General features: G+C 62.8%; 41 protein-coding genes. 20 read left to right on the top strand and 21 right to left on the bottom strand.

Annotated elements, in window-relative coordinates; translation table 11 throughout:
* Together ABSB13_RS06575 and ABSB13_RS06570 are read left to right on the top strand one after the other, a co-directional pair.
* The coding region (locus ABSB13_RS06575; RefSeq protein ID WP_428106674.1) for an SDR family NAD(P)-dependent oxidoreductase at nucleotides 1–451 on the top strand (451 nt) is incomplete at its 5' end.
* Between the two features lie 28 nt (nucleotides 452–479).
* Nucleotides 480–1,265: an SDR family NAD(P)-dependent oxidoreductase gene (locus tag ABSB13_RS06570; protein WP_428106672.1), complete on the top strand. Its 786-nt coding sequence runs from the start codon at nucleotides 480–482 to the stop codon at nucleotides 1,263–1,265.
* A 99-nt stretch (nucleotides 1,266–1,364) separates the two neighbouring features.
* On the opposite strand, the gene ABSB13_RS06565 is transcribed toward ABSB13_RS06570, so the two are convergent.
* Complete coding sequence (locus tag ABSB13_RS06565; RefSeq protein ID WP_428106671.1) at nucleotides 1,365–1,799, bottom strand: cupin domain-containing protein; 435 nt, start codon at nucleotides 1,797–1,799, stop codon at nucleotides 1,365–1,367.
* Between the two features lie 333 nt (nucleotides 1,800–2,132).
* Nucleotides 2,133–2,738 (bottom strand): TetR/AcrR family transcriptional regulator, encoded by a 606-nt coding sequence (locus ABSB13_RS06560; RefSeq protein WP_428106668.1) that lies wholly within the window; start codon nucleotides 2,736–2,738, stop codon nucleotides 2,133–2,135.
* Nucleotides 2,739–2,801: 63 nt separating this feature from the next.
* Here ABSB13_RS06560 and ABSB13_RS06555 point away from each other — a divergent pair, with 63 nt between their 5' ends.
* Nucleotides 2,802–3,263, top strand: coding sequence for a VOC family protein (locus ABSB13_RS06555; RefSeq protein ID WP_428106666.1), 462 nt, complete (start codon nucleotides 2,802–2,804; stop codon nucleotides 3,261–3,263).
* Between the two features lie 33 nt (nucleotides 3,264–3,296).
* Here ABSB13_RS06555 and ABSB13_RS06550 read toward each other — a convergent pair whose 3' ends face one another.
* Complete coding sequence (locus ABSB13_RS06550) at nucleotides 3,297–4,079, bottom strand: SDR family NAD(P)-dependent oxidoreductase (protein WP_428106664.1); 783 nt, start codon at nucleotides 4,077–4,079, stop codon at nucleotides 3,297–3,299.
* A 2-nt stretch (nucleotides 4,080–4,081) separates the two neighbouring features.
* Nucleotides 4,082–6,001: an alkaline phosphatase family protein gene (locus ABSB13_RS06545; protein ID WP_428106661.1), complete on the bottom strand. Its 1,920-nt coding sequence runs from the start codon at nucleotides 5,999–6,001 to the stop codon at nucleotides 4,082–4,084.
* 173 nt (nucleotides 6,002–6,174) lie between these two features.
* On the opposite strand from ABSB13_RS06545, the gene ABSB13_RS06540 reads away from it, so the two are divergent.
* On the top strand, nucleotides 6,175–6,522 hold the full coding sequence (locus ABSB13_RS06540; protein WP_428106658.1) for a bactofilin family protein: 348 nt from the start codon (nucleotides 6,175–6,177) through the stop codon (nucleotides 6,520–6,522).
* Between the two features lie 411 nt (nucleotides 6,523–6,933).
* On the opposite strand, the gene ABSB13_RS06535 is transcribed toward ABSB13_RS06540, so the two are convergent.
* Nucleotides 6,934–7,527, bottom strand: coding sequence for a hypothetical protein (locus ABSB13_RS06535; RefSeq protein WP_428106656.1), 594 nt, complete (start codon nucleotides 7,525–7,527; stop codon nucleotides 6,934–6,936).
* A 129-nt stretch (nucleotides 7,528–7,656) separates the two neighbouring features.
* Here ABSB13_RS06535 and ABSB13_RS06530 point away from each other — a divergent pair, with 129 nt between their 5' ends.
* The 3 genes from ABSB13_RS06530 (at nucleotide 7,657) to ABSB13_RS06520 (ending at nucleotide 10,939) form a co-directional block, all read left to right on the top strand.
* Nucleotides 7,657–9,117 (top strand): acetyl-CoA hydrolase/transferase family protein, encoded by a 1,461-nt coding sequence (locus ABSB13_RS06530; protein WP_428106654.1) that lies wholly within the window; start codon nucleotides 7,657–7,659, stop codon nucleotides 9,115–9,117.
* Nucleotides 9,118–9,306: 189 nt separating this feature from the next.
* Nucleotides 9,307–9,510 (top strand): helix-turn-helix domain-containing protein, encoded by a 204-nt coding sequence (locus tag ABSB13_RS06525; protein WP_424672422.1) that lies wholly within the window; start codon nucleotides 9,307–9,309, stop codon nucleotides 9,508–9,510.
* Between the two features lie 232 nt (nucleotides 9,511–9,742).
* Nucleotides 9,743–10,939 carry a pyridoxal phosphate-dependent aminotransferase gene (locus tag ABSB13_RS06520; RefSeq protein WP_428106651.1) on the top strand — a complete coding sequence of 399 codons (1,197 nt, stop codon included), beginning with the start codon at nucleotides 9,743–9,745 and terminating at the stop codon, nucleotides 10,937–10,939.
* 31 nt (nucleotides 10,940–10,970) lie between these two features.
* Here ABSB13_RS06520 and ABSB13_RS06515 read toward each other — a convergent pair whose 3' ends face one another.
* The 10 genes from ABSB13_RS06515 to ABSB13_RS06470 form a co-directional block, all read right to left on the bottom strand.
* Entirely contained in the window at nucleotides 10,971–11,366 is a 396-nt protein-coding gene (locus tag ABSB13_RS06515) for a DUF983 domain-containing protein (RefSeq protein WP_428106649.1), read from the bottom strand.
* A gap of 58 nt (nucleotides 11,367–11,424) precedes the next feature.
* Entirely contained in the window at nucleotides 11,425–12,345 is a 921-nt protein-coding gene (locus ABSB13_RS06510) for a hypothetical protein (RefSeq protein ID WP_428106647.1), read from the bottom strand.
* Between the two features lie 66 nt (nucleotides 12,346–12,411).
* Nucleotides 12,412–12,969: a pyridoxamine 5'-phosphate oxidase family protein gene (locus tag ABSB13_RS06505; protein WP_428106645.1), complete on the bottom strand. Its 558-nt coding sequence runs from the start codon at nucleotides 12,967–12,969 to the stop codon at nucleotides 12,412–12,414.
* Between the two features lie 14 nt (nucleotides 12,970–12,983).
* Nucleotides 12,984–15,569 (bottom strand): VWA domain-containing protein, encoded by a 2,586-nt coding sequence (locus ABSB13_RS06500; RefSeq protein ID WP_428106642.1) that lies wholly within the window; start codon nucleotides 15,567–15,569, stop codon nucleotides 12,984–12,986.
* Nucleotides 15,562–17,457: a BatA domain-containing protein gene (locus tag ABSB13_RS06495; protein WP_428106641.1), complete on the bottom strand. Its 1,896-nt coding sequence runs from the start codon at nucleotides 17,455–17,457 to the stop codon at nucleotides 15,562–15,564. The genes ABSB13_RS06500 and ABSB13_RS06495 overlap by 8 nt, the downstream gene beginning before the upstream one ends.
* A 2-nt stretch (nucleotides 17,458–17,459) precedes the next feature.
* Nucleotides 17,460–18,365: a DUF58 domain-containing protein gene (locus ABSB13_RS06490; protein ID WP_428106639.1), complete on the bottom strand. Its 906-nt coding sequence runs from the start codon at nucleotides 18,363–18,365 to the stop codon at nucleotides 17,460–17,462.
* 10 nt (nucleotides 18,366–18,375) lie between these two features.
* The gene (locus tag ABSB13_RS06485; RefSeq protein ID WP_428106636.1) at nucleotides 18,376–19,416 is read right to left on the bottom strand and encodes an AAA family ATPase; all 1,041 of its coding nucleotides are present in this window, start codon (nucleotides 19,414–19,416) and stop codon (nucleotides 18,376–18,378) included.
* On the bottom strand, nucleotides 19,413–20,774 hold the full coding sequence (locus tag ABSB13_RS06480) for a hypothetical protein (RefSeq protein ID WP_428106634.1): 1,362 nt from the start codon (nucleotides 20,772–20,774) through the stop codon (nucleotides 19,413–19,415). Before ABSB13_RS06480 ends, ABSB13_RS06485 begins: the two co-directional genes overlap by 4 nt.
* A gap of 95 nt (nucleotides 20,775–20,869) precedes the next feature.
* Nucleotides 20,870–21,652: a hypothetical protein gene (locus ABSB13_RS06475; protein WP_428106633.1), complete on the bottom strand. Its 783-nt coding sequence runs from the start codon at nucleotides 21,650–21,652 to the stop codon at nucleotides 20,870–20,872.
* Nucleotides 21,653–21,674: 22 nt separating this feature from the next.
* Nucleotides 21,675–22,571, bottom strand: a complete 897-nt coding sequence (locus ABSB13_RS06470; protein WP_428106630.1) for an NAD(P)-dependent oxidoreductase — start codon at nucleotides 22,569–22,571, stop codon at nucleotides 21,675–21,677.
* A gap of 155 nt (nucleotides 22,572–22,726) precedes the next feature.
* On the opposite strand from ABSB13_RS06470, the gene ABSB13_RS06465 reads away from it, so the two are divergent.
* The 5 genes from ABSB13_RS06465 to ABSB13_RS06445 all read left to right on the top strand — a co-directional run bounded on the left by ABSB13_RS06465 (nucleotide 22,727) and on the right by ABSB13_RS06445 (nucleotide 29,208).
* Nucleotides 22,727–23,707, top strand: a complete 981-nt coding sequence (locus tag ABSB13_RS06465) for a thiamine pyrophosphate-dependent dehydrogenase E1 component subunit alpha (RefSeq protein WP_428106628.1) — start codon at nucleotides 22,727–22,729, stop codon at nucleotides 23,705–23,707.
* 24 nt (nucleotides 23,708–23,731) lie between these two features.
* Complete coding sequence (locus ABSB13_RS06460; protein ID WP_428106627.1) at nucleotides 23,732–24,703, top strand: alpha-ketoacid dehydrogenase subunit beta; 972 nt, start codon at nucleotides 23,732–23,734, stop codon at nucleotides 24,701–24,703.
* Between the two features lie 27 nt (nucleotides 24,704–24,730).
* The gene (locus tag ABSB13_RS06455; protein ID WP_428106625.1) at nucleotides 24,731–25,942 is read left to right on the top strand and encodes a dihydrolipoamide acetyltransferase family protein; all 1,212 of its coding nucleotides are present in this window, start codon (nucleotides 24,731–24,733) and stop codon (nucleotides 25,940–25,942) included.
* 639 nt (nucleotides 25,943–26,581) lie between these two features.
* On the top strand, nucleotides 26,582–28,015 hold the full coding sequence (locus ABSB13_RS06450) for a M20/M25/M40 family metallo-hydrolase (RefSeq protein WP_428106622.1): 1,434 nt from the start codon (nucleotides 26,582–26,584) through the stop codon (nucleotides 28,013–28,015).
* 11 nt (nucleotides 28,016–28,026) lie between these two features.
* Nucleotides 28,027–29,208, top strand: coding sequence for an FIST signal transduction protein (locus tag ABSB13_RS06445; RefSeq protein WP_428106620.1), 1,182 nt, complete (start codon nucleotides 28,027–28,029; stop codon nucleotides 29,206–29,208).
* On the opposite strand, the gene ABSB13_RS06440 is transcribed toward ABSB13_RS06445, so the two are convergent.
* Entirely contained in the window at nucleotides 29,205–29,990 is a 786-nt protein-coding gene (locus ABSB13_RS06440; RefSeq protein WP_428106617.1) for a class I SAM-dependent methyltransferase, read from the bottom strand. The genes ABSB13_RS06445 and ABSB13_RS06440 overlap by 4 nt on opposite strands.
* A gap of 222 nt (nucleotides 29,991–30,212) precedes the next feature.
* Between ABSB13_RS06440 and ABSB13_RS06435 the strand changes: the two genes are divergently transcribed.
* A complete protein-coding gene (locus ABSB13_RS06435; protein ID WP_428106615.1) occupies nucleotides 30,213–31,340 on the top strand; it encodes an acyl-CoA dehydrogenase family protein in 1,128 nt (375 codons plus the stop codon).
* Between the two features lie 94 nt (nucleotides 31,341–31,434).
* On the opposite strand, the gene ABSB13_RS06430 is transcribed toward ABSB13_RS06435, so the two are convergent.
* Complete coding sequence (locus tag ABSB13_RS06430; protein ID WP_428106613.1) at nucleotides 31,435–32,799, bottom strand: MFS transporter; 1,365 nt, start codon at nucleotides 32,797–32,799, stop codon at nucleotides 31,435–31,437.
* A 96-nt stretch (nucleotides 32,800–32,895) separates the two neighbouring features.
* On the opposite strand from ABSB13_RS06430, the gene ABSB13_RS06425 reads away from it, so the two are divergent.
* The 4 genes from ABSB13_RS06425 (at nucleotide 32,896) to ABSB13_RS06410 (ending at nucleotide 35,987) form a co-directional block, all read left to right on the top strand.
* Nucleotides 32,896–33,645, top strand: a complete 750-nt coding sequence (locus tag ABSB13_RS06425) for a hypothetical protein (protein ID WP_428106612.1) — start codon at nucleotides 32,896–32,898, stop codon at nucleotides 33,643–33,645.
* Between the two features lie 58 nt (nucleotides 33,646–33,703).
* Entirely contained in the window at nucleotides 33,704–34,105 is a 402-nt protein-coding gene (locus tag ABSB13_RS06420) for a hypothetical protein (RefSeq protein WP_428106611.1), read from the top strand.
* A 253-nt stretch (nucleotides 34,106–34,358) separates the two neighbouring features.
* Nucleotides 34,359–34,970 (top strand): TetR/AcrR family transcriptional regulator, encoded by a 612-nt coding sequence (locus tag ABSB13_RS06415; protein ID WP_428106608.1) that lies wholly within the window; start codon nucleotides 34,359–34,361, stop codon nucleotides 34,968–34,970.
* An 18-nt stretch (nucleotides 34,971–34,988) separates the two neighbouring features.
* The gene (locus tag ABSB13_RS06410; RefSeq protein WP_428106604.1) at nucleotides 34,989–35,987 is read left to right on the top strand and encodes a ferritin-like domain-containing protein; all 999 of its coding nucleotides are present in this window, start codon (nucleotides 34,989–34,991) and stop codon (nucleotides 35,985–35,987) included.
* A gap of 88 nt (nucleotides 35,988–36,075) precedes the next feature.
* Here ABSB13_RS06410 and ABSB13_RS06405 read toward each other — a convergent pair whose 3' ends face one another.
* On the bottom strand, nucleotides 36,076–36,579 hold the full coding sequence (locus tag ABSB13_RS06405; protein ID WP_428106602.1) for a GNAT family N-acetyltransferase: 504 nt from the start codon (nucleotides 36,577–36,579) through the stop codon (nucleotides 36,076–36,078).
* Complete coding sequence (locus tag ABSB13_RS06400) at nucleotides 36,576–38,198, bottom strand: vWA domain-containing protein (protein ID WP_428106600.1); 1,623 nt, start codon at nucleotides 38,196–38,198, stop codon at nucleotides 36,576–36,578. The genes ABSB13_RS06405 and ABSB13_RS06400 overlap by 4 nt, the downstream gene beginning before the upstream one ends.
* A gap of 180 nt (nucleotides 38,199–38,378) precedes the next feature.
* On the opposite strand from ABSB13_RS06400, the gene hrcA reads away from it, so the two are divergent.
* Nucleotides 38,379–39,425 (top strand): heat-inducible transcriptional repressor HrcA, encoded by a 1,047-nt coding sequence (gene hrcA / locus ABSB13_RS06395; protein WP_428106598.1) that lies wholly within the window; start codon nucleotides 38,379–38,381, stop codon nucleotides 39,423–39,425.
* 48 nt (nucleotides 39,426–39,473) lie between these two features.
* Here the strand turns inward: hrcA and ABSB13_RS06390 are convergent, their stop codons facing one another.
* Complete coding sequence (locus tag ABSB13_RS06390) at nucleotides 39,474–39,929, bottom strand: hypothetical protein (protein ID WP_428106595.1); 456 nt, start codon at nucleotides 39,927–39,929, stop codon at nucleotides 39,474–39,476.
* A 355-nt stretch (nucleotides 39,930–40,284) separates the two neighbouring features.
* Nucleotides 40,285–40,602, bottom strand: coding sequence for a hypothetical protein (locus ABSB13_RS06385; protein ID WP_428106594.1), 318 nt, complete (start codon nucleotides 40,600–40,602; stop codon nucleotides 40,285–40,287).
* Between the two features lie 263 nt (nucleotides 40,603–40,865).
* On the opposite strand from ABSB13_RS06385, the gene grpE reads away from it, so the two are divergent.
* Together grpE and dnaK are read left to right on the top strand one after the other, a co-directional pair.
* Nucleotides 40,866–41,522 (top strand): nucleotide exchange factor GrpE, encoded by a 657-nt coding sequence (gene grpE / locus ABSB13_RS06380; RefSeq protein WP_428106593.1) that lies wholly within the window; start codon nucleotides 40,866–40,868, stop codon nucleotides 41,520–41,522.
* A 37-nt stretch (nucleotides 41,523–41,559) separates the two neighbouring features.
* A partial coding sequence (gene dnaK / locus ABSB13_RS06375; RefSeq protein WP_428106590.1) for a molecular chaperone DnaK occupies nucleotides 41,560–42,951 on the top strand: 1,392 nt, incomplete at its 3' end.

Genomic DNA, 42,951 nt, shown 5'->3' with positions numbered 1-42,951 from the left:
CCTGAGCAGCCAGTTCTACGGATGCCGCGCGGTAATTGCGCAGATGGTCAAGCAGAATCGCGGCAAGATTATCAACATCGCGTCGGGCTACGGGCTTCGCGGCGGCAAGCACAACTTCATGTACACGTGCGCCAAGGGCGGCGTGATCCAGTTGACGCGCTCGATGGCGGTGACTTACGCGCAGTTCAACATCCAGACCAACTGCATCGTGCCCGGCGTGTTTCCGCACGACGAAGCGGCGATGCAGTTTTTCCAGGGCGGCAAGTTTATTCCCATCGGCCGCGTCGGCCAGGACAGCGAACTCGGCCCGCTGGCGGTGTTCCTCGCGTCGGATGCGTCCAACCATATCAACGGCGAACTGATCGCGATCGACGGCGGCGGACTGGCGGGCGGAATCGCGCCGACCGGAGTGTCGCCGGCGAATACGAACCAGATGGCAGTGGAAAAGTGAAAAGAGAAAAGCAGCGGAGCTGAAAAAAATGGCCTCCTCGAACGCGTCAAATGACTTCTCGCTCCAGGGCAAAGGCGCGCTGGTCGTCGGCGCCGAGCATTCCGTCGGCCGCGCCGCCGCCGTCACGCTAGCCGAGGCCGGCGCCAGGGTCGTGCTCGCGTCGCAGGAACCCGGCACCGACAAGCAACTCAAGGAAGTCGCCAGGCTGGTGAATGCGGCCGGGACCAAGCCCGTGATTCGCGTGCAGGATGCGGCGACGCGCGCCGATCTGTCCGCCACCGCCGACCTCGCCGCGAAGGAGTTCGGCGGATTGCACATCCTCGTCAACGCGCTCGACACGCCGGCCTTTGGGCCGGCCGAGGCCAGCGACGACACGGCGTTCGACAGAATCATGGAGAACAATCTGAAGACGGTGTGGATGTCGTGCCAGGAAGGCGGGCGCGTGATGCTCCGGCAGGGCAGCGGCGTCATCGTCAACATCACTTCGGTGCTCGCGCAACGCGGCGTCCCCAATGCCGCGCTGTACTGCGCGGCGAAGGCTGCGGTCCTGAACCTGACGCGCGCGCTGGCGCTCGAATGGGCGCGCAATGGTATCCGCGTCAACGCGATCGAGGCTGGATGGCTCGACGATGAATCGAGTCCCGCCAACAAGGGCGACGAATTCAGCAAGACGATGCTCAAGTACCTGCCCGACAACCGTCTCGTGAAGCCCGAGGAACTCGGCGGCGCCCTGCTCTACCTGGTGTCGCCCGCGGCCGGCTTCGTGACGGGAGAATCGATCGCGGTGGACGGCGCCATCCGCGCGCGCGTGTAGGATTCGCGACGGCCGCGCCCTATCGCTCCGCGACGGTGAACATGTAATCGCCGCCGTCGTAGGCAAACGATCGAGTCACGGTCGTACAGCGCCATCGGGTTACATCTGCTCGCCGCCAACGGTCAGAACGATCGCGCATTCCTCGAGCGCCTCGATCGAATGCTCGATCGCGCGATCCAGCGCGACAATCATCCCCGGCGTCAGCAGCTGCGTTTTGGCGTTGGCGATGAAATTGATTCGGCCTTCGATCACCTGCACCGTGATCGGCGCGCGCGTGTGATGCTCCTGCAGCTTCGCGCCCTTTTTCAGCATCATCAGCGCCACGTTGATTCCGTCGCCTTTGACCAGCGAGCTGCCGTGGCGATCGCCGCTGGCCCACGCGGGCTCGCGCTTGAGGCGCGCGATTTCGCCGCGGATATCGACGGCGACGAATCCGCCCTGGGCCAAAAAGTTCTCGTGATCGGGATGCCTTGCGTGATGCTTTGCCTGATCGGCCTGCCTTGCGCGATCGGAATCTTTAATTTCTTGCGCCATTTGAGGACCTCCGCGACTAGCGTTCAAACTGCGACGGGCACAATGCTGATTTTTCGGGTGATCGAATAGAGCTGAAAACAGCAATTCATACCATTTGTTGTGGTTTTGAGACGGCTGCCCACCAGGGGTAGTTTCGTTCCGTCAAAATTAATATTCGCTGTAAGCGGGCGTCGCCCAACTTTGAGCAAGCGATGCGAGCACGGGCCATCCTGGCGATTGACCATAGCGTATGCATAGCACGCCGAGTCCGGCGGGGGCAGGCTGAATAGTTCATCCCCAAAATCCGGCATGAACCCGGATTCTCAGGAACAGCGACGACGATGCAATCTGGAGCTAGATCCGGCGGCGGCGCTTGAGGCCGCCCAGAGCCGCGTCGATGATCGCATCGGTGAAGTGCGCGTCGAGCGGCCCATGTCCAATCAGCAAACGAAAATACAGCGGCGCGTAAAGCAGGTCCAACACCGCTTCAATATTGAGATCGCTTCGTAGCTGCCGGCTCGCAATCGCGCGATCCAGGAGAGTCCGGCCGATTTCGCGGCTCTTCATGATGAAATGATTTCGGAAGACCTTGGCAAGTTCACTGTCGTTCTGTGCCGCGGCGATCATCAGGGCGGTGTTGCGGCCGGCTCGGGTCGCGAAGGTTTCGGCGACCTTGCGCAGATGAACCCGCAGCGCCTCGAGCACCCGGCCCCCGCGCGCGGCCGGCGCCAACGGCCTGGTTGATTCCACGAACGCCGCCATCGCAACCGCGGGCGCGTTGGGCCACTGGCGATAGACGGTCGGCTTGCCGACGCCCGCGCGTTCGGCGATCGCTTCCATCGTGACCGCGCCGATCCCGCCCTCGTTGAGCAGCGCCGACGCCGCCGCGAGAATTTTCCTTCGGGTTTTCGGATCGCGCGGGCGGCCGCGCCGCGGGCCGGACCTGGTCTGGGAAGGCATGCTTGACACATCAATTACGTTACGGTACGTATCGTATCACGTCAATTGAAAAAGGCAACCATCATGAAAACTACCAAGCCGCCCAAAGGATCGATGAGCTTGACCCCTCACATGACGGTGAAGGGCGCCGCAAGCGCAATCGCGTTCTACACAAAAGTCTTCGATGCGGTCGAGCGGTATCGGCTCACCGATCCGACCGGCCACATCGGCCATGCGGAACTCAAGATCGGCGACGGCGTAATCTTTCTCAACGACGAGTCTCCGGCTTTCGGCGCGCTTGCGCCGCCGACCATCGGCGGCTCACCCACGCGGCTGCACCTCTACGTGGCGGACGTCGATGCGGTCATGAAAAAGGCCGAAGCGGCGGGCGCAACGGTGCTGCGCCCCGCTGCGGATCAGTTCTACGGCGACCGCTCCGGCATGATCGCCGATCCATTCGGCCATCAATGGTCGCTGGCTACGCGCAAAGAGTCAGTGAGCCCCAAAGAGATGCAGCGCCGCTACGACCAAATGTTCAAGGGGTGACGGCGTTGATTCGGTTCGGGATGCGGAGCGCCATCACTTAACGCCGGGGAAGCTTAGCGTGAAGCCGCCATCGACCATGATGGTCTGCGCGGTCAGATAGCTCGCCGCGGGCAGGCAGATCAGGCACGCGACGGCGGCAATCTCGTCGAGCGCCGGCAGCCGTTTCAGCGCGGAGCGCTCGGCGCATCGGCGCTGAAAATCCTCGTACGAGTAGCCCAGGTAGTTCGCATAGAAGCGCGCCGACTCGGTGTCGATATAACCGACGTTGAGGCCGTTGACCGTGATGCCGCGCGGGCCGAGCTCGAAGGCGAAGTCGCGCACCATGCTCTCCAGCGCGGCCTTGGCGGCGCCAAGCACGCCGTGGCCGGGCAGGTTGCGAATCGAGTCGATCCCCGAAATCATCAGCACGCGCCCGCCCTCGCCCATCACCCGGCTCGCTTCCTGGACCGCGGCGACGAATCCGTTGATGCTCAGCGCAAAGGTGCGGGCGAGATTGTGCGGCTTGGTTTCGAGCAGCGGCTTGAATGCGGTCGCGGCCGCATTGGCGACCAGGATATCGAGCCCGCCCAGCTCCGAGGCGGCGCGCGTCACCATCGCGCGCACCTGCGACTCGTCCTCGAGGTCGGCCTTGATGAGTATCGAGCGCGGCGAGACTGCACGGACCTGGTCGAGCGTCTGCGCGGCGCTCGTTTCGTCGCGGCGGTAGTTCATCGCGACCGTCGCGCCGAGGCGCGCCATCCCGAGCGAGATGGCGCGGCCAAGTCCGCGCGTGCCGCCCGTGACGATCGCAATCTTGCCGTCGAGGTCGCGCATCATTCTTATGAATTCAGATTCGCGTAGAGGATTTGCCGAATATCTTTGCCGATCGATGCGCCATCGGCGCGGATCACTCGGCGGTTGAACCCATCGCGCTCGACGCCCACCGTCAGCTCGGCGTCGGAGGAGTCCGCGGGCGTCGCAAATGCGACCCGTCCGCTCTCCGGCGTTAGCGATTCTGCTATTACGGCGCCGCCACGGCCGTTCAGCGTGACGCGCGCACCGGCAATCGGCGGATGCTCGCCGTCGGGCAGGAAGTCGTTGTCCATCACGGTGACCGCAATGCTGCGCAGATCGCGCGCGCGCACGATCTCGACGCGCAGATCGCGCAGATAAATCATCGGCTCGGCAAACACGCCCTGGATTCCCACCCGCTCCGGTTCGCGCGCCGGGTTCGCCTTGAGCTCGACGCGCTGCGCCGCCATCCCGTGGTCGGAGGTGACGATGAAGAGCGTGGATTCGAGCAAGCCGCGCGCGCGAAACAACTCGAGCACGGCGCCGATTCTTTTGTCGGTGCGACGGAGCGCCTCGCGCAGCCCCTCGTGATGGGGGCCGTAGTCGTGGCCGGCGCCATCGGTGATCACAAACTCGTGCGCGACGAACACGGGAGGGCAGTCGCCGCAATGTTCGAAGAGGTTGATCGCTTGCGCAACGCCGCGGATATCCACGATCTCTTCGCGAGTCATCGTGGGCATCTTGTCCGCCGCCCATCGCGGGCTTATGTCGCCCGACATCTCGATGGTAAGCGCCTTGAGGCGCGCCTTGTCGCCGACGATCCGCCGCTCGAACACGGCATGATCGGCGCCGCGTCCCTGCGGTTCATGGATCGACGCGGTGATCACGCCCGGGCCACCGGCGCGCTTGAAGGCCTCGTAGAGAGTCTCGACATCGGAATTGAGAAAACGCTCGGTCTCGAAGATGTTGCCCTGAATCGGCACGGTCTCGCGATGCTCGCGCAGGTGGAAAGTGGGATTGACGACGTCGTGATGCCCGCACCATGCGCCAGTGAGAATCGTCGAATGGCTGGGCCACGTGATGCTCGGGAAATTGACGATCGACCCGTGCGAGAGCATCGCGCCGCGCGCGACCAGGCCGGCGAGGTTTGGAATCGCGCCGGGATTGGTATCGAGCTGATGGCGCAGCTCCGAATGCGACAGGCCGTCGAGCAGGAACATGTAGGCATTAGTCGGGCGCGCGGGGTTATCGTCGATAATTTCGTGGAGCGGATTGCCGTCCTGGCGCTTCAAGTAAACCTCGGCGGGCGAGCCCGACGCGTCGAGGCCGGCGATTTTCGGCAGTCGCATCAGGCGCGCGATCGTCGGCGCTACATCGACCTGCCGCGCCCCCAGCTTGAAGAGTCCACGGCGGACGCCCGGACCGCTGAAGACCAGCGGCGCGCGGGATTGCACCACGTCGAGCGCGCCGTGCTGCCCCGGCTGGATTCCATAGGCGTAGGCCTTGGGGCTGAGAACGATATCGGGAGCGCGCGGACTGTCGAAGAGCTGGGCGATTCGCTCGTACGCGTAAGGATGGCTCAGCACGTGGGGTTCAAACCACGCGCGATTGGGATCGTCGGTGGAAAAGCCGCTGCGGGCGGCGGCGTCGAGTTCCTCGTCGATGGTGGAAACGATGAATGGATCCTGATTTGCGATCGGGTTTTGGCCAATTTGCTCGACGACTTCGAATGACAGCGCGCCGCGTTCATCGGCGAAGCGTTTGTATCGAATCATCCCGCGCCGCGACCAAACTTCGTACGCGCCGGCGCGCCAGGTGATCACGAGATCGACGTGATCGGCCGCTGGAGTCTCGGCGAGCAGCGCGAGGATGGTCGCGTCGCCGGAATCATACTGATGCGGATCGAGGCCCTGGCCACCGTGGCGCTCAGGTCCATGTTCACGCAGCCGGCCGGATTTGTGATTCATTTGACGGCGATTCTCCCTGTTAAAAACATTGCACCGCGCGACGTGACGCGTGCAAGCCACGTACGGCGCATTACTTAACGCTTCATTCACATTCGCGATCCGGCCGGCGAGATTGCGTGTGCTCGCGAATTCCCGCAATAGTGAAACCCCAAACCGGGAAAGGCAACCAGTATATGGCGCTCAACGAAGAATCGGGATTCGAGTCACGGATCGGAAAAGGCACCAAGGCCTCGGGGAAACTCAACTTTCGCGGCCCGGTGAAAATCGAAGGCGAAGCGGAAGGCGAGATCACCGGCGATGAAGTTGTAATCGCCAGCGGCGCGGTGGTGAGCGCACGGATCTCCGCGGGCAAGGTGACGATCGCGGGCGCGTTCAGCGGAGAAGTCACGGCGCGCGAACGCGTCGAGTTGATGGCGACGGCGCGAGCGCAGTGCACGATCAATACGCCGAGCCTGGTGCTCAACGAGGGCGCGCAATTCGACGGCGATTGCAAGATGCCGGCGAAGAAGCTGGCTGCATAGCAGCGATGTGAAACCCATCCTGGGTTTCACACTTCCTTGGGCAGGGGCTGCAGCCCCTCCACCCGCAGTGAGAAGACGCGAAAATCTGCGCAGCGCATCTTTTCGCGACTACACGATGGGCAGGGCTGAGCCCTGCACCCAGTATCAAGGCCGCCCGCCGTTGGCGGGCGCGGCCCCAATGTTAAGACTTAAGACAAAGATGCGGGACTTCGTCCCCGTTAGAACTTTTTTTGTGTCATCCTGAGCGCAGCGAAGGATCTCGCGCGCGTAAGCGCGTGTCCGCCGGCGCCGGACGCTGGAGCGCCCGTCGAGATTCTTCGCCGCAGCGGCTCAGAATGACACGAGGGTCGTCTTCATTGTTGTGTCATTCTAGAGCGGAAGCTGCTGGAGCGAAGAATCCCGGTTCCTTCCTCAGCGAATCGTCTTCGAGACCAGCACGGTTTCGATGCCGCGGGAATCGCGCCGGCGTATCACCAGTCCCGAGTCGTCGATCTCAATTTCCTCGGAGTCGCCCATCCGCGGTTCGTAAATCCACACGTGTGGATCGTTGCCACGCTGGCGGCACGACTGTTTGCTGGTGGCAGCGACGAGGGTATTCGGATCGATTGCCGCCACCCGTCCGGTCCATCGCGTCTGCCCGCGTTCGCGAATGTGGGCGATGGTCAGCGCGCGAAAGATGACCATGTCGGCATCCACTTCGCCATAACGCCCGAGCTTGGTGGTCAAGTTGTTGCGCCCGCCCATCGCACCGACGTTGCCGCGCAGAAAATTGTCGGCTGATTCGTAGGTGGCATTGCGGGTGAAGGGGCCGCGGCTGTAGCTCACGACTACGCGCCGGATGAGCCCGGCGTCGTCGAGCTCGGCTTCGACTTCGTAAACGTTGGAGCCGCTGGCGGGACGCCGGACGGCGTGGATCCTGCCGGCGGCCAGGGCTTCCTCCTCGACCGCGATCAACTCACCGGCGCATCGGATGTCGTAGCGCAATTCGCCGTCGGCAATCAGCATGCTCGAAAGCTAGCCGCTCGGGTGGGGGCGAACAAGTTTGCCGCACACGCGGTCAATGGGGCATTGTGTCGGTTCGAAGTCCCGGTTCGTTGGCGGCAGGGGCTGGCACATCCAAGAGGAAGCGCTCAAATGAACTGGCAGGAGTATTACCGATCGCGCACAATTTCGGCTGACGAAGCGGCCGCAATGGTAAAGGCGGGGATGCGGGTGAGTTTCCCGCTCGCGGCGGGAACCGTGATGCAGGCCGCGTTGGCGGCGCGCGGCAGGCAGATCGGCGGCGTGGTGGATCTCAGGATGTCGTCGCCGATAATCGACCCGGGATGGCTGGGCGGAGAAGCCGCGGCGCATTTCAGGCTGGAGTTCGAGTTGTTCATCGGCAACCTGGGACGTCCGTCGCATGACAGCCGTGCGGCCACCTACCTGCCCAATTTATTTTCGACCGGCTTCAAGCCGCACGACGAACGGCCGGCCGAAGACAAGCCGATAGATTTCACCTTCGTCAACGTCACCACGCCCAACGCCAAGGGATTCGTCAGCTTCGGGCCGCATCAGTGGAACAAGCGGATGTACGTGCGGCGCGCGCGCCGTGCGATCGCCGAAGTTGACGCGAGCATGACGCGCACTTACGGCGACGTTTACATGCATGTCTCCGAGTTCGACTATTTCGTCGAGGGAACTCCGCCGCCGCCCGACCTGGCGGCTCTCGAACGGGCGCTTGCGGCGATGGACGCGGAAAAGCGCGATGGCATCCGCGCGATCATCGCGGAAGCAGGAGTCGAACGGATCTGGCCGATCGCCCAGTATCTGCAACGCACGCCGGTTTCGGATCTGCGCGTGTTGCTCGGGCTTGCGCAGCCGGCCGAAGAGTTAAAGGCGATAGCGGGATACGTGAGCGAACTCGTCGAAGACGGTGCGACGATTCAGATCGGAATCGGAGAACCCGGATCGCAGATGGCGCGGCTGGGCGCATTCGACGCCAAGCACGACCTGGGGCTGCATACCGAGATGGTCGCGCCGGGAATCGCGCGGCTGGTTGACGCCGGGATCATCAACGGCCGGCGCAAGACGCTTCATCGCGGCAAGGCGGTGGCGGTCGCGTGGACGGGCTCGGATCCGGAAGACTTGCGGATAATCGACGACAACCCGGCCTTCGAGCTTTACGATCCCGAGTACGTGCTCAAGCTCGCGACAGTTTCCTCGAACTACCGGCAGACGTCGATCAACAATGCGCTCAGTATCGATCTGACCGGCCAGATCAACTCGGAGACCGTGCTCGGCGCGCGGATGATGAACGGGACGGGAGGACAGCCGGAAACTCATATCGGTGCGTTTCTATGCCCGGGCGGACGCGCGATTACGCTGCTGCAATCAACCGCAGTGGGCGGTGCGATTTCGCGTATCGTGCCGCAACTCGAAGCCGGCGCATTGGTAACGGTGCCGCGTTATTTCGCTGATACCGTAGTGACCGAATTTGGAATCGCGCGGCTGCTGGGCAAGAACCATCGCGAGCGCGCCGCCGAATTGATCGCGATTGCTCACCCGGACCATCGCGCGGAGCTGAGGGAAGCGGCCAACCGACTATTCGGCTAGACGGTCAAAATGCACGAAAACAGCGCCGATTCAGTGCTGAATAACACAATCAGGCGCGGCATATCCCCCCAAGGCTTGACCTAGGGATGAAAATAGTCCAATAAGGAGGTCTATAGCGCAGTTCAACTTTTATGGTGGCTTATTTGCCAGCATAGGAATGGATAGGCGCACTAAAGAGGAAGTGAAAGGATGGCATCCTCGACCAAGGTGCTGACAGTCAACGAGCTGGCCGAGTATCTGCGGGTACACCGCTCGACGATCTACCGCCTGCTCAAGAAAGGACAGTTGCCAGGTTTCAAGATCGGAAGCGACTGGCGCTTCAACGTCGAGGTAATCGACGAATGGCGGCTGCGCCAGGGAAGCGGCGTGCTGGAAGGGGAAGGGGCCGATTAGCCGGCGGCATCGTAGCGCCGCGACCGCATTTCGCTGAGCTCAAAGTACCCCCGGTTTCGTCTGACCCGATTCGCCGCTGAAGTCAGCGCGATCCTCCGTTCGCGGTTAATTTTCAATTTAAGCTGACATTGAAATGGGGCAAGTTGTCGCGCGCGCACGCGCGTGGCTAGAATCCGAACAACCGAGTTGCCGCGCGCATCGAATTTTCGCGCGCGATGATTCGGGCAGAATCATGCCGACTGACATTTCCGCCAGGACACGACTGTTCACCGAATCCGTAATCCGCGAGATGACGCGGCGCGCGCTCAAGTCCGGTGCGGTAAACCTGGCGCAGGGATTTCCCGACTTTCCCGCCCCGGCCGAAATCAAGCAAGCGGCCAAGCGCGCGATCGACGAGGATTACAATCAGTACGCGATCACCCACGGCTCGCCGAATTTCCGCCGCGCAATCGCGGACAAGGTGCGCAGCTACAACGCCATCGCGTGCGATCCCGACCGCAACATCACGGTAACCTGCGGCGCGACCGAGGCGATGATCGCGACGATGCTGGCGGTGGTCAACCCCGGCGACGAGGTGATCATCTTCGAGCCGTTTTACGAAAACTACGGGCCCGACGTGATCCTGGCCGGTGCGACGCCGCGTTACGTGGCGCTGCGCGATCCGGATTTTTCGATCGATCGCGCCGAGCTGGAAGCTGCATTCGGTCCGCGCACCAAGGCAATCGTGATCAACACTCCGCACAATCCGAGCGGCAAGGTCTTCACGCGTGCCGAGCTCGAAGCGATCGCCTCGCTATGCCTGCGTCACGACACGCTGGCGATCACCGACGAGATTTACGAGCACATCATCTACGGCGGCGCGCGCCATGTATCGCTCGCGAGCTTTGCGGGGATGGCCGAGCGGACGGTGACGATTAGCGGGCTGTCGAAGACCTACTCGATAACCGGATGGCGGCTGGCGTACGCGATCGCCAGCGAAAGAATCACCGCGGCGATTCGCAAGGTGCATGACTTTCTGACGGTGGGCGCACCGCATCCGCTGCAGGAAGCCGGGGCCTTCGCACTGCGGCTGCCGGAATCGTTTTATGCGGAGCTGACCGCGATGTACGAGCGCAAGCGCGGCGCGTTGTACGCGGCGCTCACGGGGGCCGGCCTGGAATGCAGCAAGCCCGACGGCGCGTATTACATCGTCGCGGAGATTGGCGGGCTCGGATTCAAAGACGACTTCGCGGCGGCGGATTTCCTCCTCGATGAAGTCGGCGTCGCCGCGGTGCCCGGTTCAAGCTTTTACCATCGGCCGGAATTGGGGCATCGGAAGATTCGATTCACGTTTTCGAAAAGCGACGAGACGATCGCGGCAGCCGCCGAGCGCCTCAGCCATCTGCAGGAGAAGCTGGCGGCGCGGCCGAAATTGTCAGGACGAGACTAAAGTACGCCGGTTCGAGGCTTGAGAAATCGGGTCAAGAAGCTTTCTTGCCGCCCTGGATGGTGCGCAAGGGCGGGCGCTCGATTCCGCCCGACAGATAAACCAGCATGGTCCACGCGCTGCGCGTGAGCGGGTAGCAGAGCAGCACGCTGCCGGCGGCGATCGCGCTCAGAAAAAACATCTGGACGGCATCGGAGAGTCGCGTGGCGAAGGCGAAAATCGCCCAGCAGATCAGGAACGAGCCGGAGGCCACCGCGAAGTCGAGATACATCGCGCCCAAGGTCTCGCCCGGATCCTTCCAGAACACGACGCCGCATCGCGGGCACTCGCGATTCATCCTGAAGTGCGATCGGAAGATCGCGCCGTCTCGACATACCGGGCATCGGCAATTGAGCACGCACTTGATCAGCGCGGATGGGGAATCGTTCACCACGATCCTGATATAACCGCGCGGCGCGCGTGAGGCCAGCGACTATGTCACGCGAGGATCAGATGCTCCAGTTGAAGCCGAGCTCGGGACCGATCATCTGCACGCGCAGCAAATTGCCCACGCCCGACGAAGTCTGCGTGTACTTCGAGTAGTAGTAGCTCAGGCCGGCAAATGGGGAGAAACCGCGCCAGTCGCGGTTGGAGTAAACGACGCGCCAGTGGGTCTCGAAGCCCGATTGCGAGTCGTAAACCGTCCCGCCCTCGCTGCGGCCGGAGTCCCACTTGTTGGCCCAATAGCCCTGCGCGGTCACCTCGAATGCGACGGTGGGCGCCAGCCATCGCCGCTCCTCGAGCCCGATCGCCGGTATCGGCAGCCCCTTCTCATGGAAGCGGATTCGCGCCTCGAACGGCGAAACCTGGCTGAACTTTGGCGAGCCGTCGTTGATTCGAAAATCGTTATACGTGAATTCGAGTCCGACTTTTACGCGGGTGTCCCATCCCTGGAGAAAGACCGGCAATCCCTGTTCGCGATTCTGATACAGCGGCGTCAGGCGGCGCTCGTAGTATCCACCGAACGTGTACCATCGGTCACCGCCGGGATTCAGGTCCTGGTTCGGGGAGATTATCGTTCCGCCAAACGCCAGCGGCTGAGTTTCATACTTGCTGCCATACAAACCGAAGTACCTGAATTGGAATTGCGCGGCGTTGACGCTGTCGAACCAGTACGAAAGCAGCACCTCGGGAAGTTGCATCTGCGAGACGCCGAGATCGTTCTGCAAGCTAATCGCGCTGTCGGGAAATGAGTTGATCCGGCGCCGCAGCGTGTTGGCGCCGACGAGGAACTGGTAGGTATCTTCGGCTTCGATGTCGAATTGATGTGGTGCGGGCGTGAGGAAGTCGAAATCCGGCTCGCGCAGCGATCCGAAGTCGCTCGCCAAGCAGTTCGTGCTCGCTACCAGCACGGTAACAGCCAAAGCCATTGCCAGTCGAATTAAACGCATGGGTTGGAATGCTGGACTAGTGGCGGACCAATTTCAAGACACGTTCTATTGGGCGGTAGCGGGCTTTGTCTTCTCGTCGAGGGCGGGCGCCGGAGTTCCAGGCGCAGACTGAAATCCGTCGGGCAGGTCTCGCGCTGGCGAAATTCGAATCACAATTATCTGGCCTGAATCCAGTTTGGCGCGAGTGGGACGCGCATAGCCGATTCGCGCGAGCAGGTATTTCCTGGGATAACCCGCGAGCACCTGCTCCTGCAGCGCCTTGTCCTCGACGATCTCCGCGTTGCCGATGAACGCCGGCCCGGTGGGCGAGCCAATCCATATGAGCGCCGGGCTGCCGCGCCTGATTCTTTTGGCCTTCCAGCTGGTCGGCGAGGTTTCGATCAGGACCTGGTTGTCGCCGGTTGGAATGAACCACACCGGCACGGCCCGGCTCTGGTTGCCGTCTTTGCGAACCGTTGCAATATAGATGTAGGTGGACTTGGCAAGCGCGTCGGCGTCGCGAGGTGAAGTAGCAGCGATCGCGGTCGCGGCGGGACTGGCGAGGGCGGCCAGGAGAACGGCAGCGGCCAGGAGACGGGAAAGATTGGCAGCGGAAATTTTCATGAAGCGCTCCATCGTCAATCGCCGAGATAGCGGCGACGCACAAACACTTCTCCCAGGAACAGCATGATCACCAGGGGAATCAGCCACGGATCGGCGCTGCGGCGAAGTGCCACGGTCTGACCGCTATGGCGGACAATTGTCGCGGCGGGCGCGTCGAACGCGCCGTGCGTCGCGGTTGACAGCCGGCGCAGCAGTTCGAGATTGGGCGGCCTGATGCGCAGCTCGGCGCTGTCGGCCGGAATCGATCCGGCGGCGGCGAATTCGCGCTGCTCGACGACTTTTTCGGAATCGCCCGCTTTGAACATCAGCGTCGCGACGTACTTGCCGCGTGGCAGCGGCCCGACTTCGCTCCGATAGATCGAGGCGTCGGCCTCGGTCATCGCAACGTCGATGGCGCGTCCCGGCCCGGTGATCCGGCACACCAGGTTGCTGACGGGAGTGGCATCGGCCCTTTCAGCCTCGACCGTGATCGATCCGTCAGGTGCACCATGGACGCGCATCGTGAACATCCCGGAGTCGCCCTGGCGCATCGTCCAACCCGCCAGCTGCGACCAGAATTCCGCGTAGCGGTTCCATCGAATCCAGCTCAGGCTGGCGAGTGAATCGGGCTCGGCGGCGAAAATCGCGGTGCGCCCGAGTCCATACTGCCACGCGGCGAGCAGCGGCGCAGTTTTGCCGGCGCGCGCGATTTTGAGCGCGACTTGCGCACCGTCCTTGGGCTGGGCGGCGGCGAAAAAATCTATCGGCGGAATCTCCTTGATGCTGATGCCCGACAGCATCGTGGTTGCCTCCCCGGCTTCGACGGTGGTGCGATCCGGCTTGCGCCGGTTCATCGCCTCGCGCGTCAATCCGACCAGCAGCAGCGGCAGCTTCTCGATATCCTGCACGCGATAGAAAACGCCGCCGGTCGCCTGCGCGAAGTCCTGCAGCAAGCGCAGGTTGGCAAGGTCGGGGCCGATGCGGATGGTGGAGACCGGGATGTGCTGGCGGGCGAATTCGGCGATCAGATCGTCGTGGTCCTGATACTGGCGGTTGGTGTCGCCGTCGGTGAGCAGGATCACCTGGCGCACCGGGATGCCGCTTTGCAGAATCTCGCGGCCCGCGATTTCGAGCGCTTCCTTGAAGTCGGTGCCACCGCCGGGTTGCAGGCGGTCGATGCGGTTTTCGAGCTCGCCGCGATCCTCGCCGAGCCGCTGCAGATGCGCGAGCACGTAGGGCTGCGAATCGAACGCGATCACGCCGGCGAAATCAGTATCGTCAAGCTGGCGCAGCAGCGCGATCGCGGCTTGCTTGGCGTAGCGGATTCGCTCGCCGTCGCGCACCGCCGGGTAGCGCGAGTCGTAACTCATCGAGTTCGAGCGATCGATGCACAGGTAAACGGCGATCGGCTCGCGCGACGGCGGCGGCGGTTGCGGCACAAATTTTACCGGCAACGCCTTTTCCAGCTCGCCGCCGGCCAGTTGCTCCTCGCGCAAGGTGTCGCCCGTCGCGACCAGCCCGCCGCCGTAGTCGGCGACGTAGCGATTGAGCGCGTGCTGCGCCGCGGGCGTCAGCGATCCCTCCGGCACATAGTCGAGGATGACCAGCTGATAGGGCAGGTAATCCACCGGGTGTTCGCTCAGGCTGCGGGGCGACACGAAATCAATCGCGTAGTTGCGCAGCTTGAGCGCGGTGACGAGGCTTTCCGGCGGCGTGGCCGAGGCGATCAGAATCCGCGGCGCGCCGGTAACCGAAATCGCCGCCTCGACCCGCGGATTCAACGCCACCCGCGGAGGATCAATCGAGACTTCCGCGCTCATCAGATATGCACCCGCGCGCTCGAGCCGATAGGGTAGCTCGAAGCGGTTCAGCCCCGGCTTCAGCGCAATCGCTTCCACGCCGACTGCGGCGCCGTCGCGGTAGAGCTTGAGCGTGGCGGCGAGCGGAGAGTGTGATTCGCTGTCAACGTCGATTCCGAATGCAAAGCGCTGATCGGCGCGGACCGTGTCGGGGGAATAAAAGTCGGTGACCGCAATTCTCTCGGTCGCCGACGGCGGCGGCGCGGCGGCGAAAATTCGCACACCGTCCTCGAGCATCGCGGGAACCTCCGCCGTCGCGGAATCCTCGGTTTCGTTGCCGTCGCTCAGCAGCACGATTCGCTTGTCCGCTTCCGGCTCGAACAGGCTTTCTGCCGCGGTCAGCGCGCCGGCAATGTTGGTGGCCCCGCCATCGGCGCCGTCGCCGAAATGCCCCAGCAGCCGGGGATCCGTCAGCGGCGCAAGCAGCCGCGCGTCGCGGCCAAAACCGACAATCCCGAGCTGGTCGCCCGGCGCCATCGCGGACTTCAACTGTTCGACCTGGCCGCGCATCCAATCCTGCTGATCGGGCGACACCGAGCGCGACTCATCGAGCGCCACGACCACCGCAACGCTCTGCGCGGCGATACGCCCCGAAATGCGCAGCCCCGCGAGCATCGCGACCAGGGCCACAACGCACAGCGCGCGAAGTGCCGCAGCCGCGGCGCCCGCCAGCCGCGTTCCACCGCGCATCGCGAGAATTCCCGGCGCCACCGCGACCGGCATGAGCACCAGCAGCCACAGCAGATGCGGCCGATCAAACATGGCGCATCCCCCAGCGGCCGGCGTGGCCAATCAGGATCGCGGATTCAATGATCAGGGCCAGCAATGCCAGCGCGACCAGAATGAAAACCAGCGGCTGCACTTCCCCGGCGGATTGCGCATTCGAGCGGCTGGCGCCATTTTCCGCCGGCGCGCCGGCTTGCGCCTGCGATTTCGCGCCAAGGTCGGACTCGGCCGCGTCGTAATAGTTGGCGAACACCTGCGTCGTCTCGCCCCCCGACTCGACGCTGTAGCGCCCGGCCTGCAGCGGACGGATTCGCACGCGCCCCCATTTGTCGGCCGTGACGGTCCGCACGCTTGCGTCGGGCTGGGTGACGCGCGCGGCTCCGGATGCGGGCAGGCTGACGTCGGCGCCGGTCGGCACGATCAAAATATCGCGCGGCGCGGTCAGTTGTTTGATCAGATCAACCGTCAGCACCAGCGCGTCGAGATGATCGGGGGCGAGCAAAAGATGATCGCGGATGTCGAATGCGAGTACGCCGACTGGACCGCCCGCGCCGCGCCCGATCGCGGCCATCGGGATCGACGAATGAGCGGGGCCGGTCGCGGTCGCAATCAAATCCATCCAATCGGGGATCGCGACAATTCGCGTCGCGCCCAGCGCCACGGATTCGATCCCGCGCGCTTCGCCCAGCGCATCGCTGCGAATGTCCGCGCTCGCAATCGTTGCGTTGACGGAGATTCCGATTCCGGCCGCGTACCGCAAGTTCTTCCCAGGTTGCGGCGGATAGATGAGCAGCGTGGACGCCGCCCCGGCCGCGGGCACGTAGCAATCGTGCATCACAGCCAGTTCGAGCGGCTTCGCATTCGCGCCGGATACGCTGGCACCGCCAGGATACCTGGCGGGATCGGCGGTCTCGATCTGAAAATTCGCGTTGACCGCGAGCAGCACGCGCGCGATATCGTCGCGCACCGCGGCGTCGGGCGAGAGGACCAGGACCCGCGCCGCATCATCGGACGGCGCGTACGCGTAGCGGTCGTTGTCCGCGTCGATCGCATCGGAAGTCAGGATTCGCGCGTGCAGCACGCCTCCGGTCTTGAGCGGTCCGAACGGGACGACGAGCTGTTCACGCGGCGCAAGCATCAGGGTCTGATGAAACTCCTCGTGGTTGCCGAGATCGATCGCCAGTTCGCAGGGAGAAGGCCGCGCGGAGAAGTTGTGAATCACGGCGCGGCCACGCGTCGAGCCCGGGATACCGGGATCGAGCGACACGATCGCCAGATTGGAGTCGCCGGAGCCGACCAGGTGGAAATTTACGCGCGCGGTCGATGCGGCGTCGGCCAAAATCGCAGCCGCGAGCGGCCGATCGGCGAACAGTTCGATCTCCGAGGCGCCGCGCGCGCGAATCAGCGCCGCTCGCAGAGCCGCCGTGCGCGCGGGCACCGCCATGGGCGCCAGATCGTCGAGCGCCTTGCGCAGGTCAGCCAGGTTCGCGGTCTGCGGATGGCGCGCCTGCGCCTCGAGTGCGTATGCGATGACGCCGAACTCGTCTCCAGCCGGCGCTTGATTGATTATTTCCATCGCATCCCGGCGGGCCTGGTCCAGTCTCGTGCCGGAGCCTTCGCGCGCACTCATCCCGGCGCCGAGATCGAACACCAGCGCATGGATCCGGCCGTGACCGGGCGTGCGAGGCCTCATCACGTACAATCCCGCGATCGCCAGCGTCAGGGCAGTCAGCGTCGCCATCTCGAGCCAGAACAGCGGCTCGAGCCGGACGTGACGGACGCTCGCAACCGGCGCGGGCACCTCGTCGAAAAGCATCAGGCTCGACACCTCGATGGTCGGACGCGAGCGCGAGCGCAGATAGATCAGCACCAGCAGCGCGAGGCTGAGTCCATAAACGAAGTTCTGCGGATTGAGGAGGCCCACGATTATCTCACAATTCCGAGCCGCGGGAGTTCGCGCTCTATAATGCTTTCCAGATTGCCCGCTCCGAACGCCTGCGCATAAGTAATCGCGTGCATCGTGCAGAGCTCACGTATGCGCGCGGCTATCTTTTCGATCTTGCGCCGGATCGCGGCAGCCGCCGCCGGACCCAGCACGGTCTCGCGCACTTCGCCGGTCTCCGCGTCGCGCACGCGAAACAGTCCTGATGGATACGCGGCGAGGCTCTCCTGCTCGCCCATCACGTGGACAACTTTTACCTCGTGGCGCGCCGCCACCAGCCGCTTGAGCGCGTCTTCGACGTCGCTTTCGTTCACCAGAAAATCCGAGATGACGACCACCGTCCCCGCCGGCCGGCGCTGCAGCAGCAATTGATCGACGGCCGCGCCCAGGCGGGTCTCGCCGCCCGCCTTCACCGACATCACGAACGGCCTGAAATTGAGGTACGACTCGCGGCGGCGATGAAACGGCGTCGCGTCGAGCTTCATCGCCCCACGCTGCATCGCGAACGCGCCGATTCGAACCGCGTCGTTGTCCGCCATCCCGATGTATGCGAGCGACGCGCCGATCGCCAACGCGAGCCCCAGCTTGTCGTCGCGCTCGGGCAATCCCATCGACGCACTCGCATCCACCAGCGCGGTAACCTCGACCTGGCGATCGACGCGGTAGGTTCGCAGCATCAATTCGTCAAACCGCGCGAACGCGTTCCAATCGAGGAAGCGCAAATCGTCGCCGGGCGCGTACGCCTTGAAATTTTCCGGTTCGATTCCGAACCCCTGGATTCTGCCCAGCGCGCGCTGGCCCGCGCGCACGGTGCGGGCGCGCTTGATGCCCAGCACCAGGCGGTCGAGCTTGCGCAAAAATTCCGGCTCGAAAGCGCGTGCTTCGAGCATCGCCGGCTGCCTATGGCTTCCCGGCGCGAACCGACTTGATGACGCGCTCGACAATGTGCGCGGCGTCGATTCCGTCGGACAGCGCGGCGTAGTTGAGTATGATGCGATGGGCGAGCGCGGCGACTGCCACGTGCTCGATATCTTCACGCGCGATATTGGCGCGCCCGTCGAGCAGCGCATGCACCTTGGCGCCCAGGATAAGCGCCTGCGCACCGCGCGGGCTCGAGCCGAACATCACGTAGCGATTGACCATCTCGTCGTGCACGGCCCCGGCTTCCTCGGTCACGAAGCGCGAGTTCTGCGGCTGCGTGGTTCGCACCAGTCGCGCCGCGTAGGTCTCCATCGCCGGCGCCACCATCACTTCGCGCACCAGCCTTTTCAGCGCCTCGATTCGCCCGGGCGCTTCGGTGGCGTGGAAAACCGCCTCGATCCCCGCTTCTTCGGGCCCGGTCGTCGACGCGATGATTTGAGTCAGTTCGCCTTCGCCGGGGTAGTTCAAACGGACTTTGAACATGAAGCGATCGAGTTGCGCCTCCGGCAGCGGATAGGTGCCCTCCATCTCGATCGGATTCAGCGTCGCCATCACGAAGTACGGCGGTTTGAGGCGGTAGGTGGTGCCCGCTACCGTCACCTGCAACTCGGCCATCGCCTCGAGCAGGGCCGACTGGGTCTTGGGCGTCGCGCGGTTGATTTCGTCGCCGAGCAGGATATGGCAAAACACCGGTCCCGGCTGAAAGGTGAACTCGCGCCGCCCGTCGTCGCCCGACAAAATCACGCGCGTGCCGGTAATATCGGCCGGCATCAGATCGACTGTGAATTGAATTCGGTTGAAGCTCAGGTTCAGCGCCAGCCCCAGCGTTTTGACCAGCGTCGTTTTGCCCGTGCCGGGAACGCCTTCGATCAGCACGTGGCCGCCGACGAACAGCGCCGACAGCAACTCCTCGACGGCCTGCTCGTGTCCGACGATCAGCTTGTGGATCTCCGCCTGAATACGCCGGAACGTCCGGGCGAAATCCGCCACGGTTGGCGTTTCCGCCTGCACGCTGCTCATCTTTCGAATACCCGCCTGATAGTAGTTCGATCTTCGGCCGGCACCGCGGCTCGCGCCACCGGCTCGTCCGGCTCCTGGTTCACGCTGAGCGGCGCGCGCACTTTGGGCGCAACGTAGGCGTGACCGGCGCCCTTCGCGCCGTTATCGACGGGTCGCGCTTCGATTGCGATCTCGAAACCCTCGGTGCCGAGCTTCGCCGCCGCAGGCGCGCCGAACAGGCTGTCGGGATCGGCGCCGGTTCCGTGCGCCGCGCCGCCATTGCCGCCATTCTCGCCGCTTTGCTGGGTGCTGCGATCGGTCGGGCTGTTGTCCTGATCGCCGGGGTTATCCTTGCCGGCGTCGGCTTCCGCGCCGTGCTCACCGTAGCCGCCGGGCGACGGCTTGGAAATCGGCTGGCGCGAATCGTCTTCCCTGGGCAGATCGCCCTCGCGGTTGGACTCCGGCTGGTCCTGTTTGAACTGTCCCGCGACGTCGCTGTGCCGATTCTTGGGCGTCTCGGGAGCGCGACGAATTTCTTTTTGATCCTGATCGGCGCCCGCGTCGGCCAGGCGCAGGTTGAGGCGCTGCTTCGAGGCCGCCTGCTGTCCGGTAAGCTTGTTCTGCAAATGCCCGGCCATGCCGCGCGCGCGATTCACCAGCTGGTTGAGCGAATTGCCGCCGGCCTCGCCGTTCGCCGCGCCCTCCCGGGCCAATTTTTCCTCGAGCCGGCGCATGGTCGCGGCGTCTGCCGTGACCGGCATCCCCGATTCATCGCCCGGATCGGCCGGCCGCAGATGCAGGTCGTCCAGATCGACCGTCAGGTCGTCCTGTCCGCTGCCCGATGCGATCGGTGGCGCGTGCTTGATTTTTGAAATCGGGATCGCGAGCATCGCCAGCACGATTGCTCCGGCCAGCGGATAGATCGCGCGCGACACGCGGCGCCGCTCGATCCGCGCGCCCGCGAATTGGTCCTGATAGCCGAGTGTGTCTTCAACCAGGTACGCCCACAGCGAGCCGCGGGCCTGGTGATTCGCGAGCGCGACAATCGTCGAAAGACGCCCTTTCAGCTCGGCCCGATCGTCGGCAACCGCCGCTGCCCGCACCGCGCTGGCGCGCATCCGCCACGCAGCGCCGACTGCGCTCGCGATACCGGCGCAGCCAATAACGGCCAGCGCCAAAGTGCCACCCAGAAAGGCGAGCGGCGACAGCCAGTATGCACCGGCAAAAACTGCGGCGCCGCCCGCGATCGCGATCGCCAGCGTGTAGAAAATCGCGTGCTGGAGTGCCAGCGAGTTGAGTCGCGTGCGGACGGAACCTACCCGGCCGAGGATTCGCCCGAGTTTCTCATCAGCTCGCCGGTCTTGTGAAGGAGACGACATCTGAAGGCGCCAAGCGCGTGAATCGAGGATAGATTAGCCCCGCCAACCAAGCAACGATGAATCTCCGGCCCCACTGCTTCCTGTCCCGGCAGCGCCTAAAACGTCCAGCCGACAATCGATTTCAGAAATATCCCGTGACTTGCGCGAGTCACGCCGATTCCCACGCCGAGGTTGAGCTCGAGTTGCGCAATGAAATCGAAATTCAGCGCGGGTACGATGAAATGCTGTTGCTCCTGCGCCTTTTCCAGCGGCTGAATCGGTCCCATGTCGCCGTAGTATTCCAGCGCCGGCGAAACCCAGTGGTTGAGCGCATAGAGCAGCTCGCCCGACGGCTCGATTTGAACCCCGCGATGGGTCTGCGGACCGTTGAACGGCTTTTCGAACGCGAAGTTCCCCACCAGCCGAAATCCCTTGTAGCTCGCGCCGGCGATCGGCCGCAGTTCGAGCGACAGCGGATTTTCCTCGGCTGCGCGCCGCATGTAATCGAGCTCGATATTGGCGCCGAACTGCACCGGCCACTCGAAGGTCTGCGGGACGGCGAAATGGACCTTCGTGCGCGAGCCCGAATATTCGTAGTCGCCGTTGGAGAGCTTCGCGGTGGCCAAATACTGCCCGACCTCGAGCCAGCTCACGAGCCCGTACGAGCCCTCGAGCGTCTCGTGTACCTGGTGCACGTCCATCTCGCTTTTCGCCAACTGCCCGGTCGCCGTCGAGGTCGTGTTTGAATGCAATTCGAGCGCCAGATGACCGGCCGGCGCGGTATCCGTGTCGTAGATCTCGATTTCATAGAAGTCGATCGCGTGCGACGGACGCGCGACCGCGAGCATCGCAGCGATGCATACAGAGAGCGCGAAAATATGGCGGACGTACTTCGTCACGCGCGTCCCGCAAGAAAATTTGCTAGCGCGATTCCTTGAGTCCGGCGTCGTCGGCCGCTCCCAGAGCGATCGCGGACCAGTCCAGGTCGGCGCGCCCCTTGGCTATCGCCGAGATGAATCGATCGCGCAGCAGGCTCGCCGCCGGCATCGGCGCGTTCGCCGCGGCTGCGGTCTGCAGCACCAGGTCGATATCCTTGAGGCCGAGCGGGAGGCGAAAGCCCGCCGGTGTGAATCGCCCATGTGCTATCGCCGGCCCGTAGCCCTGGTACACCGGCGCCGCAAAGAGCGTTTTGGCCAGCATCTCGAGCGCCGCCGCCGGATCGACGCCGCTCTTGCGCATCATCGCGACCGCCTCGCCCATCGCCTCGAGCGCCGCCGCAATCATGAAGTTGCCCGCGAGCTTCACCACGTTCGCCGCGCCTGGATTGTCGCCAAAATCGAATATGTCCTGCCCCATTGCCTCAAGGATCGGTTTCACCTTGGCCTTCGCGTCGGAGGACCCCGAAGTGCAGACCCACAACCATTTCGCCTGTGCAGAGCTTGGCCGCCCGAACACCGGCGCCGCGACCATCACGCTCCCGCGCATCTCGTGGTATGCGGCAAGCTCCCGCGTGATCGCCGGCGACACCGTACTCATCGAGACATGGATTCCATCGGGCGCAATTCGCTCGGCGAGCGCATCCTCGCCCGTCACCAGCGCCTTGACCGACGCGTCATCCGCGAGCATCGAGACCACGATACCGCCCGGATGCGCGACGTCGCCGGCCCGCTCTGCGCGGCGCGCGCCCTTGGCAATCAGCGGCTCAGCCTTCGACGCGGTGCGGTTGTAGACCGTCAGATGGTATCCGGCGGCGAGCAAATTCGTCGCCATCGGCAGACCCATCGCGCCCAGTCCTACGAACCCGATTTTCTGTGTCATCGGCTGAGCCTACCACTCCCGCTGAATGTCGCAATGAATTCGGCTCGGGCGGCGCCCGCCCGCTCATTTGACGATTGCTGCGGTTGGGGATAGTTTCCGCTCGCCGGGGACATTCATCGCCCGTTCCCCGCAATCTTCACGGAGGCTAACTCTTCATGGATATCAGCAAGGACAAGTTGCTCGAGATGTACCGCACGATGCAGAAGATCCGGCATTTCGAATCCAAGGCGCGAGACCTGGCGATGGCCGCCGAGCTTCCCGGCTTCGTCCACGTCTCCATCGGCGAAGAAGCTTCCGCCACCGGGGTCTGCGCCGCGCTGCGCAAGACCGATCGCATCACCTCGAACCATCGCGGCCACGGACATCTGATCGCCAAGGGCGGACGCCTCGATCGCATGATGGCGGAGATTTTCGGCAAGCGCACCGGCTACTGCAAAGGCAAGGGCGGCTCGATGCATATCGTCGATTACTCGCTCGGCATCCTCGGCGCCAACGGGATCGTCGGCGCTGGACTGCCTATCGCCACCGGCTCCGCGCTGGGCGCCGTGATCGCCGGCAAGGACGATGTCACCGTGGCGTTCTTCGGCGACGGCGCCTCCAACGAGGGCACCTTCCACGAGTCGCTGAACCTCGCGGCAGTCTGGAAGCTGCCGGTCGTCTTCGTATGCGAGAACAACGGCTTCGGCGAGTTCACTCCGATGGCGACCGTGACCTCGGTCAAAGACATCGCCGTGCGCGCGAAGGCCTACGACATTCCCGGCCATATCGTCGATGGCAACGACGTGCTCGAAGTCTTTCGCTTCACCAGCGAGGCCGTCGCACGCGCCCGCGCGGGCGAAGGTCCCACCCTGCTCGAATGCAAGACCTATCGATGGGAGGGGCACGTCGTCGGCGAACAGGCCTTTCTTGGCGACGGCTCCTATCGCGAGAAATCCGAAGTCGAGGAATGGAAGCGCAAATGCCCGCTGATTCGATTCGAGAAGTGGTGCGCAGAGAGCGGCAAGATAAGCTCGGCCGAACTTAAAAAGATCATCGCCGACACCGAAAAGGAACTCGCCGACGCGGTCGAATTCGCACGCTCGAGCGAACTGCCCGCACCGTCGGAAGTCACCGACGACGTTTACAACAACACCTGAGCACCCGCGATCGGAGAAATCGTCATGCCACAAATCAGTTTTATCCAGGCGATCAACCAGGCCATCGCCGAAGAAATGGAACGCGACCCGCTGACCTTCCTGATGGGCGAGGACGTCGTGCTCGGCGCGTTCGGCGCGACCAAGGGCCTTATCGACAAGTTCGGCGCCAAGCGCGTGCGCAACACCCCGATTTCGGAGGCCGGCTTCGTCGGCGCGGCGGTCGGCGCCGCGATGGCGGGGACGCGCCCGATTTGCGAAGTCGAATTCGCCAGCTTCTTCTATTGCGCCTTCGACCAGATCTGCAACCAGGCCGCCAAGCTCCGCTACATGTCGGGCGGACAGGCCACCATGCCGATCACGTTTCGCGCCGTGTTTGGCGCGATGGGGGGCGCGGCCGCGCAGCATTCCGAAACGGTGTACGCGCAATTTCTTAGCGTCCCCGGCCTCAAGCTGGTCGTCCCTTCGGACGCCTCCGACATGAAGGGCCTGCTCAAAAGCGCCATCCGCGACAACAATCCCGTGATTGTCTTCGAGCACGGCGCGCTCGGCTGGTCGCGCGGGGAGGTCCCCGACGGCGAGCACCTCGTGCCGCTGGGCAAGGCCGCCGTGAAGCGCCCCGGCGACAACGTAACGGTGGTCGCAATCGGCGCGATGGTGGCGAAGGCGATGAGCGTCGCGGAAAAACTCGAAAAGGAAAAAATCTCGGTTGAAGTAATCGATCCGCGCACGCTGGTTCCGCTCGACGAAAACGCAATCCTTGCTTCGGTCGAGAAAACCAATCGAATCGTGATCGCCGACGAAGGCCACCTGCGCGGCGGCGCCGCCGCGGACATCGCCGCGATCGTCGCCGACAAGGGCTTCGACTTCCTCGACGCACCGATCCGCCGCGTCACCTCGCTCGACGTGCCGATTCCGTTCAGTCCGCCGCTGGAAAAGGCGGCCATCGCGGACGAGGCTCGCATCGAAGCTGCGATTCGCGACGTGGCCGGTCGATAGCCGCGCCCGCCATTTGCGGAACTGACTGTGGCAGTCGAAGTTACGATGCCCAAGTTCGGGCTGACGATGCGCGAAGGAACGATTCAGCGTTTCTTCAAGGCCCAGGGTGATCGCGTCAACGCGGGCGAGCCGCTCTACGAGGTCGAGACCGAGAAAGTGCTCTACCAGGTCGAAGCGCCCGCGTCGGGTACGCTGGCGATCGCGATGTTCGACGAGGGCGCAACCGTTGAATGCGGCACGGCGATCGCCGTGATCGCGGAAGCGGGCGAGGATGTCGCCACCGTCGCGGCGCGCTATAGCAAATCCGCCCCTGCCCATCGCGCTTCACCCGCGACCTCGCCGCCGGCCACCAACCAGACCGCCGCGGTCAACCCGAGTCAGACCGCCGCGCCCAATGCGAGCGGGCGGGATCGAAAAACCGTAAGCCCGGTCGCCCGCAAACTCGCGTCTGAACTCGGCGTCGATCTCGATAAGATCGAAGGCAGCGGCCCCGGCGGACGGATCACTCGCGAAGACGTCGAGCGCGCCGCCAAATCCGCGCCGGCGCCCTCAGCGGGATCGGCGCCGTCCGCCGATCGCGTCGCGTTTCGTGGCGTGCGCAAGGTGATCGCCGAGCGGATGCATCAAAGCCTTCGCTCCAGCGCGCAGATCACTATCACCGCCGAAGCCGACGTGACGCCGGCGACCGAGTTACGCGCCCGCCGGTCCCGCGAATTCGATTTTTCGTACACCGACATGATGATTCATTCGGTCGCGCGCGCCCTGATGCGGCATCCGCGAATGAATGCGCGGCTCAACGAAAGCGGCAACGACACGGAGATTGTACTTTGCGCAAATGCGAACGTCGGCATCGCGGTCGCACTCGACGAGGGGCTGATCGTTCCGGTCGTGAATCGCGCCGAGAGCAAGCCACTTCGCGAGATCGCGGTCGAAAGCCGCGCACTCGGCGAAAAAGCGCGCGCCGGTCAGCTCAAACTCGAAGACGTAACCGGAGGCACGTTTACGATATCCAACCTCGGGATGTTCGGCATCGACGCGTTCACGCCGATTCTGAATCCCGGCGAGACCGGAATCCTCGGCGTCGGGCGAATTGTCGAGAAGCCGGCCGTCTATCGCGGCGAGATCGCCAAGCGCGCGATGCTTTGGCTGAGCCTCACTTTCGACCATCGAGTGCTTGACGGGGCGCCCGCCGCGCAGTTCCTTCAAAGCGTGATCGAACTCTTCAACTACGGCGCCTAATTCCCCCCGGATCCTGGCCTCGCCCTGCCAGGGCGAGGCCGACGCGAGTTGTCGAGCGTCGGGTGCGGGTCCAAATTCCAAATTTCTCTCCGTCATCTCGAGCACAGTGGAGGGACCCGGACCTTCGCTGCGCTCAGGTTGACGAGAAGACGAGCGGCGACTCGTGTCATTCTGAGTGAAGGCTGCCGGAGCGAAGAATCCCGGATCCGGGTTCCTTCGCTGCGCTCAGGATGACACAAAAAAAGTCCCAACCGGCCGTCAGGCCGCATCTTTCTTCTTCCCCCTGCGGGTGCAGGGTCCGCGCGCGACAACGGAGTGCGGCCTTAACATTGGGTGCAGGGCTCAGCCCCGCGGTGCAGGCGTCAGCCCTGCCCATCGCGTAGTCGCGAAAAGATGCGCTGCGCAGATTTTCGCGTCTTCTCACTGCGGTGCAGGGGTCACCCCTGCCCAGGGAAGTGTGAAACCCACGGTGGGTTTCACATTCAATAAAGTGATTTCCCCTTCCCCACTTGCCGCACTTTCGACCCATCAAGTAGTTGACGGCGGGGCCGCGACGGTGTTCCCTCATTCCGTGATCGAAAACATCTTCAACCTCGGCCCGCAATGAACCGCGCATCCGCCATCGCTGCGGCATCCCTGTTGACGTGGGTTGCTCTATCCGGCTCCGCTTTGGCCGCCCCGGCGTCCGCATCCGCGGCGCCCAACATTTTGCCGTCTGAATCGATGGGGGTGTCGAAGGCGCCGCCTCCGCAACCGATCAATTGGGACAAGGTCACCCAGGAAGCGACCGACCTGCTTTCCAGGTACATCCAGCTCAACACCACCAATCCGCCGGGCAACGAGATCGAAGCGGCGCGGATGCTCAGGGAAAAATTTCTGACCGACGGGATTCCCGCCACGACCTGGGAGCCGCAGCATGGGCGCGGAATTGTCGCGGCGCGCCTGCGCGGGATCGGCAAGCATACCAAGTCGATCATCCTGCTGAGCCACATGGACGTGGTGCCCGCCAACCCCAAGGAATGGGAGGTGGCGCCGTTCTCGGGCGCCGTCAAGGACGGAAAAATCTGGGGACGCGGCTCGATCGACGACAAGGGCCCCGGCGTGATCGAGCTGATGGCGATGCTGGCGATCAAGCGCGCGGGCATCCTGCTCGATCGCGACGTGCTGTTTGTCGCCACCGGCGACGAGGAAGCAGGCGGCAAGAACGGCGCGGGATGGTTCGTCGATCACGAGGCCAACGTCATCTCCGACGCCGGCTATCTGATCAACGAAGGCGGCGGCATTCGCGCGCTATCCGACGCCAAGCGCAAGGTTTACGTGGTCTCCGTCACCGAAAAGACGCCGCTGTGGCTCAAGCTTACCGCCAGCGGCCCGGCCGGGCACGCCTCCGATCCGCCCGCGGAAACCGCGGTCACGCGGCTGGTGCGCGCGCTGGATAAATTGAGCGAGTACAAAACGCCCATCCACGTCATCGGGCCGGTGAATGATTACTACCACACGATGACGGAGCTCGATCACGGACCCAGGCAGCTTCTCGATCTCGCCGCCGCGCTGAAGGACCCCGCTTACCTCAAGGGATTTCTTGACGACCCCGGTCAGAACGCGCGGGTGCGCGACACGATCACCCCGACGGTGCTGTCTGCCAGCGATAAGACCAACGTGATCTCCGAGACGGCGTACGCCGAAGTCGATTGCCGCCTGCTGCCGGGCAGCGATCCCAAGACGGTCATGAACGACATCAAAAAGGTGATCGCCGACGACAGCATCAAGCTCGACGTGATCCTCAATTTTCCCCCGATCTCGTCGCCGTCGCGCTCGCCGCTGATGACCGCGATTGCGACGCTGGCCAAAGATCACGACCGGGCCACCGTCGTGCCCTCGATGATCATCGGATTCACCGACAGCCATTACTTCCGCCATAAAAAGATCGTCTCCTACGGTTTCATTCCGGTCGAAGTAAATCCCGCCGAAGCAAAAGGCGTTCACGGAATCAACGAGCGAATCGGCGTGAAGGAACTCGCTGACGGGATTCAACGGATGGTCGAGTTGCTGCGGATTTTCGGGAGCCGGTAGCAGGTGACGGGATGATTCGAGCCGGCGCCGGTTTCTCGACTGCGCCCAATCCGCGGAGCGCCGCCGCCGAGGCCACCGCCGCCGCGCTCGCGCAGGCGGGGCTGAGCCGCGCCAACGGCGCGCTTTGCTTCGCCACTCCGGCTTACGGCGCAGCGTATCCGATGATCCTGCGCACGGTGGCTTCCCAAGCGCATACGCGCGAAGTCGCGGGATGCTCGAGCATGGGCGTCATCGCGGGCGAGACCGAAATCGAATCGGGAAACGCGCTGGCCGTGATGGTGTTCGGCGGCGAAGACATTCACGCCACCCGATTCTTCGTGCCGACCCTTCGCGGCCGCGCCGCGGGCGTGGCGGCGGAAGTGGCGTCCGCGGTGCGCTCGCAGCTCGGCAAATCGAACCTGCTGATTCTTTTTGCCGATACTTACAACTTCGAAGCCGAGGCGACGCTCGAAGCGCTCGGGACCGAACTGCCCGGCGTGATGATTGCGGGCGGCGGTGCGAGCGAAGACGGCTCGATCGGCGAGACCTTTGTTTTCTGCGGCGATACGGTCAGCTCGAACGCGGTCTCCGGGATGCTGCTGGCGGGAGACTTCGAGCCGACTGTGGCGAGCTCGCTGGCATGCGGCCCGATTGGAACGGCGCATCGCGTGACCGCCGCGCGCGACAACATACTGATCGAGCTCGACGGCCGGCCGGCTTACCAGGTCTTCGCCGAGACCGTCGGCCCCCTGGCCGGCGACCTGCGCCGCGCGCTGAGCTACGTCTTCGTTGCAATTCCGGTGTACGAGAACGCACAGGCGATCGAGCGCGGACAATTTGTCGTGCGCAATATCGTCGGCGCCAGCGAGGAACACGGCGTTATCGCGGTCGCATTCCAGCCCAGGGTGGGCGACACGGTCGGTTTCGTGTTGCGCGACCCCGAGCTATCGCGCCAGGACTTGAAGGCGACGCTGGAACAATTGAACGACCGCCTCGACGCGCCTCCCGCGTTCGGTCTGTACTTCGATTGCGTCTCGCGCGGCGCCGGACTCTACAACATCCCGGGTCACGATTCCGCGTACATCAGGCGCTACCTTGGACCCGTTCCGATCGCGGGGTTCTTCACCGGATTCGAAATCGGCTCGCTCGCGGAGCAGACCTCTGTGCTCCAATACTCGGGCGTCCTCGCGCTGATATCGGGAAGAAAAACCTAAAGGACGCGCGCCGGCAGCTTGCGCGTCACCAGCATCGCGATCCGATAGGTGAAATGCAGTTCGCCGTCGATTCGCACAGGACGCGCGCCGCTTAGATCTTCGTCCGCATCCCGCTGGACCATCGCGAGTGCTTTCGCTGCGCGCTCCGGCGACGTATGCGCCGCCTTGATCCATTGCGATACCGCAACGCGGTAGCCGTGCGACGTAAACCTCACTATCTCGAGGCCGGCCGCGCCCATCATCCGGATTAGCTCGCTCATCGCGAGCGCACTGGTATGCGACGTGTCGCGCAGCCTTTCGAATTGGTTGTAGTACGCGGCGCGCTCGGGCTGTTCGCTGGCGATCAAATCCTCGATCGCCACCAGTCCGTCAGCGCGGCACACTCGCGCCATCTCGGCGATCACTTTCTCCGGCGCGGCGAAATGATGAATCGCAAACCGGCACACGACGACGTCAAATTCGCCGTCGTTGAACGGCAAGCGTGACTCGACGTCGCCCTTCTGGAAGCGGACGTTGGCCAGTCCCCGCTTCGAGCGCATCTGCTCGGCAATCTTGAGCGGCGCGTCGGTCAGGTCGATGCCGACGACTTCGCGGCACAGCGGCGCAAATGCCATCGCGACGTGCCCCGGTCCGGTGGCGACTTCCAGAACGCGCGCATGGGCAGGCGGCGCGACAATCTCGACCAGCTTGCGCAGATGCTCGCTGTCAACTATCGCAGGGGCGGTCGCGTAATCAGCCGCCTGCCGCGTGAATTCCTCGCGGACGAGATCTTTGTGTTCCATATGAGCGGTGCGCGGCACCGATTGCCGAGCGCTGTGATGGTTCCAATCAGTCGATTCCGATGCGCCTATTGTCGCGGTTCCCGGGCGCAAATCAAGCGCGCAACCGGCTGCGTCGCGGGATTCCCGGCGCTTGCACGCCCGAAAGCCTTAGTGGTACCTGAAAGATGGATTCGAGCGGTTTCAACCGCAGGATTCCCCATCGAGAAAACGGAGGAACGAAAGTTGGATTTCGGATTTTCTGAAGAACAAGAGATGCTTCGGGATGCGGCCAAGCGCTTTCTGGCCGACAACTGCCCGTCCAAGTTTGTTCGCCAGATGATGGCGGACGCGACCGCACACGACCCCGCTTTCTGGAAAAAGCTGGTCGATCTCGGATGGCCTGGGCTGCTCATCCCGGAGAGTTACGGCGGCCAGGGCGGCAGTTTCCTCGACATGACGGTGATCGTCGAAGAAGCCGGCAAGGTTCTGGTGCCGGGACCCCTGTTCACCTCCGCGCTGCTAGCGGCGCCGCTGCTTATAGAAGGCGGCTCGGACGAGCAGAAAAAAAATCTCCTGCCGCGCATGGCAAAGGGCGAATTTATCGGCACCGTAGCGATCGCCGAAGCCTCGGGCCGCTTCGACGCCGAGGGAGTCCAGCTCAAGGCGACCAAGAGCGGCAAGGAATACACGATCACCGGCGAGAAGTTTTTTGTGCCCGATGCGCACGTGGCTAACGGGATGGCGGTTGCAGTCCGCACCGGCGGCAGCGGCGAAAAAGGAATTACGATTCTGACCGTTCCCACCACCGCGAAAGGCCTCGCGATCACCCAGCTCAAGACGGTCGATATGACGCGGCGGCTATGCCACGTGAAGTTCGACAATGTGAAAACCTCCGAACTTATCGGCAAGGAAGGCGAGGGATGGCCGATCCTGCGGCGCACACTCGACATCGCAACCGCGGGGCTGGCGGCCGAGATGGTCGGGACGGCGCAGCGGGCGCTCGACATGTCGGTCGAATACGCCAAGACGCGCGTGCAATTCGGCAAGCCGATCGGATCGTTTCAAGCCGTCAAGCATAAGTGCGTGGACATGATGGTCGCGGTCGAGAACGCGCGCTCGCTGACCTACTACGCATGCTGGACCGTGGACACCAATGCCGCAGAGGCGGCGACTGCGGTGCCGATGGCGAAAGCGTACGCGTCCGACATGGCGAAGAACGTCACGTCGGAGGCGATCCAGGTGCACGGCGGCATCGGATTCACCTGGGAGCACGACATGCACCTGTATCATCGGCGCGCGCTGGCGGGAGAAGCCAATTTCGGCAACGCCCCGGTGCATCGCGAGACCGTGGCGAAGTCCCTGCTGGGCTGATCGCGACAACTATATTGATCGGTAGAGGGCCGGGGGTGATGAACCCGCGGCCCTTTTTGTTTCCGCGACGGCGGGATGAACTATGGCGGAGAGCCTAGGCGGTGGACTTCGCCTTTTCCTCTTGTTCGGCGGCGGCGTTGCGCGCGGCGAGCCGATCGCGCATCGCGCGATGGCTCTCGCGGGTGATTGGATAGCGCGTGAAAACCAGCGCACTGAGCAAGTAGAGCGACGCGGGACCGAGCGCAAAGAGCGAGCGCAGATTCTCCCCCGCTTGCTCCGTGATCCCGCCGACGCCGGGCTTGTAACCGACCCAGCTCAGGACCGGGCCGACCAGCAGCAGCGAAACCGCGAGCGCCATCTTTATCGACATCGAGGTGATCCCGCCGTAGGCGCCCTCCTGGCGCTGGCCGGTGCGCTCCTGGTCCCATTCGATCACGTCCGCCGACGCCGAAATTTGCGTGACCCAAATCCCGATGGCCGAGAATCCGCTGAACGCCATCAAACAATAAAGCGCCCAAGTGCTTTCCCGGGTCATCAGCATCAACAGCAACGAGCCGAGCGCGTTGCAGATCATCGCGACCACAAAGGCCGGCTTTTTTTCGAACCTGACCGTGATCCTGAACCAGAACGGATACGAGACCGCCGATCCGACGAAGTACGCCATCAACCATCGCGCCGCCGCGTTCTCGTCGTGATACCAGTAGGTGGCCAGGAACCGCATCAGGACGGTCGGAATGTTGATGGCCATCACGGCCAGCGTGGTCGCGATCAGCAGAATGACAAACGGCCGATTGCCTGCGACCGATTTGAGCGACGCGAACAGCCTGGAACGCTCGCGCGTGGAAAATTCCGCGCGTTCGCGAAGACCCGCATACGCGAGCATCGCACCGCCGGCGACCACCAGACCGCAGATCGCGCCGGTGACTTTGAAATCAGTGCCGCGCGCGAACAGGTACGAGGCAGCAAATGGCAACAGCGCTCCGCTGATGTCGCCGACCGTGCCCAGCAGCTGGCGGAAGGTGGAGAGCTTGGTGCGTTCGTCGTAGTCGAGCGTGAGTTCCGGCATCAGCGCGCCGTACGCGGTTTCAAAGAACTTCCGCGACGTGAGCATCAGGAAATAGAAACCGATAAACCACGCAAACAGCCCCGCGCCCCGCAGCGGCGGCGGCGAGAGCAGCAGGTAGTAGCAGACCGCCATCGGAATTGACGCGATAAAAAACGGCCGGCGCCGTCCCGACTTGAAGCGCGCGCGATCGGATATATTGCCAACCAACGGGTCGGTCAGCGCGTCGACCACGAGCGCCAGGAAGAATGCAAGCCCGGCCAGCGATGGAGAGAGCCCGTTGCGATCGGTATAGAAATAGAGCAGGTGAAGCCCGAGCAGAGTCGCGCACAGGTTGAGGCCGGTCTGCGCCTGCGCGTAGATTAACAGGGGACGAAGGCCAATCTTCTCGCTCAAATCCTGGTTTGACACAGGCCGCAGAGACTACCCGATAGACATGCCTACTTACAAAGCGATTGCAATTTGCGGTCGGACTCGACTATCGAGATGGCGATGAGAACCGTCGACCGCACACCGATCCGTGAATGCCGACTGCTACTGTGGCCGGTCGCACTGCTTTTGACGCTCGCGCTGACGACGCAGGGATGCTCGCAGGTCAAGTCGCTGTGGGGTTCCGGCGACGACACCGATCTCGACGATGCGGCCTACGCCAACGAAGGTGAGCCGCTGCCGCCTCCAATCGCCAACGTCGCGATCAGCTACCGGCGCCCCGGCGATGCGCTCGCACGCGCGACCGTAATCAAGTACTTCGGCGCCGAAGTGATCGCGAACCATCAGCGTGACGCGTCGCATACCGAGTCGGTGGTGCGATTCGATGGCGGCGTACCGATCTGGGAGTTCAAAGCCGACGAAGGCACATTTGGTTCGATCACCGGCGTCGGGGCGGCCAAGTACACGCTCAACAATATCGAGTACGCGAAACTGCCCCCGCACTTCACGCAGATACTACCCGAGGAAGGACCGCCAGAGCCGCTCGATCGCGGCGCTTACTACGTCTTTCAGATCGAGCGTCAGTCGGGCTCGAGCAGCTACCAGGCGGTCAAGGTGCAAGCCGATGGGTCGCTTCAGGCCTACAACGCTCAACCCCGGGCGGGCAGCAGTTACCTGCTGTGTTGCAACGTCACGGTGGATTTCCCCGAGCCGGTGATCCTGCCCGAGACCACTCAAGACACCGGCGCCGGGAGCGCGCCGCCCGATGAATCTCCCGACCAATCCGGTGGTTCCGCGGGTGGCGCGCCATAGCGGTTTTGCCGCTCCTTCTGACGAGTAGGCACCGCTTCACGCAGACCAAGCAACGGTAATGAAAGAGCTTCTGTTTACAGCAATGGTGGGCGCAAGCGTTGGGTATTTGATGGTCAGCATCACGGCGTGGGAACTGCGCTGGCATAACGCATTTCGCGCAACTGGTCAGGAGGTCAGTGCCGGTTTCGACCTCTTCCGATTTGCGCTCCCTGGGATTGCATTTGTGTTGATTATTGGGTCTTGGGCTTTCCTCGACTTTTGCGGCATCCCGATTCGCGGCCATGCCCCCATCGTGGTCTGGACAATTTCTTTCTCCGTTGCGTTTTTTCCTCGGCGGATCATCTTGGAATTAAAAAAACGCGCGGAAGACGCCGCTCGCATTCGCGCCCATCCGTATGATCCACTCAGCGGCAAAGTCAGTGGCATAGCCAAAGATGATCTATATAGACATCGATGCTAGGAATAAGGCTTGCCCTTAATCACGCCTTTTCGCGTACTCACAGGGACTTTTATGGGCTGGTATCAAGTTGCTTACAATCCCCCTCTTTTCCAGCCGCCGACCGCCTGATTTGAGTCCCACTGATTTCGAAATTCTCTAATGAATCGGCTTGGTTGGCCGATCCTGAGGGGTATCTCATTCATGAATCTATATTCAGTAATGAATCAGTAATCGTAATTGACTCACGATTCATTTTCGATTAATAGCTGGATTAGTGGGTCAAGTTAATCGAGAACTAAGCGATGCTCCGAATCGATTCGATCGGCGCCGTGAGAAGACGCGTGTCGATCTGATCGAGGCGGCCGAATGCGTCATCTCAAGGAAGGGGTACCATCAGACGCGAATCGCCGACATCGCGACTGAAGCCGACGTCGGGCTGGGCACCTTCTACCTGCACTTCAAGACCAAGAACGAAATTTTTATCGAGCTGATCGAGCATGGCGCGGCCGAATTGCGGCGCGAACTCGCCGAGGCGAAGGCTGGGGTCCATACGCCCGCCGAGAAGCTCAAAATCACGATCGATACGATTCTCGACGCGGCGGCCGAGGCGCCCGAACTGTTTCGGATAGTGTTCGGCCACAGCCCTGCATTTCTGGATCTGATGGTCCGCGTCCACGACGTATTCATCGACGACCTGCGCGACGAGTTGGCTCCCGCGGTCGGTGAGCACGCCGATGCGATTGCGCATCTCACGATCGGGATGTTGTCGCAGGCGATTTCATGGCTGCTCGCCAGCGGCGATCTTTCCCACGCGGAACTGAAAAACGTCACCGTAAATTTTGCCCTGGGCGGACTCGAGCGCGCGGCACGGCTCGGCGCCCCTTGAATCTGGAGGATTGTCACGATGGCTCAAGAACGCACCGTTGTCAGCACACCGCTCGAAAGCATTTTCCACTGGGACTACAGCGTGAAGTTCCCGCAGATGGATAAGCTGTACGAGAACGCCAAGCGCGATCAGTGGAACGTCTCGACGACAATCAACTGGGACCGCCCGATCGAGAAAGAAGTTCTCGACATGACCATGATGCCGATGTTCCAGACCGAGCTTTATAAATCGCTCAGCGAGGAGAACAAGTACCAGCTCGGCCGCAAGTTCGCCGCGTGGCGGCTCTCGCAATTCCTGCACGGCGAGCAAGGCGCGCTGATGGTCTGCGGACAGTTGGTTGACGCGGTGCCGGACCTCGACGCCAAAATGAATGCGGCGGCGCAGGTCTTCGATGAAGCGCGTCACGTGGAAGGCTTCCGCAAGTACATCACCAAGCTCGATCGCATCTACCCGATCGATCCCACGCTGGAGCGCCTGCTGCGCGCAGTCCTGGAGCACGATCGCTGGGAGCCGAAATACGTCGGGATGCAAATCGTCGCCGAGGGACTGGCGATCGCGGCGTTCCGTTTCATGCAGCGCGAGACCAAGGACGAGCTGCTCAAGGAACTGCTCGAGTACATCATGAAGGACGAGGCGCGCCACATCGGCTTCGGGATGCTCGCGCTGCGCGACGCCGTGACCAAGCTCAAGGGCAAGGACAAGAAGGATCTCGAGGACTTCGCCTTCACGGCGTGCGACATGATGGTGACCAAGGTCGTTGACGGCAAACCGAAGGACGGCTTCCTGTCGGGCACGGACGTGTTCGAGGAAGTTGGCATCTCGATCAAGGACATCGAGGACGAGCTGCATCGCAACCCGGCGTGGGCGGCGGCGGAGAACGACATGGAAAAGCAGTTCAACTCGTTCCTGTTCGTCGATACGATCATTCCATGCCTGCGGCAAATCGATCTGATCAACGATCGCACCGAGTCGTGGTATCAGCAGCTCGGCGTGATGCAGATGGCGTCGGCCGCATAGCGCGCGATCAGCACACTGTGAATGATGAAGGGCCGGACGTCCTCGACCGGCCCTTCCTTTTGTCTGAGCCTGCCGAGATGTCGATGTGCTACTCCCGAAACTTTGCGAGCGCGGCGCCGGAGAGCTTGTAGTTAGGCTCGCCGAATTCTTCATCGATTCCGCCCGTCGGCTCGAAGCCGATGCTCTTGTACAGTGTCGCGGCGTTGGTGTTAGTGCGAAAGCAGGTTAGCTGCACGGCGCGGCATCGCGGATAGCGCGCGACGATCATCTTGATCGTCTCCACGACTGCGGCGCGTCCGTAGCCCTTACCCTGATGCGCCGCGTCGATCATGATGTCGTCGATCCAATAATCGTCAGCGCTGGCAGGGTCGCATACGGTGGTCGAGTATCCTACCACCTCGCCTACGGCCACGATGAGATGCGGCAGATGCTCGAATTGGTCGCCGAACAGCCGCACGTAGCATCGCGCGAGCGTCCATCGCGGCGGCGTGACGAAACTGGTCTGCTCGGGCCGAAGCTGCATTATGAACAGCTGGCGGTAATTGCGCCGATCGACAGGCTCGAGAACGACTTCGCGGGCGGCCGGCTTCATGATTGCATTTGCACGAAGATGTCGCGCGCGTGCTCGTCGCTGATGCGCTTGACCGAGGTAATCCGATCCGCGAACTGCGCCAGCGACGACATCTCCGCCGAGCCCACGTCAACCAGCACCGCAAAGATCGAGAAATCCAGTTCGTGCTTGCGCTCGCGCAGCCGCGCCAGCCAATCCGGACTCACCTGCGATTCGCCGTCGGTGATGATCACGATGTCACCGCGCTTGAGTTTCTTTTCGCCAAGCAGTTCGACCGCCGCGTCGATTGGCGCCTCGAAGTCGGTGCCGCCGCCGGGGAAGTACTCGGCCATCTCGACGACTTTGTTCAAGTCGGGCTGATAGCGCCGCTCGCGATTGAGGTCGAGCACCTTGAGGCTCACGTCGCCCGAGGAAAACATAACGGCGCGGAACAGCCGGCGCTGGCGCCGCGCGATATCCATCAGCGTCAGCGCTACGGCCTTGGACCACATCTCCTTGTCGCCCTGCATCGAGGAGCTCACGTCGATACACACGATCATCGGGCCCCTGCCCTTTTGCTCGTCGTCGCGCAGCCGGTACTGAAGGACGGCGCCTTCGAGCACGCGGCGATGGAAATCGCGCTTGAGCACGGGATGATGCATCGCGAGCAGCTCGGCGGGAATCAGGCGTCCGAGCTCGCTGCCGAGCTCGATGTCGTAGGCTTCAGCGACGCCGCGCTCGAGCGTTTTGCGCTTCAGCGCGCGCGCGTCCTGCTTGAACCGCCCGACCATCCGCGCCAGCTCGCCGAGTTTTTTGTTTCGCGCCAGCCGCCGCCCGAGCTCAAGGCGCGCACCGGCCGCGACGCGTCCGCCCTGGCCGAATTCGCGGCTGAAGTCGTGACTGTCCTCGGCGGCTTGATCGATTTCCCGGGCCAGCTCGGCGGTCTTGAGCTGCATGCGCTTGAGCGCGCTCTGATCGGCGCCCTTGAGTTGCGTTTCGAACTGCCGCGACTTCTGATTGAGCCGCGCCTCGGAGACCTTGGCCGCGCGTTCGGCCGCATCGGCCATCTCCGCGAGTTCTTTTTGCGTTTTCGTTGCCCGCTCTTTTTTTTCTTCGCCGGGATCGGATTGGTTTTCGTTGTCTTTCGATTCCTGGATATCGTTGACGGCCTTCATCGCCTCGGCACGGGCTTCGAGATCCTGCTCCTGGCGCGCAAGATCCCACAGATCGAGCATCTCACCGCGATTGATGAGCTCCTCGGATTTAATCATCTCGAGCGCATGCTCGCTCATCACTATCGCGGCGATCGCGGCCTTGTCTTCTTCGAGTGCGGTGCGCGATCGCAGCGCCTGGAACGGCGCTGACGGGACGATTTGCTCGAGGATGGTGCGGTTGAGCGCGGCCGCGTGGCGCACGTCGGCGGAGTTGCGGAAGACCGGATTCATCTTGAACAATGCGAAAAAGAGATCCTGCACCAGTGCGCCGAAATGAGGGACCAGCCGCCCGCCGGTTTCAGCGAGATCGGCGATCGAGGGAGCGTCGGCGACGATTTCATTCCACGTGCGCCGGTCGTAGCTGTCGCTCTCGAACCACGACGCATCAGTGGGCACCACCGGGACATATCGGCGCCGCGGCTGGATAATTTTGGCTTTTCGCGCCATCGGGATCGATCCTATGTCACTGAAAACCGGCTCGCCACGGCTGAAATCGATGCGATTGCGTCACCATGGTGCTTGAATGTATCGCTGGATGCGTAACACAATTGAAACAAGCGCTGCGCCGCGGATAGTTGGACCAATTGAAAGAGTGAGAAATGAACTTCGCGCGCCAGCGCCAACGAGATGACGCAGGAATCTGAAAGCAACCCGCTCTCGAACCGGCAGCACGCGTTGATCCTCGCGGCGGTGCAGGAATTCATCTCGACCGCCGAGCCTGTCGGTTCGGCGCAGATCGTCGCGCGCCATCAACTGGGCGTGCGCGCCGCGATGGTGCGCAACATGATGGCCGAGCTGGAAGACGGCGGTTACCTGCGTCAGCCGCACACCTCGGCGGGCAGGGTCCCGACCGAGAAGGCGTTTCGCTATTACGTCGATCATCTGGCCGCGGCGACCAGGATCGGCTTCGAGGATCGCGCGCAGATTGAGCTCCATTATTCGACCGCCGTGCGCAACCTCGGCGAAGTCCTGCGCGACACACCGCGGCTGCTCTCGATCCTGACGGGACAGGCGGCGCTGGTGATGGCGCCGCGGCTGGAGGCCTTGATCCTCGAGCGCGTCAACTTCGTGCGCCTGCGCGACAAGCAAGTGCTGGCGGTTTTCGTCGCCGCCAAAGGCGCGATGCAGAACCGGATTGTCGATACCGAGCGCGACCATTCGCAGGACGAACTCGATCGCATGGCGCGCTACCTCAACGAGTCACTCGAAGGACGGACGCTCGACGAGGCGCGCCGCTGGATCGAGGCGCAACTGCGCCAGGAGCGGGCCAACTACGATCGCTTCATGCACGACGCGCTTGCCCTGGGCGAGGCGATTGCGGACTACGTCGGGCGTCCGGAGCTTTACGTCGAGGGCAGCCTGCAGGCGCTGGAGCAGCCGGAGTTCTCGGATCGCGGCAAGATGCGCGAGCTGTTGCGCGCGCTCGACGATAAAACCGCGCTGCTCGAATTGCTCGAGCGCAGTCTGACCCACGCCGGGCTGACCGTGTCGATAGGCTCCGAGAACTACGACCCGCGCCTGTCGTCGTTGAGCGTGGTTGCGGCGTCGTACGCCAGTGGTTCCAGCGCGCTGGGCAGCCTGGCGATCGTGGGTCCGGTGCGGATGGACTACGACCGGGTGATACCGCTGGTCGAGTACACTGCGCGCGCGTTGTCGCGCTTGATGGAGTACTGAGTCCCCTCTTCAGAGCGATCAAGCCAAGGGCGGATCCTTATGGGCGTGCTACTGGAGGGTGGCTGGCGTCATCTGCCACAGGACGCTTATCGGGTAACTCGCAACCTCGCGCCAATCGGGAGCGCCTTTCTCGCGTAAGTAGCACTTGAGCAAGCGAGACCCGGCGGTCCCGATATGCATCCCGTTAAGTTGGGTGATGATTCTATGCGTCGCCCCTTCTTGCTTTAGGCTAAATTCCGCGACCGGACTTTGAAGCAGTACTGTAGCGGAACCATCCTCCATTATCATGCGCTGCTCAAATGTCTTTCCGACATCGCCAGGGGTCGCTTTAAAAATCGAAACTACCGCCCACGGCATTGGAATTGCGGCATTCGACGGAGGAGGGGGAGCGCCAGGCTTGAACTGAACGTTTATGTTCTCGATCAGGGATAGCAGCGAAACCACCTTGCTTTGCTCGTCAACGATGGCCTTCTCGCAAGCCGCAAAAATCAACAGTTTCGGCATGTAGACTAAGCGGCCATGGCGTTAGGGTTCCCAGTCAAGGTCCATGAAGTCCATGAATTTGAAGAATCTGCTGGGGAATCTGCTGGGAAATCAATACGAGATTCTTCTGTAGTGCCGGTCACCTCATAGGGAATCAGCCCCGCTTCGCTGAGTTGGGTTTCGGCGTCCCAGCCCGGTGGCGCTGCTTGCGCGCGACTAAACCAATGCGCACCATCCGCGATCCACCTGCGACGCAGCTCTGCATGTCCGGTCGCATAATCGTGGTAGCCGAAATGGGTGCCACAGCAAGGGCAGATCAAATCCTCCCGCGCAGGCCGTGGCAGGTCACGGTAACCGCATACTGGACATAAGTGTTTCATTTTTTGCACTGCCCCTTAAAATAAGCGGTATTATCCTTCTGATGGTGGATGGCCGGATTGGGTCTGTAATAGGTTTTTAGCACGCTATCACGGTCGCAAATCGCGAATTCATTCGTCACCGGGTCGAAGCGGATGGTATCGCCGTTACGCCTCACGCACTCCATCCTACCAGCCAATGGACCAGCAAGGAACGCAATGGCCGCGGTCTCGTAGTCTGCGGCGGATGCAAATCTCGGCTTAAATTCGCTTCCGTGCAATTGGAAATGATTCTCACGCTCCACGTTGCCGATAAAGCCGTATACGCTCGTTGGCACATTTCCCGCCCTTGAACCACGCGTCTTACCAGAACTACCGCCATCATGTCTAGCGCCGATAAGCACCGCCGGGGAATAACGGTCATCGGGTGTATGGGCGCATTGCAACAGAATCCCCCCGCTTCGCCGCTCCCTTCATTGCCCCTGGGTTTGCAGGCCGCGCCGACCCGCAAAAATCGGCGAAAATCCAACGATTCCGCCATTGCCGGCACTGGCACACGCATAAATCATGCTTACGTTTAATTTCGGTGCGGTTTTATTAAATGAGCAAGCGACACAAGCAGCCCCAGGACGGAAATCCCGCCATGGACGGGAGTGGCGAGCAGGCAGACGCTGGCGCTGAATCAGCGCACGGCGAGGGCACCCATACCTCGGCGGGGATCAACAGCGAACTGGATCCCTTACGCGCGCAGATCGCCGAAAAAGACAAGGAAATCGCCGAGCTGAAGGACAAGTATCTTCGCACGCTCGCCGACTCTGAAAATGCGCGCAAGCGAATCCGCCAGCAGAGCGAGGAATCGATCCGCATTCAGCGCGAGGCGATTCTCCGCGACCTGCTGCCGATCATCGACAACCTCGAGCGCGCGCTCGCGGCCGCCCGCGATGGCAATGACGCCAGGACGATCGTCGATGGCGTCGAGATGACAGTGCGGGCGCTGATCGATTTCCTGCGTGCGCAAGGCGTGACACCGCTGCAGTCGGTCGGCCAGGCATTCGATCCCAATCGGCATGAGGCGGTCGATCACGTGGCGTCGCAGGTGCATCCGCCGAACACCGTCGTCGATGAATTCCATCGCGGCTATCTGATCGGTGACCGGGTTTTGCGTCCGGCCCGCGTCTCGGTTGCGAAGCAGAGCGTGACCGATTCTGAAAAGCGAAACGGAGGCGAAAGCGATGCCTCCGGCATTGAAAACGATTGAAGCATGATTATCTCAACATCAGAGGATCTTTAGGAAAATGGCAAAAGTTATCGGCATCGACTTGGGCACGACGAATAGCTGCGTCGCGATCATGGAGGGTGGCGACCCCGTAGTCATCGCCAACTCCGAGGGCAGTCGCACGACGCCGTCGGTCGTCGCATTTACAGAAGCAGGCGAGCGGCTGGTTGGCCAGATCGCCAAGCGCCAGTCGATCACCAATCCAACCAATACGGTGTCCGCAATCAAACGCCTGATGGGCCGGCGCTATGATGACGCGGAAGTTCAGAAGGCGCTCAAGGTGCTGCCGTACAAGGTCGTGAAGAACGACGATGGCGCGGCGTTCGTCGAACTCCGCGGCAAGAAATATAGCCCGGCGGAAATTTCGGCGTTCGTTCTGCAGAAGATGAAGCAGACCGCCGAGGACTATCTCGGTGAGAAAGTCACCGAGGCGGTTATCACCGTGCCCGCGTATTTCAACGACAGCCAGCGCCAGGCCACCAAGGATGCGGGCCGCATCGCGGGCCTTACCGTGCTGCGGATCATCAACGAGCCGACGGCGGCGTCGCTGGCCTACGGTCTCGACAAGAAGAAGGACGAGAAGATCGCCGTGTTCGATCTCGGCGGCGGCACGTTCGATATTTCAATTCTTGAACTGGGCGAGGGAGTCTTCGAGGTCAAGGCGACCAACGGCGACACCTTCCTGGGCGGCGAAGATTTCGATCAGCGGGTCATCGATTACCTGGCCGACGAATTCCGCAAGGACCAGGGATTCGATCTGCGCAAAGATCGGATGGCGCTGCAGCGGCTCAAGGAAGCCGCCGAGAAGGCCAAGACTGAGCTGTCCACCGTGACCGAGACCGACATCAATCTGCCCTTCATCACCGCGGATCAGTCCGGCCCCAAGCATCTCAATATCAAGCTGTCGCGCGCCAAGCTCGAAGCGCTGTGCGCCGACCTGCTCGACCGGCTCGACGCACCATGCGTGACCGCGCTTCGCGATGCCGGCCTCAAGGCGAGCGAGATCGACGAGATCGTCCTGGTCGGCGGCATGACCCGGATGCCCGCGGTGCAGGAGCGCGTGAAGCGCCTGTTCGGCAAAGAGGGACATAAGGGCGTCAACCCCGACGAGGTGGTCGCGATCGGCGCCGCAATTCAGGCGGGCGTGCTCAAGGGCGAAGTCAAAGACGTCCTGCTGCTCGACGTGACTCCTCTGTCGCTCGGAATCGAAACGCTCGGCGGCGTGTTCACCAAGCTCATCGAGAAAAACACGACCATCCCCACCCGCAAGAGCCAGGTGTTCTCGACCGCGCAAGACAATCAGACCGCGGTCACGATTCGCGTCTTCCAGGGCGAGCGCGAGATGGCGTCGGACAACAAGCTGCTCGGCCAGTTCGACTTGATCGGAATCCCACCTGCCCCGCGCGGGCTG

This window comes from Binatus sp. (SeqCode) (genome assembly GCF_050013435.1).
Lineage (GTDB): Bacteria > Desulfobacterota > Binatia > Binatales > Binataceae > Binatus.
This window is presented reverse-complemented; position numbering and strand designations above follow the sequence as displayed.

Excerpts from the sequence above, each read along its gene's own strand:
- ABSB13_RS06400 (WP_428106600.1), bottom strand. The coding sequence starts at position 38,198 with ATGGCGCGAAAAGCCAAAATTATCCAGCCGCGGCGCCGATATGTCCCG.
- ABSB13_RS06500 (WP_428106642.1), bottom strand. The coding sequence starts at position 15,569 with ATGTTTGATCGGCCGCATCTGCTGTGGCTGCTGGTGCTCATGCCGGTC.
- ABSB13_RS06460 (WP_428106627.1), top strand. The coding sequence starts at position 23,732 with ATGCCACAAATCAGTTTTATCCAGGCGATCAACCAGGCCATCGCCGAA.
- ABSB13_RS06490 (WP_428106639.1), bottom strand. The coding sequence starts at position 18,365 with ATGCTCGAAGCACGCGCTTTCGAGCCGGAATTTTTGCGCAAGCTCGAC.
- ABSB13_RS06520 (WP_428106651.1), top strand. The coding sequence starts at position 9,743 with ATGCCGACTGACATTTCCGCCAGGACACGACTGTTCACCGAATCCGTA.
- ABSB13_RS06565 (WP_428106671.1), bottom strand. The coding sequence starts at position 1,799 with ATGGCGCAAGAAATTAAAGATTCCGATCGCGCAAGGCAGGCCGATCAG.
- ABSB13_RS06470 (WP_428106630.1), bottom strand. The coding sequence starts at position 22,571 with ATGACACAGAAAATCGGGTTCGTAGGACTGGGCGCGATGGGTCTGCCG.
- ABSB13_RS06425 (WP_428106612.1), top strand. The coding sequence starts at position 32,896 with ATGAGAACCGTCGACCGCACACCGATCCGTGAATGCCGACTGCTACTG.
- ABSB13_RS06505 (WP_428106645.1), bottom strand. The coding sequence starts at position 12,969 with ATGAAAATTTCCGCTGCCAATCTTTCCCGTCTCCTGGCCGCTGCCGTT.
- ABSB13_RS06560 (WP_428106668.1), bottom strand. The coding sequence starts at position 2,738 with ATGCCTTCCCAGACCAGGTCCGGCCCGCGGCGCGGCCGCCCGCGCGAT.
- hrcA (WP_428106598.1), top strand. The coding sequence starts at position 38,379 with ATGACGCAGGAATCTGAAAGCAACCCGCTCTCGAACCGGCAGCACGCG.
- ABSB13_RS06480 (WP_428106634.1), bottom strand. The coding sequence starts at position 20,774 with ATGTCGTCTCCTTCACAAGACCGGCGAGCTGATGAGAAACTCGGGCGA.
- ABSB13_RS06420 (WP_428106611.1), top strand. The coding sequence starts at position 33,704 with ATGAAAGAGCTTCTGTTTACAGCAATGGTGGGCGCAAGCGTTGGGTAT.
- ABSB13_RS06465 (WP_428106628.1), top strand. The coding sequence starts at position 22,727 with ATGGATATCAGCAAGGACAAGTTGCTCGAGATGTACCGCACGATGCAG.
- ABSB13_RS06445 (WP_428106620.1), top strand. The coding sequence starts at position 28,027 with ATGATTCGAGCCGGCGCCGGTTTCTCGACTGCGCCCAATCCGCGGAGC.
- ABSB13_RS06545 (WP_428106661.1), bottom strand. The coding sequence starts at position 6,001 with ATGAATCACAAATCCGGCCGGCTGCGTGAACATGGACCTGAGCGCCAC.
- ABSB13_RS06540 (WP_428106658.1), top strand. The coding sequence starts at position 6,175 with ATGGCGCTCAACGAAGAATCGGGATTCGAGTCACGGATCGGAAAAGGC.
- ABSB13_RS06510 (WP_428106647.1), bottom strand. The coding sequence starts at position 12,345 with ATGGCTTTGGCTGTTACCGTGCTGGTAGCGAGCACGAACTGCTTGGCG.
- ABSB13_RS06550 (WP_428106664.1), bottom strand. The coding sequence starts at position 4,079 with ATGATGCGCGACCTCGACGGCAAGATTGCGATCGTCACGGGCGGCACG.
- ABSB13_RS06440 (WP_428106617.1), bottom strand. The coding sequence starts at position 29,990 with ATGGAACACAAAGATCTCGTCCGCGAGGAATTCACGCGGCAGGCGGCT.
- ABSB13_RS06530 (WP_428106654.1), top strand. The coding sequence starts at position 7,657 with ATGAACTGGCAGGAGTATTACCGATCGCGCACAATTTCGGCTGACGAA.
- ABSB13_RS06555 (WP_428106666.1), top strand. The coding sequence starts at position 2,802 with ATGAAAACTACCAAGCCGCCCAAAGGATCGATGAGCTTGACCCCTCAC.
- ABSB13_RS06390 (WP_428106595.1), bottom strand. The coding sequence starts at position 39,929 with ATGCCGAAACTGTTGATTTTTGCGGCTTGCGAGAAGGCCATCGTTGAC.
- ABSB13_RS06485 (WP_428106636.1), bottom strand. The coding sequence starts at position 19,416 with ATGAGCAGCGTGCAGGCGGAAACGCCAACCGTGGCGGATTTCGCCCGG.
- ABSB13_RS06570 (WP_428106672.1), top strand. The coding sequence starts at position 480 with ATGGCCTCCTCGAACGCGTCAAATGACTTCTCGCTCCAGGGCAAAGGC.
- ABSB13_RS06535 (WP_428106656.1), bottom strand. The coding sequence starts at position 7,527 with ATGCTGATTGCCGACGGCGAATTGCGCTACGACATCCGATGCGCCGGT.
- ABSB13_RS06405 (WP_428106602.1), bottom strand. The coding sequence starts at position 36,579 with ATGAAGCCGGCCGCCCGCGAAGTCGTTCTCGAGCCTGTCGATCGGCGC.
- ABSB13_RS06410 (WP_428106604.1), top strand. The coding sequence starts at position 34,989 with ATGGCTCAAGAACGCACCGTTGTCAGCACACCGCTCGAAAGCATTTTC.
- ABSB13_RS06525 (WP_424672422.1), top strand. The coding sequence starts at position 9,307 with ATGGCATCCTCGACCAAGGTGCTGACAGTCAACGAGCTGGCCGAGTAT.
- grpE (WP_428106593.1), top strand. The coding sequence starts at position 40,866 with ATGAGCAAGCGACACAAGCAGCCCCAGGACGGAAATCCCGCCATGGAC.